Annotated in this window: 56 protein-coding genes and 3 pseudogenes (1 of these 59 running past the window's edge); 43 read left to right on the top strand and 16 right to left on the bottom strand. The window is 31.2% G+C overall.

Going from position 1 to position 57,671, the window contains the following annotated elements; genetic code table 11:
- Window positions 1–277 carry the beginning of an aminomethyl-transferring glycine dehydrogenase gene (gcvP, locus tag ES044_RS00275; protein ID WP_147117400.1) on the bottom strand. The gene continues 2,567 nt to the left of window position 1, outside the view, so 277 of the gene's 2,844 nt are visible here — the first part of the coding sequence; the start codon lies at window positions 275–277; the stop codon falls past the left edge of the window.
- 185 nt (window positions 278–462) lie between these two features.
- On the opposite strand from gcvP, the gene ES044_RS00270 reads away from it, so the two are divergent.
- Together ES044_RS00270 and serA are read left to right on the top strand one after the other, a co-directional pair.
- Window positions 463–1,284, top strand: coding sequence for a hypothetical protein (locus ES044_RS00270; RefSeq protein ID WP_147117401.1), 822 nt, complete (start codon window positions 463–465; stop codon window positions 1,282–1,284).
- A 140-nt stretch (window positions 1,285–1,424) separates the two neighbouring features.
- Entirely contained in the window at window positions 1,425–3,317 is a 1,893-nt protein-coding gene (serA, locus tag ES044_RS00265; protein ID WP_147117402.1) for a phosphoglycerate dehydrogenase, read from the top strand.
- Between the two features lie 198 nt (window positions 3,318–3,515).
- Here serA and ES044_RS00260 read toward each other — a convergent pair whose 3' ends face one another.
- Complete coding sequence (locus ES044_RS00260) at window positions 3,516–4,703, bottom strand: SH3 domain-containing C40 family peptidase (protein ID WP_147117403.1); 1,188 nt, start codon at window positions 4,701–4,703, stop codon at window positions 3,516–3,518.
- Window positions 4,704–4,871: 168 nt separating this feature from the next.
- Between ES044_RS00260 and kynU the strand changes: the two genes are divergently transcribed.
- The 18 genes from kynU (at window position 4,872) to ES044_RS00170 (ending at window position 20,841) form a co-directional block, all read left to right on the top strand.
- The gene (gene kynU, locus ES044_RS00255) at window positions 4,872–6,131 is read left to right on the top strand and encodes a kynureninase (protein ID WP_147117404.1); all 1,260 of its coding nucleotides are present in this window, start codon (window positions 4,872–4,874) and stop codon (window positions 6,129–6,131) included.
- Window positions 6,132–6,224: 93 nt separating this feature from the next.
- Window positions 6,225–7,634 carry an FAD-dependent oxidoreductase gene (locus ES044_RS00250; protein WP_147117405.1) on the top strand — a complete coding sequence of 470 codons (1,410 nt, stop codon included), beginning with the start codon at window positions 6,225–6,227 and terminating at the stop codon, window positions 7,632–7,634.
- A gap of 149 nt (window positions 7,635–7,783) precedes the next feature.
- Entirely contained in the window at window positions 7,784–8,179 is a 396-nt protein-coding gene (locus ES044_RS00245; RefSeq protein ID WP_147117406.1) for a RidA family protein, read from the top strand.
- Window positions 8,179–9,684 carry a M20/M25/M40 family metallo-hydrolase gene (locus ES044_RS00240; RefSeq protein ID WP_147117407.1) on the top strand — a complete coding sequence of 502 codons (1,506 nt, stop codon included), beginning with the start codon at window positions 8,179–8,181 and terminating at the stop codon, window positions 9,682–9,684. Before ES044_RS00245 ends, ES044_RS00240 begins: the two co-directional genes overlap by 1 nt.
- Window positions 9,685–9,887: 203 nt before the next feature.
- Window positions 9,888–10,205: a hypothetical protein gene (locus tag ES044_RS00235; RefSeq protein WP_147117408.1), complete on the top strand. Its 318-nt coding sequence runs from the start codon at window positions 9,888–9,890 to the stop codon at window positions 10,203–10,205.
- A 640-nt stretch (window positions 10,206–10,845) separates the two neighbouring features.
- Entirely contained in the window at window positions 10,846–11,037 is a 192-nt protein-coding gene (locus ES044_RS00230) for a hypothetical protein (protein ID WP_147117409.1), read from the top strand.
- Between the two features lie 3 nt (window positions 11,038–11,040).
- The gene (locus ES044_RS00225) at window positions 11,041–11,472 is read left to right on the top strand and encodes a DUF6090 family protein (protein ID WP_147117410.1); all 432 of its coding nucleotides are present in this window, start codon (window positions 11,041–11,043) and stop codon (window positions 11,470–11,472) included.
- A gap of 637 nt (window positions 11,473–12,109) precedes the next feature.
- Entirely contained in the window at window positions 12,110–12,541 is a 432-nt protein-coding gene (locus tag ES044_RS00220; RefSeq protein ID WP_147117411.1) for a hypothetical protein, read from the top strand.
- A gap of 104 nt (window positions 12,542–12,645) precedes the next feature.
- Entirely contained in the window at window positions 12,646–12,876 is a 231-nt protein-coding gene (locus ES044_RS00215; RefSeq protein WP_147186837.1) for a hypothetical protein, read from the top strand.
- A gap of 2 nt (window positions 12,877–12,878) precedes the next feature.
- Entirely contained in the window at window positions 12,879–13,895 is a 1,017-nt protein-coding gene (locus ES044_RS00210; RefSeq protein ID WP_147117413.1) for a DUF6090 family protein, read from the top strand.
- Window positions 13,896–14,071: 176 nt separating this feature from the next.
- On the top strand, window positions 14,072–14,869 hold the full coding sequence (locus ES044_RS00205; RefSeq protein ID WP_147117414.1) for a DUF6090 family protein: 798 nt from the start codon (window positions 14,072–14,074) through the stop codon (window positions 14,867–14,869).
- Window positions 14,862–15,614, top strand: a complete 753-nt coding sequence (locus ES044_RS00200; protein WP_147117415.1) for a DUF6090 family protein — start codon at window positions 14,862–14,864, stop codon at window positions 15,612–15,614. Before ES044_RS00205 ends, ES044_RS00200 begins: the two co-directional genes overlap by 8 nt.
- Complete coding sequence (locus ES044_RS00195; RefSeq protein ID WP_147117416.1) at window positions 15,611–16,216, top strand: DUF6090 family protein; 606 nt, start codon at window positions 15,611–15,613, stop codon at window positions 16,214–16,216. Before ES044_RS00200 ends, ES044_RS00195 begins: the two co-directional genes overlap by 4 nt.
- A 200-nt stretch (window positions 16,217–16,416) precedes the next feature.
- A complete protein-coding gene (locus tag ES044_RS00190; RefSeq protein WP_147117417.1) occupies window positions 16,417–17,856 on the top strand; it encodes an aldehyde dehydrogenase in 1,440 nt (479 codons plus the stop codon).
- Window positions 17,857–18,010: 154 nt separating this feature from the next.
- Complete coding sequence (locus tag ES044_RS00185) at window positions 18,011–18,211, top strand: DUF6500 family protein (RefSeq protein WP_223269076.1); 201 nt, start codon at window positions 18,011–18,013, stop codon at window positions 18,209–18,211.
- An 88-nt stretch (window positions 18,212–18,299) separates the two neighbouring features.
- Window positions 18,300–19,079 carry an SDR family oxidoreductase gene (locus ES044_RS00180; RefSeq protein ID WP_147117418.1) on the top strand — a complete coding sequence of 260 codons (780 nt, stop codon included), beginning with the start codon at window positions 18,300–18,302 and terminating at the stop codon, window positions 19,077–19,079.
- A gap of 93 nt (window positions 19,080–19,172) precedes the next feature.
- Window positions 19,173–19,706 carry a 3-hydroxyanthranilate 3,4-dioxygenase gene (locus tag ES044_RS00175; protein ID WP_147117419.1) on the top strand — a complete coding sequence of 178 codons (534 nt, stop codon included), beginning with the start codon at window positions 19,173–19,175 and terminating at the stop codon, window positions 19,704–19,706.
- A gap of 49 nt (window positions 19,707–19,755) precedes the next feature.
- On the top strand, window positions 19,756–20,841 hold the full coding sequence (locus ES044_RS00170; protein ID WP_147117420.1) for an amidohydrolase family protein: 1,086 nt from the start codon (window positions 19,756–19,758) through the stop codon (window positions 20,839–20,841).
- A 65-nt stretch (window positions 20,842–20,906) separates the two neighbouring features.
- On the opposite strand, the gene ES044_RS00165 is transcribed toward ES044_RS00170, so the two are convergent.
- The 9 genes and pseudogenes from ES044_RS00165 to dnaK all read right to left on the bottom strand — a co-directional run bounded on the left by ES044_RS00165 (window position 20,907) and on the right by dnaK (window position 31,841).
- The gene (locus ES044_RS00165) at window positions 20,907–21,530 is read right to left on the bottom strand and encodes a hypothetical protein (RefSeq protein ID WP_147117421.1); all 624 of its coding nucleotides are present in this window, start codon (window positions 21,528–21,530) and stop codon (window positions 20,907–20,909) included.
- 30 nt (window positions 21,531–21,560) lie between these two features.
- Window positions 21,561–21,980 carry a DUF2141 domain-containing protein gene (locus ES044_RS00160; RefSeq protein ID WP_147117422.1) on the bottom strand — a complete coding sequence of 140 codons (420 nt, stop codon included), beginning with the start codon at window positions 21,978–21,980 and terminating at the stop codon, window positions 21,561–21,563.
- A gap of 382 nt (window positions 21,981–22,362) precedes the next feature.
- A pseudogene (locus ES044_RS00155) lies at window positions 22,363–24,516 on the bottom strand (TonB-dependent receptor).
- 455 nt (window positions 24,517–24,971) lie between these two features.
- Window positions 24,972–25,277, bottom strand: coding sequence for a hypothetical protein (locus ES044_RS00150; protein WP_147117423.1), 306 nt, complete (start codon window positions 25,275–25,277; stop codon window positions 24,972–24,974).
- 80 nt (window positions 25,278–25,357) lie between these two features.
- Window positions 25,358–26,566 carry an NAD(P)/FAD-dependent oxidoreductase gene (locus ES044_RS00145; protein ID WP_317131205.1) on the bottom strand — a complete coding sequence of 403 codons (1,209 nt, stop codon included), beginning with the start codon at window positions 26,564–26,566 and terminating at the stop codon, window positions 25,358–25,360.
- A gap of 131 nt (window positions 26,567–26,697) precedes the next feature.
- Window positions 26,698–27,222 carry a hypothetical protein gene (locus ES044_RS00140; protein ID WP_147117424.1) on the bottom strand — a complete coding sequence of 175 codons (525 nt, stop codon included), beginning with the start codon at window positions 27,220–27,222 and terminating at the stop codon, window positions 26,698–26,700.
- Window positions 27,223–27,231: 9 nt separating this feature from the next.
- Window positions 27,232–28,119 carry a metallophosphoesterase gene (locus tag ES044_RS00135; RefSeq protein ID WP_147117425.1) on the bottom strand — a complete coding sequence of 296 codons (888 nt, stop codon included), beginning with the start codon at window positions 28,117–28,119 and terminating at the stop codon, window positions 27,232–27,234.
- Between the two features lie 122 nt (window positions 28,120–28,241).
- Window positions 28,242–28,688, bottom strand: coding sequence for a hypothetical protein (locus ES044_RS00130; RefSeq protein WP_147117426.1), 447 nt, complete (start codon window positions 28,686–28,688; stop codon window positions 28,242–28,244).
- Between the two features lie 1,260 nt (window positions 28,689–29,948).
- Window positions 29,949–31,841: a molecular chaperone DnaK gene (gene dnaK, locus ES044_RS00125; protein WP_147117427.1), complete on the bottom strand. Its 1,893-nt coding sequence runs from the start codon at window positions 31,839–31,841 to the stop codon at window positions 29,949–29,951.
- Between the two features lie 247 nt (window positions 31,842–32,088).
- Between dnaK and ES044_RS00120 the strand changes: the two genes are divergently transcribed.
- Together ES044_RS00120 and ES044_RS00115 are read left to right on the top strand one after the other, a co-directional pair.
- Window positions 32,089–32,430: a DUF2853 family protein gene (locus tag ES044_RS00120; RefSeq protein WP_147117428.1), complete on the top strand. Its 342-nt coding sequence runs from the start codon at window positions 32,089–32,091 to the stop codon at window positions 32,428–32,430.
- Between the two features lie 131 nt (window positions 32,431–32,561).
- Window positions 32,562–33,986, top strand: coding sequence for an L-serine ammonia-lyase (locus ES044_RS00115; protein ID WP_147117429.1), 1,425 nt, complete (start codon window positions 32,562–32,564; stop codon window positions 33,984–33,986).
- A 434-nt stretch (window positions 33,987–34,420) separates the two neighbouring features.
- On the opposite strand, the gene ES044_RS00110 is transcribed toward ES044_RS00115, so the two are convergent.
- Complete coding sequence (locus ES044_RS00110) at window positions 34,421–35,158, bottom strand: bacteriorhodopsin-like (protein ID WP_147117430.1); 738 nt, start codon at window positions 35,156–35,158, stop codon at window positions 34,421–34,423.
- Between the two features lie 88 nt (window positions 35,159–35,246).
- Here ES044_RS00110 and ES044_RS00105 point away from each other — a divergent pair, with 88 nt between their 5' ends.
- On the top strand, window positions 35,247–36,131 hold the full coding sequence (locus ES044_RS00105) for a Brp/Blh family beta-carotene 15,15'-dioxygenase (RefSeq protein ID WP_147117431.1): 885 nt from the start codon (window positions 35,247–35,249) through the stop codon (window positions 36,129–36,131).
- A 78-nt stretch (window positions 36,132–36,209) separates the two neighbouring features.
- Here the strand turns inward: ES044_RS00105 and yaaA are convergent, their stop codons facing one another.
- Complete coding sequence (gene yaaA / locus ES044_RS00100) at window positions 36,210–36,968, bottom strand: peroxide stress protein YaaA (protein ID WP_147117432.1); 759 nt, start codon at window positions 36,966–36,968, stop codon at window positions 36,210–36,212.
- A gap of 228 nt (window positions 36,969–37,196) precedes the next feature.
- On the opposite strand from yaaA, the gene ES044_RS18720 reads away from it, so the two are divergent.
- The 11 genes and pseudogenes from ES044_RS18720 (at window position 37,197) to ES044_RS00060 (ending at window position 41,663) form a co-directional block, all read left to right on the top strand.
- Window positions 37,197–37,349: a hypothetical protein gene (locus ES044_RS18720; protein WP_223269077.1), complete on the top strand. Its 153-nt coding sequence runs from the start codon at window positions 37,197–37,199 to the stop codon at window positions 37,347–37,349.
- A gap of 9 nt (window positions 37,350–37,358) precedes the next feature.
- Window positions 37,359–37,412, top strand: a pseudogene (locus ES044_RS19310) (RNA polymerase subunit sigma-70); the annotation flags it as partial.
- A 3-nt stretch (window positions 37,413–37,415) separates the two neighbouring features.
- Window positions 37,416–37,616 (top strand): hypothetical protein, encoded by a 201-nt coding sequence (locus tag ES044_RS18715; RefSeq protein WP_262712359.1) that lies wholly within the window; start codon window positions 37,416–37,418, stop codon window positions 37,614–37,616.
- Entirely contained in the window at window positions 37,613–37,735 is a 123-nt protein-coding gene (locus ES044_RS18710; RefSeq protein WP_262712360.1) for a sigma factor-like helix-turn-helix DNA-binding protein, read from the top strand. The genes ES044_RS18715 and ES044_RS18710 overlap by 4 nt, the downstream gene beginning before the upstream one ends.
- Before the next feature lie 41 nt (window positions 37,736–37,776).
- Window positions 37,777–38,316: a hypothetical protein gene (locus ES044_RS00090; protein ID WP_147117433.1), complete on the top strand. Its 540-nt coding sequence runs from the start codon at window positions 37,777–37,779 to the stop codon at window positions 38,314–38,316.
- A gap of 393 nt (window positions 38,317–38,709) precedes the next feature.
- Window positions 38,710–39,255 (top strand): hypothetical protein, encoded by a 546-nt coding sequence (locus tag ES044_RS00085; RefSeq protein WP_147117434.1) that lies wholly within the window; start codon window positions 38,710–38,712, stop codon window positions 39,253–39,255.
- 46 nt (window positions 39,256–39,301) lie between these two features.
- Window positions 39,302–39,625: a hypothetical protein gene (locus tag ES044_RS00080; RefSeq protein WP_147117435.1), complete on the top strand. Its 324-nt coding sequence runs from the start codon at window positions 39,302–39,304 to the stop codon at window positions 39,623–39,625.
- Window positions 39,626–39,789: 164 nt separating this feature from the next.
- Complete coding sequence (locus ES044_RS00075; RefSeq protein ID WP_147117436.1) at window positions 39,790–40,005, top strand: hypothetical protein; 216 nt, start codon at window positions 39,790–39,792, stop codon at window positions 40,003–40,005.
- Between the two features lie 291 nt (window positions 40,006–40,296).
- On the top strand, window positions 40,297–40,692 hold the full coding sequence (locus tag ES044_RS00070; RefSeq protein ID WP_223269078.1) for a hypothetical protein: 396 nt from the start codon (window positions 40,297–40,299) through the stop codon (window positions 40,690–40,692).
- A gap of 47 nt (window positions 40,693–40,739) precedes the next feature.
- Window positions 40,740–41,072 (top strand): annotated as a pseudogene (locus ES044_RS00065) (ArsR/SmtB family transcription factor).
- Window positions 41,073–41,195: 123 nt separating this feature from the next.
- On the top strand, window positions 41,196–41,663 hold the full coding sequence (locus ES044_RS00060) for a DUF6428 family protein (RefSeq protein ID WP_147117438.1): 468 nt from the start codon (window positions 41,196–41,198) through the stop codon (window positions 41,661–41,663).
- Between the two features lie 232 nt (window positions 41,664–41,895).
- On the opposite strand, the gene ES044_RS00055 is transcribed toward ES044_RS00060, so the two are convergent.
- Together ES044_RS00055 and ES044_RS00050 are read right to left on the bottom strand one after the other, a co-directional pair.
- The gene (locus tag ES044_RS00055; RefSeq protein WP_147117439.1) at window positions 41,896–42,933 is read right to left on the bottom strand and encodes an RluA family pseudouridine synthase; all 1,038 of its coding nucleotides are present in this window, start codon (window positions 42,931–42,933) and stop codon (window positions 41,896–41,898) included.
- Window positions 42,934–43,044: 111 nt separating this feature from the next.
- Window positions 43,045–43,602, bottom strand: coding sequence for a PASTA domain-containing protein (locus ES044_RS00050; RefSeq protein WP_147186836.1), 558 nt, complete (start codon window positions 43,600–43,602; stop codon window positions 43,045–43,047).
- Window positions 43,603–43,695: 93 nt separating this feature from the next.
- Between ES044_RS00050 and ES044_RS00045 the strand changes: the two genes are divergently transcribed.
- From ES044_RS00045 to ES044_RS00005, 9 genes are all read left to right on the top strand, one after another.
- Window positions 43,696–44,670: a D-alanine--D-alanine ligase gene (locus ES044_RS00045; protein WP_147186835.1), complete on the top strand. Its 975-nt coding sequence runs from the start codon at window positions 43,696–43,698 to the stop codon at window positions 44,668–44,670.
- Window positions 44,671–44,840: 170 nt separating this feature from the next.
- Window positions 44,841–45,296, top strand: coding sequence for a pantetheine-phosphate adenylyltransferase (coaD, locus tag ES044_RS00040; protein ID WP_147117442.1), 456 nt, complete (start codon window positions 44,841–44,843; stop codon window positions 45,294–45,296).
- A 2-nt stretch (window positions 45,297–45,298) separates the two neighbouring features.
- Window positions 45,299–47,068, top strand: a complete 1,770-nt coding sequence (locus ES044_RS00035) for a M14 family metallopeptidase (protein ID WP_147186834.1) — start codon at window positions 45,299–45,301, stop codon at window positions 47,066–47,068.
- Window positions 47,069–47,077: 9 nt separating this feature from the next.
- Window positions 47,078–47,587 carry a pyridoxamine 5'-phosphate oxidase family protein gene (locus tag ES044_RS00030; RefSeq protein WP_223269079.1) on the top strand — a complete coding sequence of 170 codons (510 nt, stop codon included), beginning with the start codon at window positions 47,078–47,080 and terminating at the stop codon, window positions 47,585–47,587.
- A 7-nt stretch (window positions 47,588–47,594) separates the two neighbouring features.
- On the top strand, window positions 47,595–48,698 hold the full coding sequence (locus ES044_RS00025; RefSeq protein ID WP_147117444.1) for a lactonase family protein: 1,104 nt from the start codon (window positions 47,595–47,597) through the stop codon (window positions 48,696–48,698).
- Window positions 48,699–50,078: 1,380 nt separating this feature from the next.
- Window positions 50,079–51,596: an ATP-binding protein gene (locus ES044_RS00020; RefSeq protein ID WP_147117445.1), complete on the top strand. Its 1,518-nt coding sequence runs from the start codon at window positions 50,079–50,081 to the stop codon at window positions 51,594–51,596.
- Between the two features lie 11 nt (window positions 51,597–51,607).
- On the top strand, window positions 51,608–54,424 hold the full coding sequence (locus ES044_RS00015) for a Z1 domain-containing protein (protein WP_147117446.1): 2,817 nt from the start codon (window positions 51,608–51,610) through the stop codon (window positions 54,422–54,424).
- Window positions 54,421–55,452: a PD-(D/E)XK motif protein gene (locus tag ES044_RS00010; protein ID WP_147117447.1), complete on the top strand. Its 1,032-nt coding sequence runs from the start codon at window positions 54,421–54,423 to the stop codon at window positions 55,450–55,452. Before ES044_RS00015 ends, ES044_RS00010 begins: the two co-directional genes overlap by 4 nt.
- Window positions 55,452–57,389 carry an AIPR family protein gene (locus ES044_RS00005; RefSeq protein WP_147186833.1) on the top strand — a complete coding sequence of 646 codons (1,938 nt, stop codon included), beginning with the start codon at window positions 55,452–55,454 and terminating at the stop codon, window positions 57,387–57,389. Before ES044_RS00010 ends, ES044_RS00005 begins: the two co-directional genes overlap by 1 nt.
- An 86-nt stretch (window positions 57,390–57,475) precedes the next feature.
- On the opposite strand, the gene ES044_RS18705 is transcribed toward ES044_RS00005, so the two are convergent.
- Window positions 57,476–57,671 (bottom strand): hypothetical protein (locus ES044_RS18705; RefSeq protein WP_223269265.1); only part of this gene is annotated, 196 nt, incomplete at its 5' end.

Raw genomic sequence — 57,671 nt, 5'->3', positions numbered from 1 at the left:
TACGCTGAATTACACTCGGCACAATCGCCTCATGGTAGCCTAAACCAATGTAACTTTTAAAAACTTTGTTTTTTTCTGATAATTCTTTAATGTGCCCCAAGTATTCGTATTCACTCATGGCTGGTTCTAAATCTAAATCGACTTTTAAACGAATATTATCAGGTACTGTCTCATTAATTAATTGATCTAAACTATCAATTTTAATGGTTTGTAACATTTTGTCTTGCTCCTTTTTGCTAGGGCCAATGTGTCTTAATTGAAACGAATTCGTATCCATTTGTGCGTCTAAAATTATTGATAACTCAATGAATTATCTGATTGCCTACTAAATTTTAAAATATATACTTTATATACATTACAAAAATAAGCATTCTATAAATTATAAAACGCCAAAAAGCGGGGGTGATATAATTAATTATCAACTATATAGAATAATTATAAACAAAAAGTTATTTTTGTGGTATGAAGGTAGTAAAACAGGTCTTAAATTTTTACATTAATGCAAGCATTCATGTTGCTTTTGCCGTGTATGCATTGTTAAAAGTTACTGAAATATATTTTGATCTTTCTTATGATAAAAACATCGATTATTTTATTTTTTTTGGCACCATTACAGGGTATAACTTTGTAAAGTATGCTGGAGTGGCAAAACTTCACCATAAAAGTTTAACAGACAATCTAAAAGTTATTCAGGTTTTTTCGTTTTTATGCTTTTTAGCCTTGTGTTATTTTGGGTTTGTTATACAGGTAAATACTTTATTATTTTCTATTCCCTTATGTTTGTTAACAGTTTTATACGCCGTTCCTTTTTTAAGCGGATTTCATAAAAATTTAAGACAAATAAGTTATTTAAAAATAATAGTAGTGGCTTTGGTTTGGGCTGGCTTTACAGTTTTACTGCCAATTATAGATGCAGACCGTGCCATCTCATTAAATGTGGTGTTTTTAACGCTACAACGTTTTTTAATTGTGGTGGTTTTAATACTTCCTTTTGATATTAGAGATGTGCAATACGATGCTATTTCTCTGCAAACAATCCCCAAGAAAATTGGCGTAGAAAAAACCAAGAGACTAGGATTAATGTTGCTGATTTTTGCATTAGTTTTAGAGTATCTTTTTGCGACAGAATTGATGGTGAAAACACCTTTTATGATGTTCTTTTTTCTGACAATTTTACTCTTAATGAGGGCAGAAACAACACAATCTAAATACTATAGCTCTTTCTGGGTAGAGTCTTTGCCCATTGTGTGGTGGTTAGTTCTTTTAGGATTCCATAATTTTTAAAGAGAATTGTTGTTTTTTTTATCAACTATTTTAATATCTCTCGCAAATAAAACAGATTTCATAAAACTGTAAAATAGCTACTGAATTACTTACGATATTTGTAGCTTTACCCACTTAAATTCAACCAAGGTTTTAGAGGAATGAGTACCATAAAAAGAAATTATATTTTCGATTTTGATAGCACATTAACAAGAGTAGAGGCGCTAGATGTTTTAGCCGAAATTACGCTCAAAAATGATCCTAGAAAAGATGAAATTATTCAAGAAATAATAGACATTACCAATTTAGGAATTGATGGCGAAATATCTTTTACAGCATCTTTAGAAAGAAGAATTAAATTATTAAAAGCTAATAAATCTAATTTAACCGAGTTAGTAGAAGATTTAAAAAAGCAAGTATCCATATCTATCGAAAGAAATAAAGAGTTTTTTAAGTTGTATGCAGATGATATTTATGTCATTTCCTGCGGATTTAAAGAATTTATAGATCCTATTGTAAAAGAATACAACATTCCGTCAGAAAAAGTATTTGCAAATACGTTTGAGTTTGCAGCAGACGGAGAAATTATTGGTTTTGATGCTCACAATCCACTATCACAACACAACGGAAAAATTCAGTGTTTAAGAGACATGAATTTAGATGGAGAAGTGCAAGTTATTGGCGATGGTTATAGCGATTATGTAACGCGTGAAGCAGGTGTGGCGCACAAGTTTTTTGCGTATACAGAAAATATTTCAAGAGATAAAACAACAGAGAACGCAGACCATATTGCCCCAAATTTAGATGAATTTTTATACGTAAACAATTTGACAAGAAATATCTCATATCCGAAAAATAGAATTAAAATTTTATTATTAGAAAACGTGCATCCAGATGCTTTTAAAAAGTTGTCTACCGATGGTTTTTCTGTAGAAACAGTTTCTAAAAGTTTGTCTGAAGATGAATTGATAGAAAAAATAAAAGATGTGCATGTTTTAGGAATTCGTTCTAAAACAAATGTTACTCAAAGAGTTGTAGATGCCGCAGACAAATTAATGGTGGTAAGTGCGTTTTGTATTGGTACCAAACAAATTGATTTAGAGGCTTGTAAAGAAAAAGGAATCGTTGTTTTTAATGCGCCTTACAGCAACACACGTTCTGTGGTTGAATTGGCAATTGGCGAGATTATTATGTTAATGCGTTCTGTTTTTCAAAGAAGCACAGAAATTCATAATGGCCAGTGGAACAAAACGGCAGCGGGCTCAAGAGAAGTTCGTGGTAAGAAATTAGGAATTATAGGGTATGGTAACATCGGTTCGCAGCTTTCTATTTTGGCAGAAGCTTTAGGGATGGATGTGTATTATTATGATGTAGAAGATAAATTGGCTTTAGGAAATGCAAAGAAAATAGTTAAGTTAGAAGATTTATTGTCAATTTCTGATGTGGTTACCTTACATATTGATGACAATGCTGCGAATAAAAATTTCTTCGGAGAAAAAGAAATTAGCCAAATGAAAGATGGTGCGCATTTAGTCAATCTTTCAAGAGGTTTTATTGTCGATATTCCGGCGTTGGTTGCTGCTTTAAAATCAGGTAAAATTGCAGGTACAGCAATTGATGTGTATCCAGAAGAGCCAAGAAAAAACGGTGAGTTTTTTACAGAATTACAAGGATTACCAAATGTAATTTTAACACCTCACGTTGGCGGAAGTACAGAAGAAGCCCAAAGAGATATTGCAGATTTTGTGCCGAGTAAAATAATGGCATACATGAATTCTGGAAATACGGTAGATGCTGTCAACTTTCCGAATATTCGTTTGCCGAGACAAACAAATGCGCACCGATTTTTACATATTCACAAAAATGTGCCCGGTGTTATGGCAAAGATCAATAAGATTTTAGCAAAATACGATTTGAATATAATAGGTCAGTATTTATCTACAGATTCTAAAGTAGGCTATGTAATTACAGATTTAGATAAAGAATATAACAAATCAGTAATTGAAAAATTAAGAAATATAGAAGGTACAATTAAGTTTAGAGTTTTGTATTAAGACTAGATTGTTAAATCTTTTAAAAAAAAAAGCCTTTCAATTATTTGAAAGGCTTTTTTTATGCCTGCTGTTATTGTTAGGAAAGAAGTAATCTCTTTATTTCAATGAATAGATTTCTTTTTTTAATCATTTTACAAGGGGTTGAAACCCCTTGCAATTGAAAAATGTCTTTGTGAATCTCTGTTAAATAGCTGCAAACTAAAGCTTTATCTTCTTTTTCAAATCAACAATATTCTTATCCTTAACCCCTAAATAACGTTTACTTCCCAAGTATCTGTTTTTATTCATTGCATCAAAATTAGTCTCATTTTTATCCATAGAACTTAAATGAACATTTCCAGAAGCATGAATAAATTCCATTTTATTATTACCCAGCCAAATACCAACATGCACTACTTTTTGTTTTTTATTTTCTTCTGCTTTTGTTCCGAAAAATAATAAATCGCCTTTTTGTAAATCAGAAAAATCTAAATTTGTGTCCACAGTTTTACCAGCATTTATTTGTTGAGAAGCATCTCTAGGAATTACAAAACCGTTCATTAAATACACCATTTTCGTAAAGCCGCTGCAATCCATTCCTTTGCTAGAGGTCCCGCCCCATAAATATGGAAAACCTTCCATTTTTTTGGCAACAGTTTCAATGTTTTCTTTGGATGTAACGAAATTCTGTAACCAAGAACTGTACATAATCCCTTCTTCTTTTTTGATAAAACCTGTTCTGTTATCAGGATATTTTACTTTATAAAATTGATTATCTTCAGAAATATAGTGCAACAAGCCGCCTAAAGTAATGTCAGAAACAATTTGAGAATCTTCTGATGCATCAACATATACATATCCAAAATTCTTCGTAAAAATGATTTTTTTTGATGCATTCCAGCGATCAAAGGTATCTTTTGTCATTTTTGTAATCCCTCCTTTATCAACCCAAGAAATATAATTATCAGGCGTCTGAATTCTGTAAAAATCACCTTTCTTATCTAGTATTTTTAAAGACATGCCTAACAAACCTTGCGTGCCTAATTCGGCAGAATGCTTGGGTTTAGAACGAATGTTAATAACAGAATTTCTAGCAACAGCATATTGTTGCTTTCCTACGGCAGAGTCGGGTAGCATTCGAACCTTATTAACAAACGTTAATTTTCTATCGTTTAAACTGTCTAAAAGTAACATATATGCCTCTTTAGAAGTAGTTTCTCCTGTTAAAATAAATTTCTCATTTGACGTGCTAAATTGAATGTCAAATAATTCAACACGTTTATCCGGTGCAAAATCTTTTTTTATCGAAGAATGAATTCGCTCTATTTCAGAAATCGTTTTTGAGTCATTTTTACAAGACATAAAAACAAGCAATAATAGCACAGAGAAGTATTTTAGGATTTTCATTAAGAATGATTTTTTGCAAAAATACAAAACTAAATACTGTTTTGTAAAAGGAAGGAAATCATTCTGAATTACCAGAGATTTGTTTATGGTATTTCACGAAATTTGTGTCTAAATCATTGAATTCTCAATAGGATTGTTTTATATTTGGTTTAAATCGTTTTATATTAAATGGAATATCAAAATTCGTTAGTATTTGCAAAACAATTAGATCAGAAAGATAAACTGGCTCATCTGCGAAGTCTGTTTCATATTCCGAAAGATAAAAACGGGAATGAATGGATGTATTTTACCGGGAATTCTTTGGGTTTACAGCCAAAAGCGACTAAAGAATACATCAATCAGGAATTAGAAGATTGGGCAAATTTAGGTGTAGAAGGTCATTTTGAAGCGAAGAATCCGTGGTTGAATTATCACGAATATTTAACCGATAAAATGGCGAAAATTGTAGGCGCAAAACCTATGGAAGTAGTAGTAATGAATACGCTTACGACCAACTTACATTTGTTAATGGTGTCTTTTTATAGACCTACCAAAACAAAATATAAAATCGTAATTGAAAGTGACGCGTTTCCTTCAGATCGATATGCGGTGCAATCGCAATTAAAATTCCACGGTTTTTCAGATGATGATGTTATCGAATGGAAACCAAGAAAAGGGGAACAATTATTGCAGCTAGAAGATTTAGAAACCATTGTTGCCAATCAAGGTGATGAAATTGCACTACTTTTAATTGGTGGTGTAAATTATTATACGGGTCAGTTTTTAGATTTGAAAAAAATTGCAGCAATCGGTCATTCAAAAAACTGTGTTGTAGGAATTGATTTGGCACACGGAGCAGGAAATGTACAACCCAATTTACACGATTCTAATGTCGATTTTGCAGCCTGGTGTACCTATAAATATTTAAATTCAGGACCAGGAAGTTTAGCAGGACTGTTTGTGCACGAAAAACATTCAAAAAATAAAGACTTACCGCGTTTTGCAGGTTGGTGGAATCATAACAAAGAAACGCGTTTTAATATGCGGCAACCATTTGATGTGATGGAAGGAGCAGAGGGTTGGCAATTATCGAATCCGCCAATATTATCAATGGCGGCCATCAAAGCTTCTTTAGATTTATTTGATACCGTTGGCATGGATGCTTTAAGAGAAAAATCAGAAAAATTAACTGGGTATTTCGAGTTTTTAATCAATGAAATTGGTTCTGATGATATTAAAATTATCACACCAAGCAACCCGAAAGAAAGAGGTTGTCAGTTATCAATTCAAGTTAAAAACGCAGATAAAAGTTTGCATAAAAAGCTAACAGAAAATAATATTATTACAGATTGGCGAGAACCCGACGTAATACGATGCGCGCCAGTGCCAATGTATACGAGTTATAAAGATGTTTATAGGATGGTGACTGTTTTACAAACACTTTTGTAAAACAGTTAAGCTGAATTTATTTCAGCTTCTTTAAAAAAAATAACGAATTTAATTTAGTTCTTGACTGCGCTCGAACGGATATAAAAATTTAGAATGAATAAAAAAGATACGATATTAATAATTGGAGCCGGACTTTGTGGCTCATTACTCGCATTAAGACTAGCACAAAGAGGTTATAAAGTCGAGGTGTACGAAAGTAGACCCGATTTAAGAACTACAGCTATTTCTGCTGGGCGTTCTATCAATTTAGCGTTGTCAGACCGTGGTTTAAAAGCATTGCGCTTATGCGGAATGGAAGAAAAAGCGAGAGAAATTTGCATACCTATGTATGGCAGATTAATGCATGATACAGCCGGTAATACCTTTTCTTCTAATTATTCAGGGCGAGAAAATGAGTATATCAACTCTATTTCTCGTGGAAATTTAAATGCAATTTTATTAGATGAAGCAGAAAAACATGAAAATGTAAACATTCATTTTAATAAAAAATGTAACCATGTTGATATAGAAAAAGGAATTGCTCATTTTGAAGATTATAAAACGAAAGAAACTTTTTCTATAGATGCAACCGTGATTTTTGGCGGTGATGGTGCAGGTTCTTCTTTAAGAAAAAGTTATATGGCAGAACGAAAATTCTTGTTTAGCTATTCTCAAGATTATTTAAATCATGGGTATAAAGAATTAGAGATTCCTGCGGATAAAAATGGAAAGCATCAAATAAGTAATGGACATTTGCATATTTGGCCTCGTGGCGACTTTATGTTAATTGCTTTACCAAATATGGATGGTAGTTTTACAGTAACCTTATTTTTAAGTTATGATGAAGGGGAGTTTAATTTTGAGAACCTAACATCCGAAGAGAAAATAACGGAGTTTTTTGAGAAAGAATTTCCAGATACCTTGGCGCTAATTCCGAATATAAAAGAAGAATTTATCAACAATCCTACAGCACCTTTAGGAACTGTAAAATGTTCGCCTTGGAGTTATAAAGGTAAAACGCTGCTAATTGGCGATTCTTCTCATGCAATTGTACCGTTTTATGGCCAAGGAATGAACGCTTCTTTTGAAGATGTATTTGTGTTAGATGAAGTTTTGAATCAAGATTTAGAGAGTTGGGATGCTATTTTTAAAGCGTATCAAAAAGCTAGAAAACACGATGTAGATGCCATTGCAGCTTTAGCGATTGATAATTATCATGAGATGAGAGCGCATGTTGCAAATCCGCTTTTTAAAGAAAAAAGAAAGATAGAAATGGATTTGGAGAAAACATTTCCAACGCAATATTCGTCAAAGTACTCTTTGGTAACTTTTAATGAGCATATTGGCTATGACGAAGCGATGAGAAGAGGTAGAGCACAAGATAAAGCGCTGTTGCAAATGATTGCCGGTGATGAAATTCACACGCATTTAGAGATGACAAAAGAAGAGTTGAAAGTGGTTCTAGAGAAAGTGATTGTTGAAACAAATCGTATTTTAGAAGAAGATAAAGTTGCAGCTCTCTAGCCTATCCCAGTCTTCCCGAAGGGAAGAAGTGAGCAGGTTTGTGGGAAAAAAATATGAAATATAATTTTACAGCGTAAAACAGAAATTAATAAGAACTCAAATCCCCAGTTTGAGTTTCTCCCCTTCGGGGAGATTAAGAGGGTATTAAGATGAAAGTAACACCAAGAGGCGCATACCCGCATGTAAAAGTGGTAGGAGATTTTATTTTTGTATCAGGAACAAGTTCTCGAAGAGCCGATAATACCATTGCAGGAGTCGATATTATTGACGAGATGGGAACAAAATATTTGAATGCAGAAACACAAACTAGAGAAGTTTTAAAAAATATTGATAAAAATTTACAAACTGTTGGCGCAAGCATTAAAGACGTTGTAGATGTTTCTTCTTTTTTAGTAAATATGAATGATTTTGCAGGGTATAATAAAGCGTACGCAGAATTTTTTGATAAGGAAACGGGGCCAACAAGAACCACAGTTGCCGTGCATCAATTGCCGCATCCAGATTTGGTGGTAGAGATTAAAGTGACTGCCTATAAAAAGAAGTGATGAAAAATATAGTAGCAATATTAGTTTTTATGCTGTCGCTCAACTTTGCAAATGCTCAAGAAAATTGGGACGCAAAAATAAACTCTAAACTTCCAGAAGTTTTGGTTAGTCATAGGGCTTTTGTGAGCATTCCTAATTTGCCTGCGGATATTCCAAAAATGTATGAAAATATTGATTGGGTAAAAAACAGGTTTCAAAAAGTTCATTTTCAACTCAAAGCGTTAGAATCGCCTACATTGCCGGTCTTGTTCGCCGAGAGAATAGTAGATCCCACATTCAAAACCGTGTTGTTTTATTTTCATTTAGACGGCCAAGCAGTAAATGCTGCAATGTGGAATCAAAAAAATCCATTTATTCCTGCTTTAAAAGAACAAAAATTAGATGGAACATGGGAAGCAATTCCTTGGTCTAATTTAGAAGAAGAAATTAATGACGATTGGCGAATTTTTGGAAGAGCAGCTGCAGATGATAAAGCACCCATTGTAATGTTTTTATCTGCTTTAGAGTTGTTGCAACAGCAAAACTTACATCCAAAATTTAACATCAAAATTATTTTTGATTTAGAAGAAGAGTATTCGTCAGAAGGATTCCTATCCACCTTAAAAAAATACAAAGAAATTTACGAGTCAGATTATATGATTATTATGGATGGTCCTGCGCATAATTCTAACCAACCAACATTAACCTTTGGTTGCAGAGGTATTGCAACCTGTAGTATTACAACCTATGGTTCTAAACTTCCGCAGCATAGTGGGCATTTCGGAAATTATGTAGCAAATCCTGTTTTTACGTTGTCTAGATTGCTTGCTTCGATGAAATCTGAAGGGGGAAAAGTACGTGTCAAAGACTATTACAAAGGAATTGTTCTTCCTAAAAATGTGTCTGCGATTCTAAATGCCGTACCGGATAACACAGAAGATATTAATAATGCTTTGTTGATTCATAAAGCTGAAAATGTGGGAAATAATTACCAAGAAGCACTGCAATATCCTACTTTAAATATCAGACAAATTGGCACTTCTTGGAAGGGAGAGGGTTTGAAAACAATTATTCCAGAATATGCCACTGCGGATATAGATGTTCGTTTAGTAGTAGAAACCGATGGACAAAAACAGTTAGATAAAATTAAAAATCATATTACAGAACAGGGATTTTTGGTTTTAAATCGCGCTCCAACGGATACTGAAAGACTAGAAAATTCTAAAATTGTAACTTTTAAGGGAAATGCTGGAGTACATGCTTTCAGAACACCATTAAACTCATTTTTCGGAGAAAAAATCAGGAGTTCTTTAACAGCGTCGTTTGGTGAAATACCTATTAGCATCAGAACGATGGGAGGCACTGTGCCAATTGTTCCTGCAATTACGGAATTAGATATTCCTGCGATTATTGTTCCTATGGTGAATATGGATAACAATCAGCACAACCCAAATGAAAACATTAGAATTGGAAATATTAGGCAGGGTATTAAAATCTGTTTAGCTATTTTAAATACGAGTTTATAGCATTAAGAGTGATTTAGTTCTGCTAGATTGTTTTTATCTGGTTTGAAGCAAACTTTTTAAAATTGAGATATATTCCTTAAAATTATCTAGAGAAAGTTGAAGTATTAAATTACTGTGTTTATTTTATAGAAAATTTAACGTTCGTTACTATTATATAAACTAGAATCTCAATTATTCATGAAATCATTTTTTACAAACTAAAAATGAAAAATCAATTGAATACATTACTGGCTTTAAAACTTTGGATATTCTTTTTATCTATAACTATATTATCGGTTTTTTCTGAAACAATTATCAGAATGATACTCATCATAATTTGGTTGTTATTATGTACGTATTGGACTTTAAAAGTTGGAGAAAAATTACACAATAAACTAACAAACAAATCTACCCTGAACTTAAAACGATTTAAAGCACAAATTTTATTTGTTGTTAATTACCTTGTTATTGTTTCAGTTTCTGGTGGGGATACGAAATTAACACCGAAAATATTGCTGACTATAGCTAGAAAGCTTGGGTAATTACTCCATTTCACTTCATTTCATTTTAATGTATTTCATAATTCATATCCTATACTTTTTTTCAAAATGCATAGCAACACTGTGAAATAGACATGAAGGTTATGGTTGGTATCTGTTAGGTTTTTGGATGTTTCTAACGGGTATATGGATACTACAACCCAGACTAATTGAATTGTTAAATGAAAAGCCAAAAACCATGGACTTGTGTAGCTAATTTATTGTTAATAAGATGACTGTAATTACTTTTGGCTGTTACCTGTGATTAATTAATTTTGTCTTCCGAGGGTAGGCAACTAATATTGATTGATTTATTGTGATTACAAATCCCTTGTAGACCACGATAAAGACAAAGATCATTTTAAAATTAAAAGCCATAATTGGCGCGCACATAGCAACTCTTAAAGCTATCTAAATCTTCAAATTAGGGTTCTTAAAATAAAGAATATCATAGCCTAGAATCTTCTCAAATTCAAATACATTTAGTTGCTTTTTGATAGCTTTATGTCTTAAATCGAAAAGGAGTTATTCAGATAGGTTTCATGAAATAGTATATTATAGAAGTTAACTTTGTGTAAATCAATAATAAAAGGTGATATTTATCTTTATTTTAAAAGGAAACAAATCAACCAAAACAAAAACAATGGGAATATTCTGGGATTTAATGCAGCAAGACGAATTAAATAAGCAAGAGGATAAAGCGAATAATTTAGAAGATAGGGTGGAGTTGCTAGAAAAAGAACTTGAAAAAACAAGAACACTTTTGCGCAAAACTTTAGTAGCATTAGAAAAGCATATCACAATAGACATAGACGGCGATGGTAAAATGGGTTAAAATATGTTTAAATTTTTTCGAAAAATTCGTTTTAACCTTCTTTTAAAGAATAAAACATCCAAGCATTTTAAATATGCTTTAGGAGAAATTATTCTCGTGGTAATTGGTGTTTTGATTGCATTTCAGATAAACAATTGGAAAGAATCTAAAAATGCATCAAAAAAAGAATTGGCTTTATTGGTGAATATAAAAAGTGATTTGGAATCTGATGTTTCTAATTTAAAGCGACAACATTCTTCATTTGTACAGCGTGAGGCTAATTCAGAACTGGCAATAGAATTATCTTATAAAGCCAAAACAGTCAAAGACATTAATTTGGTTTCCGATTTAACAGAACCGCTTTGGAATGCACTGTATATCAACCAAAACACGTATCATGAGATGATTAATTCGGGTAGTATGTATTCTATGAAAAATAAGGGCTTAAAAAAATAAATAGGTATTATCTTTCTGTAGAAGCGGACACACAATATATTAGAAGTATAAATACTACGCATAGCCAATTATGGCATTTAGAGCCGGCGATGTATCCTTTTAAACTATTGATTTCGCAAATAGAAAAATCTCGAATAGCTTTAAAATCAATCGATACTACTTGGATAGATAACCCAAAATCTGCAACCTATTTATGTGTAGATAATTTTTTAAATGCGAATCAAGAAATAAATAATATATAGAAGAGAAGTGTTTAAAAGAATTGTAGCAAGGGCTCGTCTTCTTTTAGTAGCTATTGATAAAGAGTTATTTGCTAGAAATTAATAATAACGGTTTTGTAAAGGATAATACACTTAAAAAATAGCTATTAAAAGTCGTTTAGTAAAGGTGAAATAAAGAAGTCATAAAGACCTGTGTAAAATAAGATGCTGCTTTTAGGTTTTTTGAAACACGAAATAAAAAAGAAAAATCGCTAAAATTTTAAAGTACTAATAGCGCAAAAGCAAGTAGTAAATAAGGACTGAAATGGATGGATTTAATGTAGTTATGGTCATCGCAATTATTCTATTCGCAAGATTAGGAGTACGATTGGTAACAGGATATTTAAAAATGAAAAACGAACAAAAAGACGAAGCTGATGATTAAGTTCTTCGGTAAAATCCGTAAAAATTTACTTCTGAATAATAAAGTTAGTAAATACTTGCCCTATGCGATCGGCGAAATAGCGCTTATAATGATTGGGATTTTATTAGCATTGCAAGTAAATAACCAAAATGAAGTAAGGAAGTCTAATGATCTCGTAACTACTTACGAGCAAAATATAGCTTTAGAATTAAAGACAGATATTTTACGATTAAAAGAAATGGATAGCATTCGAACTATTTGGAATAATAGTTTGCTTGCCTATGTAAAATACTATAATTCTGAAAATGTTGATATGCATATTTTAAAGCGTAAATCGGATAGTGCTTTTACTGACTTAAGAATATTACATACAAGCACGTATTCAATCCAAGATTTAATTAGCACAGGAAATTTAAAACTATTTCCAATGGATAAAAAAATGTAATTTTAAAATTTAAAAATTTTTCGGATTATAATCGATACAGGGAAGAAAAAAGGTCAGAAAACACCAATAACAACGGTCAAATATATGACAATGATATTGACTTAATGTACCCATATAACTATTCTGAAAAAGAGCATAAGGAAGTGATAAACTGGAGATACAACTTGGGTTCTCCTCAAATGAGGAAGTATAATAATAATAATAATAATAATAATAATAATAATAATGCTGTTTTTTTAAATCATTATAGGGTTCAAGAATCTCTGCATGAGCAAGTGCGTAAAGAAACTTTAGAATTTTTAGAAATCATAGAAAAGCCTCATTTTAATGATTAATCATGATAAAAATATTTAGAAAAATCCGTCAGAATTTGCTCTTGGAAAATAAAACATCAAAGTATTTTAAATATGCTATTGGCGAAATTGTATTGGTGGTGATTGGTATATTAATTGCGTTTCAAGTAAGTAAATGGAGCACCAATAAAACGAAAGAAAAAGAAGCCTATAACCAATTATTAGAGGTGCAAAATGAAATTTTAAATAATATACTTGAGTTTGAGTATAAAGGCAATTATTACTATAATAAACTTCGCGATGTAAGAAGTGTATTTTCAGACACCTTGACTTTTAAAGATTATAAAAATAAAATTAGTTTACAAAGAATTATGTCGAGTTATAGTGCCGTTGAAACCCAAAATGAAGCTTTTAATAAACTTATTCAAAATGCAGATGATGTACCTGAAATTTATAGACCACTAATTTTAGAAATGAAAAAACTTTATAATCTGTCGGCTTTTGAAACCTCTTATACTGGCTTACTAGATTTAAGCACAAGGAATTTTGAGCTTATTCAAGATTTTGCTGAATCGCTGTATCGTGATAAAACGGATGATTATATTTGTTTTTTATTAACGGATAAAGACCACAAAAACAGACTAGCAAGATATAGTTTTACTTTAGATGACATAGCGCCAGAGTTGGTGCAAAAGAAATATAAGGCACTTAAAATTTATAGGCAAATGGTAGCATTAGGCTTTCCTGATAAAAACATGAAGGAATTAGACCATATGTTCATAACGATGAATCCTGAAAATTTAAAATACTTTGTAGGTAATTACACCAACAAGAATTATACGTTGAGCCTACAGTATAATATTGAGAAAAATATGTTATTTGGGAACTGGAGTAGTAATAGGTCAGGTGAAAAACTAGAAGCTATGAACGTAACAGTAAGAGATTCTATTACTTTGCATATAGGTGGTGAGTATTTAGAATTTAATAATGATAAATCGATGTTTAATAGGTTGTTTTCAAAGACAAAGTCAAATTACAAAAGAATTTTTGAAGGTGAATAAACGCGGTAATTTTGTCGAGAATTTTGCTGATAAAGAACAACATTCTCTTAAAAATATCTAAATGAATTAAAATACACAAATGGGCGATTACTTTCTACTGCTTTTGCCTGCAGATTAAGTTGCTGTAAAGGAGTATTTTTTAAAATTTATTAAAAAAATCAAACTTAAAAAAACCAATGATCAAACTTTTCAGAAATGCCCGTAAATCAATGATAAAAGGAAATAGAACAACAAAGTATTTATTATACGCTATTGGCGAAATTATTCTTGTAGTAATTGGCATTTTAATAGCGCTTGCTATAAATAATAATAACGAGGTCAAAAAGTTACGTAAGCAAGAAGTAAGCTATCTTAAAAATTTGAAAGCAGATATTAAGTTAGAACTTAAAAACAACGATAGTATTATTAATTATAGATGGGAAACGGCTAAAGCTGCGGCTCGGCTACTTGAGTTTAAAACACTAGAAACAGCCAATGATGTCGTAGAATTAGAAATGGCAATCAATAAAGTCTTTAGTAGAATAATTTTCACTCCTACAAACAATACCTATAAAGAATTATTAAGTTCTGGCAATCTTCATTATATTACAAATGATGCGATTAAAAATGAATTATTAGAGCTAGATAAAATGTATGTGGCCATAAATAATGGGGAGCATCACATGTATCGAGAGTATGAAGAGTATCTTTATAATGTTGCTATAAAAAATGGTGAAGTTCTCAATTTATTAGACATTCAAAAAACTGCTATAACGGGAATACCAGTGTTTAGTAATCCATCTCAAATTTCAATAGCTACCGTAATTCCTGGATACAATAGATTACTAAAGATTAATGAATTCAGAAATGGGTTAAAGCTTGCCGTAATGAATAATATAGGTTTTAAAGGAGGGCATAACAAGATGACAATACTTCTTTTAAAGTTGAAAGAGTTGATACAAAATGATTTAAAAAACGACGGAAATAATGATTAGATTTTTTAGAAAAATTCGTCGGAATATACTAACAAAAAATTCGGCTACTGCGCCAGCGGGCAGAGCAACCAAGTATTTGAAATATGCCATTGGCGAAATTTTTTTGGTTGTTATAGGTATTTTAATTGCTTTGCAAATTAATAATTGGAATGAAGCGATAAAAAGTAGCAGCACAGAGGTGTATGTTTTAACAGAGGTATTGAGTAATTTGAACGAAGATGCTCTTATTTTAAAAGAGATTATTGAGCAAAGACAAAAAGCAAAAACATCTGTAGTCGCTATGTTAAAGTACCTACAAAAAGAGGAGATTAATAAAGATAGTTTAGAGAAAGATGTTGTTAATTTTTTAACTTTTGAAAGATATTTTCCGATAAACAACGCCTACGAAATTTTAAAAGCCAACGGGCTGCAATTATCTAATAATCTACTGACCACTAAAATATCACGTTACTACGATTATGAACAAAAAAAAATGAATAGAAGTATTATGGACGTAGAAAAAGCAATACTTGGTATATTAGAAAATAATGCTGGTATTATTCGTTTTTTTGAATCGGTGAACTTAAATAAAACGGTGTCGATTAGAAGTTATAATGATAAAAACTTAAAGAATGAGCTTTACCGAGAAATGGTAGGTTTTAAAGACAATAACGGAGGAACTTTGGCTAAATTAATTGTCTTTTTCGATTTAAACAAAGCTTTGCGTAACGAAATAGAAATTGAATTGAGAAAGATAAAAAAATGATAAAAATCTTTAGAAATATTCGTCGAAACTTACTTTTTGAGAATAAGACATCCAAGTATTTTAAATACGCCATTGGCGAAATTGTATTGGTTGTTGCTGGTATTTTAGTAGTACTACAGATTAGTAATTGGAATGAAACTTTAAAAAATGGAAGTTTAAAACAAGTGTATTCGGCAAATTTAATAAACGACTTAACCAAAGACGCCAAACAATTAAATGTACAGCTGATAGATAATAAGGAAACTCTTAAAATACTAGATTCAGTTATAGCGTTTATAAGAAAGCCAACGACCACAAAAATAAATAGTAAAGATTTTGTGAAAGCGCATACAATAGGTGGGGTGAGAACTCTAAAAACAGATAACACAAACACCTTTAAATTACTAGTTTCAACAGGTACAATTGATCTTTTTAAGGATACCGTGGCACAAAAATATATGGAATTAAATAGGTTGCAAGCTTATGAAACCTTTGTTTCTAGCGGCAATTCTAAAGCATATTTTGATTTATACGGTGAGTATGATAAGCAATATGCATCTATAACTTTGATTAGTGACAATGAAAATCTTGTAAATCAATTATGGCAAGAGGTTGATGCGTAATTTTTTTTGTAATGTAAATATACTGTTTGTTTATTCAAAGGCATTCTATGGATCGCTATATCGGCTTAACAGCCGATGTTTGAGAGGAAACAGAAAGGTTGATACAGGTTTTAAATGGAAGTTAAATTTTTATTTTTTTTAAATTAAAGTACCCATAGATCGTATTGTTAAAATATCTAATAAGAATTGAAAACCATAGCATGAAAATACAAAACTACATAAACGGCAAGTTTGTAAATCCAATTCAGAATAATTGGTTAGATAATTATAATCCTGCAACTGGCGCGGTCTATGGTCAAATACCAAACTCAACAAAAGAAGATGTAGAAAAAGCTTATAAAGCTGCTGCAAACGCTTTTCTAAAATGGAGCAATACAACTTTAGATGAACGCCATAAAATTCTCTCTAAAATAGCAGATTTAATTTTAGAAAAACTAGATTTTTTAGCAGCTGCAGAATCAAAAGACAACGGAAAACCAATTAGTTTAGCAAAGCAAGTTGATATTCCGAGGGCAGCAAGTAACTTTCAGTTTTTTGCAAATGCGATTACTCAGTTTTCATCAGAAGCACATGAAAGTATCGGTCTGAATGCGATAAATTTTACATTACGCCAACCGATTGGCGTTGTAGGCTGTATTTCTCCTTGGAATTTGCCGTTGTATTTATTTACCTGGAAAATTGCTCCTGCAATTGCTGCAGGAAACTGTGTTGTTGCAAAACCGAGTGAAATTACGCCAATGACCGCTTTTTTACTAGGTGAAATCTGTACAGAAGCGGGTTTGCCAAAAGGTGTTTTAAATATGGTACATGGTGTAGGAACAGCAACAGGGCAAGCAATTGTAGCGCATCCAAAGATAAAAGCGATTTCTTTTACGGGGGGTACAAAAACGGGTGCTCATATTGCAAGAGTTGCTGCACCCATGTTTAAGAAACTATCTCTAGAACTTGGTGGTAAAAATCCGAATATTATTTTTGCAGATTGCGATTATGATAAAATGCTCGCAACCACAGTTCGCTCTTCTTTTGCCAATCAAGGGCAAATTTGTTTATGCGGAAGTCGTATTTTAGTAGAAGAAAAAATTTATGAAAAATTTAAAATAGATTTTATAAAAAAAGTAGCTGAATTAAAAGTCGGACATCCATTAGAAACAACCACAAATTTAGGTGCTTTGGTTTCTAAAGAACATTTAGAAAAAGTAAAAAGTTATATTGATATGGCAGCACAAGAAGGCGGAAAAGTTTTATTTGGAGGCGACAGCGTTACTGTCAAAAACTTTGAAAACGGTTATTACTTACAACCAACAATTATAGAAATTACTGATAATACATGCAGATTAAATCAAGAAGAAATTTTTGGACCAGTTGTAACCATCATGTCATTTAAAACCGATAAAGAAGCCTTACATTTAGCAAACGAAGTTCAATACGGATTATCGGCAACATTATGGACAAATAACTTAAACAGAACTATGCAGTTTTCTAAACAATTACAAACAGGTATTGTTTGGGTAAATACTTGGATGTTACGAGATTTAAGAACGCCATTTGGCGGACAAAAAGAATCTGGAGTTGGGCGAGAAGGTGGTTTTGAAGCATTGCGATTTTTTACAGAAGCAAAAAACATTTGTATACAGTATTAAAGGTCATTTTAATCTTCTCAAAGGGAAGAAACTGTTGCGAATACAATAAATATTGTGTCGTTATTTAATAATTATATAGAACTTTAAACATGAACGAATACCTTTATTTTGTTTATGAATAAGGAGATAAAAGAAAAAATCATTCAAGTTTGTGATGAGAAGATTGCAAAAAAAAGGAGACAATGAAGGAGTCTCATTCGATGCTTTTTTTGAAAATAAAAATGAACATCCAGTTTTATTGATGGAAGTTGCCAAATGGTGGATTGAATCGCATCAATTAAATTATTTTGAAAAAGCGGTTAAGATTAAGGAAATGATAAAAGCTCATCCCCACTATCCAGAAGGGATAAAATGAGCATCATGATGAAAAATAAATATTAATAGAACTCTGTTTAACCCAGTTTGAGTTTCTCCCCTTTTGGGGAGGTTAGATGGGGCTGATTATGAATTTAAACTTAAAAAATAAAAACGCATTAGTTTGCGGAAGCACACAAGGAATCGGAAAAGCAACAGCAATTTTATTAGCAGAGGAAGGGGCAAACGTAACTTTAATTGCTAGAAATGAAGAGAAGCTAAAAGCTGTTTTATCAGAATTAAAGAACAATGGAGAACAATCTCATGATTATTTAGTTGCCGATTTTTCGAAACCAAAGGAACTGAAACACGTTTTAGAGCAGTTAGATTTACAATTTCATATTCTGATAAATAATACAGGAGGTCCGGCAGGAGGTCCTATCTTTAATGCGAAAATAGAAGAATTTGAAAGTGCTTTTACACAGCATTTAAAATGCAATCATATATTGGTGCAGGCGCTAGTGCCGTTTATGAAAGCCCAATGTTATGGTAGAATTGTAAATGTAATTTCTACTTCTGTCAAACAACCTTTAGATGGTTTGGGCGTTTCTAATACCATTAGAGGAGCTGTGGCAAGTTGGTCTAAAACGTTGGCAAATGAGTTGGGCGAATTCGGAATTACAGTAAACAACGTGCTGCCAGGAGCAACAGGAACAGAACGTTTAAATGAAATTATCAAAAACAAATCTGCAAAAACAGGTTTGTCAATTGAAGAAGTTTCAACTAATATGAAAAACTCGTCACCAGCAAAACGCTTTGCTAAACCAGAAGAAATTGCAAATGCTATTGTATTTTTAACAAGTGAAAAAGCAAGTTTCATCAACGGAATTAATGTGCCTGTAGATGGTGGTAGAACAAAATCATTATAAAAAGAATCAAAAATCAAGATTTTTTAGAAACAAGACAGTTTGGGTTCATGTTTTTTAGTCTTGGCTCTAATAATCAAAAAAAATCTAAAGAATATGAGTAATCTAGTACAACCTTTAAATTTTAAAAAGTGGATTGATGAACACCGTCATTTATTAAAACCACCCATCGGAAACAAACAAGTTTGGGACAATGGCGATTTTATTGTGATGGTAGTTGGCGGACCAAATAATAGAAAAGATTATCATTATAATGAAACTCCAGAGTTTTTTTATCAGTTAGAAGGTGATATGATTTTGAAGATTATTGACGATTCTGGTAAAATGATTGATGTAGCAATTAACGAAGGGGATATTTATTTACTGCCAGCAAAAGTGCCACATTCGCCACAAAGAAAAGAAAATACGGTTGGTTTGGTTATTGAGTATCCGCGTTCTGAAGGTGTATTAGATGCATTAGAATGGTATTGTGAAAAATGTGGGAATCAATTATACAGCGAAAATTTTTCGGTTAAAAATATTGAAACAGATATGCAGAAAATATTCAATACATATTATTCTGATACACAAAAATGTACCTGTAATAAGTGCGGAGCTGTAATGAAAGAGCCAAAAAAAGTTGGCAGTTAAATAGTTGCAGTAAGCAGTAAATTCTAATATTTAAGAGAACAAGATTAACATGAGCCATAGAAAACTACGTATTAACGGACACTCACATTTATTGCCTTATCCAGAAGAAATTCCTGACTTTATGAAGGAAAAAGAAATTTTTTGGGTAGATGATGAACGAAAACACATGTTGCAAAAGGGGTGGAAACGACCGGTAACAGATTCGAGTTTTTTCTTAAATGAGAAATTACTATGGATGGAAAAAAATAAGTTAGACCATGCCGTAGTTTTAAATTTGTCTCAATTATATGGTAATGGATTGCGTTTAGAAGAAATGAAAAAGGCATTACGTTTTCAGAATGATTTTAATGCTAAAGTGCAAAAAAGTCATCCCGATAAATTTACCTGTGGTTTTGTAGTGCATCCTGGTTTTATTTATGGTGCACTAGATGAAATGAAACGCTGTGTAGAAGAATTAGGGTTAAAAGTTTTGTGTTTACCAACCCATTTTATGGATTCTATTGGGCAGTGGCGCTGTGTTTTTGATGAAGAAAATGATCGAATTTTTGAATTGGCAGATAAGTATAAATTGGCCATTGAAATTCATCCGTATGACGGCGATAAAATGATCAAATTAGAAAATACCAATTGGCGTTTTCATTTAATTTGGATGCTGGCGCAATGTGGTGATGCGTATCACTTTTATACTTTAAACGGAATGCAAGAACGTTTTAAAAATATAAGAACGTGTTTTGCGCATGGAGGTCAGCTGGCACAAATGAATTTAGGAAGAAGAATTCAAGGTTTTGACGGAAGACCCGATTTATTTGAAGGAAAATATCACCCAAGAAAAGCTGTGGGGCATAAAAATATCTTTTTTGATACGTTGGTGCACGATACAGATTCTCTAAAATTAATGTTACAAAGACAAGGTACAAGTCAGGTTTTAATGGGTTTAGATGACCCGTATCCTCTAGGAGAAATGGAAAGCGACAAGCAATCTTCATATCCTGGTAAGATTTTAGATTTGGCAATTGACCAAAATATTATAAGCGAATTAGAAAAAGGGCAAATTTGGGAAGACAATGTTTTGCAATGGTTATTTGGTGACGATGAAAAAGCAAAACAAGAGTTGATTGATAAAATTTTAAAATAAGTTTACAGTACGTAGTTGCAGTTTTCAGTAAGTCGCTAACTGAAAACTGTAGTTGTATACTGATCTCATTTCCTACATCCTTTTAAGGCTTCTTCTGCTCTAGAAATTAAAAATTTCGGATAAAATGCTTCTTTAATTTTTTCTTCTTTGCCTAATTCAATAGCTCTTTTAATCTCGTTGCAATACGGTTTGGTAGGTTTTCCGAAGAATTTTGCAGCACCCATATTCCATTCTGCGTAACCTAAAATTACTCGCGGATTATTTGGGGAAATTGCCAATGCCCGTAAGTATAATTGGCTGTTTTTGCCTGATAAAGACATGCCATATTTCTGACCATCAAAAGCGATATAAGCCGTATGCAACAATGCCTGTGTAATTATAATTTCTGGATTATTTTCTGAATTTGTTTTAGCAACCTCTAAAAATTCTTGTGCTTTAGTTAATTTTGCGTTTAAAGTTGTTTCATTCTTTAAACCAAAACTACTTAAAATTTCTACGGTTGCCGCATAATAAGCAGGTTTCCATTTTGTGGGTTCGGCTTTAGATATTCTTTCAAAAAGTTGAGAGGCTTTTGTCATTTTGCCCTGTTCCCAGAGACCAAACGCTTTTTGCATTCCTGTTTCATATTTTGACTGGGCTGTTATAATTTCTACAAATAATAGTGTGATGATTAAAATTGCATTTTTCATTTTAAATGATTTTAGAGAAGTTAATGATGCTTATGGTTTCATATCAATTGTTTTGTTTTCTTCTAATAAAAACTTTGCATCCTTATATTTTGGTGGTCCCATAAAACCAGTAGCATTGTTAGAGCAGCCAAAATCTTCTTTTGGAATGCCTATAAAATTGGTATCCATTTTTTTATTATTATTTTCATCATGTACAAAAGAAACGGCATATTCTCCTTTTGGGAGGTCTTTAAAAATAACCATAGATTTTTTGTCTTTTATTTTAATAATAGCACCTTTAAATCGGATTTTTAAAAAACTATCTTCGGTGTTATAAACACCCACTATTAAAGATCCTTGGTTAGAGTTTAAACCAGAAATATTTACAGTTAACGTAAAAGTTTCTTCTTGAGCATTTGTTGAGAAAACTCCTGTTAAGATCATAACGACTGTTAAAATTATTTTTTTCATAACTTTTTCTATTATAATTATTATTAATTCAAATATCTGATGTTTTTAGCAAATTAAAACAAGAAACATACCGAATTGTGATTTTTTATGGCCGAATTGTAATTTATGTTTTTTAGCTAGATTAGAATAACTTCTGTATGTATTGAAGAGATTGGTTTTTGCTTTGTAAAAACAGTTTATGAGTTATTTATTTTTTGCAGTTTTTGTGGTAGCGATGCAAAATGAATAGTTTTCATTTTAAAGGTGTACACAATAATTTATGGGTCAAATTTTTTAATTTTATTGTTGAATTTTAAAAATTTTTAGCCCTGATTGAAACGGCATCCTTTTTATTTTTCATAAAAAGATATAGTGAAAAGCAGGAAATAGCTTCAAAAAAAAATTATAAATTATCTAGTTGATTCCTTTTTTGATCGTCGCTAATTGTCCAGAAAAAACCAACAAAAAAGAAACTGTTTACGTTTGGTAAAATGGCTTGTCTGTCAAAATTTCCATTCATATTCGGGGTGTCTTTATAATTATAGCCAAATACATTTTGAGTGCCTAAAACATTAGATGCAGAGATGTATAAGATCTTTTGCTGGTCTATTAAATACGCCCAATTTAGACTCAAAGAATTGAAATTTTTGGTTTTACTGTTTAAAAAACCACCTTCGTTGGGGTTTGTATAGGTTCTGCCTGAAGCAAAACTATAGCTAAAACCAACCTGACTTTTTAAATTTCTTATCCAATGTTTGGCAACAATTGATAGGTTGTGTTGAGATGCGAAACTAGGCATGGAAGTTACAGGGAAATTTCTATAATCTCTTTCGGTGTCTAAATAAGAGTACGAAACCCAATAATCTGTATTTTTTATTTTATTATTTTGTCTCCAAAAAATATCGATTCCTTTTGCATAACCGGTTCCGGTATTGTTAAAGTTTGAATTAAAATTGGGCATTTCAGTATCAAACTTTACCAGGCTTTGGTAATCTTTATAGTAGGCCTCAATTCTAAAAATTTGATCTTGTTTGGTATGTTGAAAATTAGCAATTAAATGCGAAGTGTTTTCTGCCTTAAAATTGTTGCTAAACTTTAAAAAATCGTTATTTGGATTTTGATAAAACTGACCATAGGCAAATGAAAATTGTGAGTTTTTACCCGATTTATACGCGATAGAAGTTCTTGGCGACAAAGTAAATTCATGTAGTAATTCAGAATTTTCTGCTCTAACGCCTATTTTTATTGCCAAATATTTTGAAAAGAAAATATCGGTTTCTACAAAAGAGGTAACTAAATTATTATCAAAGCCATAGCTAAAATCGTTGTTTGTAAAAGCATTATAATTTTCCTTAAAATTGGTCACAAAATACTCTGAACCAAGACTTATTTTAAAGCGACTCGAAATTTTTTTTTTTAGTTTTATTTTAAAATGTGCAGAATTTTCGTTGCTGTTCATTATATCATCTATAATTTTTATCTCATTTTGATCGTTGGTAAAACTCAACCCCGTTTCAAGCCGCCAATTATTGCCAAATTTATTTTTATAAGAACTGTTTATATAAAGATTTGCATTATTTAAAGCAAAACGAACACCTTCATTAAAATTAATATTATCTTGAACCAAATCGAAATTGGTTGCGCTAAAAGCACCGTAAATTTTTAATAAAGAATCGTCTTTAAAAGCATGTCTATACACCATTTCTCAGCTTAAAGTTTCTACGGGTTTGTACCATTTATTTCTGTCTGGCAACGCAAATTGATACGGTGCTAAATTGATATAAGAAGCATTTACACTTAAAGAATTTTCACCCCAAATTTGTGTATTTCCGAGACCTAAACCAACGCTCATAAAAGATAGATCGGTTTTTTCTTGATCTGGTGTATCGATAGTGTTTAATAATAAAACACTCGACAAGGCTTGACCGTATTCTGCAGAATATCCGCCAGTAGAAAAAGAAATCCCCGAAAATAGAAATGGCGAATAACGGCCACGAACCGGAAGGTTGTTTGCGGCAGGCGTGTAGGGAGTAAACACGCGAATTCCGTCAATAAAAATTTGTGTTTCTTCTGCCTCACCACCTCTTACAAATAAACGACCATCCTCTTCATTTGCAGAGGTGCCAGGTAATGTTTGCAAAGCGCCCAAAAAATCGCCCATTGCATTTGCTGTGGTAACAATATCTAAAGGTTTTAAAACGGTAACTTTTCCTTTTTCGCCAGCTTCAAAAGTTCCTGCATTGATAACAACTGCGTCTAATGAATTTACATCATCTCGTAATTTTATTTGTAAATTTTTGAGAACTGAAATATCGGCAGTTTTAAGATAAGGTTCAAAAGAGACAAAAGAAATGACTAAAGTTTGGTTTCCTTTTTCTGATGTTTCAAAAGAAAACTCGCCTTTTTCATTGGTTGACCCGCCATCATAAGTACTCTTTAAATACACATTTGCTCCGAAAATAGCCTTGTTTTTAGCATCGGTAACTTTTCCAGAAATTGTTTGTGCAACGTTAGAGAATTGACATAAAATACAAAGTAAAAAGACTAGTTGTTTCATCATGATTAAGTTTGATGCTACAAATATGTACTAGTTACCGAGGTTTTAAAAAGAAGAAATACCGAGTTGTAATTTTTAATTGATGAGTTGTAATTTAGGACTTTATTTTTCTGTTTTGTAAAAAATAAAACACAAATCCGCCAGAAAAATAGAGCAGCACGTCAATATTATCTGACGTGTATCTTGCTAAATATTTTGGTAAGAAGTATTCAAATAAAATACTGTATACAAAACAGACATATAAAATAATCGGAATTTTAAGAAAGAAATTCTTGTTGTTTCGGGTAAACCTTAAAACAACCAAACTGATATAAAGTACAATCGGTACGATAAAAAAATCATTCAAATAATTATTAACACTAGGAGGTAAGGGAATTTTAAAAAATTGAAAAATATAGATAATTGTACCTGTAAGTAAGCAGAAAAAAAAGAAATAAGTGAGTTTTTTGTTCATATTAACCAGCTGCAACCATTGTAATTGCCCATGCTAAACCTGCACCAATTAAACTTACCACGGTAATTATAGAATAGAGTACCCAACCTACAACTCTGTAAAAAGCATTGGGGTGTTTTTTTAAACGTTCTGCCAAACCAGGATTTTCTATGCTGTAAATTGCCTCATCAATTTGTTGCTGCTTTACAGCAGCTATCTTTAATTCTCTTTTTTTATCATTAGAAATTAGTGTGTTACAATTTTCACAATAATCTTTATTGGTATTAAAAAGTCCACATTTTGGGCATTTTATGATTCTTGTACTCATACTCTAAACTAATTTTTTCTTTTTTTATACGGACGAATGATCAATCTTGTTTCTCTATAAAAACGAATATAATTATACACTCAATTAAAAAAAACAATCGATTTATTTCTGAAGCCAATCAATGAAAAAAGATGCACAAACATCCAAACAAACCAAGCAAAGACTCCTTGAAACTCCCATTTTGGTAAGTCTACAACGGCTTTATTGCATCCAATAGTTGCCACAGAACCCCTGTCGTGATATTCAAAAAGTTTTAGTTCTTTTTGTAATAATTTTGCTAAAATATTTTTTGCAACTAATGTACCTTGCTGAATGGCAGGTTGCGCCATCATTGGGTGGTCTTTGGGGTGTTTTTCTGACGCCATAGAAACAACATCACCAACTCCATAGATGTTTTTATAATTTTCAACTTGGCTAAACTCGTTTACTTTAAAGCGTTTGGCTCTTTCAATAATACAATTTGCTTCTAAACCATCAAGAGTTGCTCCATGAACACCTGCCGCCCAAATAATGGTTTCTGTGCTAAAATGATCTACGCCATTTGTAGTAACTAGTTTTCCGTTATAATCTAAAACGCGTAAATTTTTCCGAATATTTACGCCCAAACTAATTAAAAAATCTTCTGCTTTTTCCGAAGCTTTAGCACTCATTCCTTTTAATAAACATTCAGCACTCTGAATTAAATTTATTTGCATTTTACGGATGTTTAAATCAGGATAATCTTTTGGTGAAATTCCTTTTTTCATTTCTGCCAAAGCACCAGCCAACTCAACGCCTGTTGAGCCACCACCCACAATTACAAAGTTCATTAACGCATTTCTTTCTTCTATGTTTGATGTAAGTAAGGCGTCTTCAAAGTTTTCTATAATAAGACTTCTAATGTTTAAAGATTGCGGAATGGATTTCATTGCCATTGCAAATTTGTTGATATTGGTATTGCCAAAAAAGTTGGCAGTAGAGCCTGTAGCTATAATTAATTCGTCATAGTCTAAATTGCCAGTAGTGGTTTCTATGCTATTTTTATCAGCATTAATTTTAACGACTTCGGTTAATCTAAAATAGAAATTTTTTACATCGTTAAAAGGTTTTCTTAATTGAAAAGCGATAGCGTCGGGCACTAGTCCGCCCGTTGCAACTTGATAGAGTAGCGGTTTAAATGTGTGATAATTGTGTTTATCGACTAAAACAACTTGCAATTCTTGTTTTTCTAAACCCTTTGCAGCCGCCAAACCTGCAAAACCACCACCATTAATTACAACTCTAGGAAAACTTGTTTGTGGAATGTTCATGTAGATTTAGTCTGATTTGATTGAGTAGCAAATTTACTGAAAATTGAGCTATTTTACACTTTAAGATTGTGCGTAATAAAAAACGATATTCTAACGATTTTTAAGATTGAAAAACACTTTTTTTGAATACATCATTTAAAATTTCGCTTTATTTCTTGCAAGCTTTTCTCTGAATTCACAAATTTAGAAATAATCTGATTCTGTAATTCGTTAATTTCTAAATTGAAATATTTAACCCATTTATCATCTTTAAATAAATGCTGTATTTGTTTTATTTTTTTTTGAGCATCAGAAAATGTAAATGCATAGTTAGTTGAATTGGCTGTATTCGATTGAATTTTTGCAGTTTTTTCTTCAAAATTCACATCAATATAAAAGATCTTTTCTGTGGAATTAATTGGATAGAATTCCGTCCATTTTGCAAATCCAGTAACTGTTTGTTGATTTTTGTAATTTTTTTTAGCCAGTAATTTCCATCTGCAATTGGCAACTCTTCCCCAATGATTCGATTTTCGGTAAACCCCTTCACCTGTATAAAAATAAATACTTTCAGATTTACTTTTATAGTTTTCGTTTTCGGGAAATGTAAAAGTATCTACTTGTAAAAACTCGCAAAAAGTATGTTTGAAGAAGTTGGTTTGGTTATAGATTTTCAATTGGAGGGTTTATTTAATGACTAATTTTCTTGAAATTTCTCTATCAAATCCTTTCACAAAAACAGTGTCTTTATCAAAATATACTTTTGCAAAAGCAGAGGTATTTTCGGTATCTACCATTCCTTTAAAAGTTAGATAATGAACATTATCAACCAATTCATAAGCGCCCGCGTGATTATGGCCATTAAAAAACAATTTTACATTTTTATATGGTTTTATAAGTGCTAAAAATTGCTCTCTGTTCCAGATATTATGCTGATCTATTGGGTATATTGGAAAGTGACAATAAAAACCAACTTTTTGATTTAGTTGAACTGCGATATCTAATTCTTTTTGAATAAAATTTAGTTGCTTTGTGCTTAAAGCCCCGTTCCATTTTTTTGCGTACGGTATGTTTTTATCTTTTAACAACTTAAAAATAGAATCGGTTTGTTGTTGTTTAGTTGGGGTTAACGCGCCATAGAAACTTAAATCATTACCATCTAAAACAATAAAACGCCAATCTTTTTCTACAAAACTGTAGTATCTGGTTTTTATATTTAATTTTTGCAGTACTTGTTCTTTTAAAGAATCTTTTACTTCAAAATCGTGATTTCCTAGTACGTGGTAAGATTTCGATTTTAATTGTTGCCAAGTAGGTAAAATGCTATCTAAACTTTCAAAATCTTTATCGATAAAATCGCCCAAATGTATGGTGTAATTTAAAGTATCTTTATTTAATATCGCAACTGCTTCTTTTAATCTTTCAGGAGATTTTTTATAATAGCGATTCCATTTTACATCGCAATTGCAGTATTGACAGTCAGAAATAACACCAATTTTAAAGGATGCATTATTTGTTTTTGTGCAAGAAAGTACGGATATTAAAATTAAGGTAAATAAGGTTATTTTTTTCATGTTAAGATTTACTTTAAAGTTGCAAATATATTGTAATAAATAAAAAACGCAATCATATTACTGATTGCGTTTTTTTGTTAATCACAGTGGTAAAATCTATCTGTATGAATTTTCATTAATGATTATTCAAAATCATATTCAAGGTGTATAGTTTTGCCTTCAGTATCAATACTAAAAGTAGTGTCTGCAACAATTTTACGATCAATTTTAATCTCTAAATTAACGCTATAAGGTTCAAAAACAGCACCCACATTAAGTACTGAATCATCTTGGTAACGAAGACCTAAAATGGCAAAAGAAGGAATGGATTGTTGTATAATTTTCTTGTTAAAGGGTATGTGATTGTTTGAGTAAGAAGATGATTTTTTGTCTAAATTAGTAGCTCCATATGCACTTGTAGGTGTTGTTATTGATGTTTCAATTCTAGAAGTAACCTTTTGTTTAGTGGCTGTAACCATAAACTCGACATCTATTAATTTGGGGTATTTTGAATTAGTATCATCATTGCAACCAGAAAAGGTTAAGAGTAAAACGCATAGGAGTAAGGTTGTGTAAAGTGACTTTTTCATAAGGTTAAAATTTAATTTTTTAGTTAGATTAATATTTGTCAAAAAAATATTTATTCACAAACCTTGCCAAAAAATGGTTGTTTTAGAAAATATACAAACTTATTTTATATCACTTTTGATGCGTGGTTTTGAGAATATTATTTTTACAAGGTGCAAATAACTATTGAAAAAAATAATTTGATCTTTTAAGAATTATATTCGTTGAAAAGGTCAATATAAAATCTCGCTGAAAAAGCGAGACAATCGATTCACACACTTTTGCCTTTTGTTGAAATCTATTTTTTTTTATTATTTTATAATTTTGTTGATGATTAAGGAAGGTTCAGAAAATGAAAAATCCCACTGAAAAAGTGGGATTTTATATTGATCTTTTAAATTGAATTTAGATTACTTCTTAAAGATTTCGCTGAAAAAGCGGGATAATCGATTCATACACTTTTGCCTTTTGTTGAAATCTATTTTTTTTATTATTTTATAATTTTGTTGATGATTAAGCAAGGTTCAGAAAATGAAAAATCCCACTGAAAAAGTGGGATTTTGTATTGATCTTCTAAATTGAATTTAGATTACTTCTTAAAGATTCCGCTGAAAAAGCGGGATAAGCGATTCACACACTTTTGCCTTTTGTTGAAATCTATTTTTTTTTATTATTTTATAATTTTGTTGATGATTAAGCAAGGTTCAGAAAATGAAAAATCCCACTGAAAAAGTGGGATTTTATATTGATCTTCTAAATTGAATTTAGATAATTTCTTAAAGATCCCGCTGAAAAAGCGTTATCGGTTTTTTTTATTATTTTATAATTTTGTTGATGATTAAGCAAGGTTCAGAAAATGAAAAATCCCACTGAAAAAGTGAGATTTTGTATTGATTTTTTAAATTGAATTTAGATTACTTCTTAAAGATCCCGCTGAAAAAGCGTTATCGGTTTATTTTATTATTTTATAATTTTGTTGATGATTAAGCAAGGTTCAGAAAATGAAAAATCCCACTGAAAAAGTGGGATTTTGTTTTGATTTTTTAAATTGAATTTAGATTACTTCTTAAAGATCCCGCTGAAAAAGCGTTATCGGTTTATTTTATTATTTTATAATTTTGTTGATGATTAAGCAAGGTTCAGAAAATGAAAAATCCCACTGAAAAAGTGGGATTTTGTATTGATTTTTTAAATTGAATTTAGATTACTTCTTAAAGATCCCGCTGAAAAAGCGGGATAAGCGATTCACACACTTTTGCCAAAAGGCAAAAGTGGTTCTCTGCTTACTTTACTTCTTCGAAATCTACGTCTTCAACGTTGTCTCCTTTAGCTTTGCTAGCATCTGGTTCCTCTTTTTCTGATCCTGCATCTCCTTTTTCAGCAGCATACATTTCTTCAGAGGCAACTTTCCAAGCTTCATTAATCTTCTCCATTGCAGCATCAATTAATGCTAAATCTTTAGATTCATGAGCAGCTTTTAATTCAACTAAAGCAGCTTCGATTGGCTCTTTTTTATCCGCAGATAATTTATCGCCAAATTCTTTTAATTGACTTTCTGTTTGAAAAATCATAGAATCTGCAGCATTAATTTTCTCTGCAGTTTCTTTTGCAACTTTATCAGAATCAGCATTTGCTTCAGCCTCATCTCTCATTTTCTTGATATCTTCTTCAGACAATCCTGATGAAGCTTCAATTCTAATTTCATGAGATTTGTTGGTGCCTTTATCTAAAGCAGAAACTTTAATAATACCATTGGCATCAATATCAAAAGTTACTTCTACTTGAGGTACACCTCTTTGTGCTGGAGGTAAACCATCTAAATGGAAACGACCAATTGTATTATTATCAGCAGCCATTGCTCTCTCACCTTGTAAAACGTGAATTTCTACAGACGGTTGGTTATCAACAGCAGTTGAAAATACTTGAGATTTTTTTGTAGGTATGGTTGTGTTTGCATCAATTAATTTTGTGAAAACATTCCCCATTGTTTCAATACCTAATGATAAAGGTGTAACGTCTAATAACAATACATCTTTTACATCACCCGATAAAACTCCACCTTGAATTGCAGCTCCTAAAGCAACAACTTCATCAGGGTTAACACCTTTACTTGGCGCTTTTCCGAAGAATTTTTCAACAGCTTCTTGTACAGCAGGTATTCTTGTAGAACCACCAACTAAAACAACTTCATCAATATCAGCAATTGTTAAATCTGCATTTTTTAAAGCTTTTCTACAAGGCTCTATTGTTCTTTTTACTAAATCATCAATTAATTGCTCAAATTTTGCTTTAGATAATGTTCTAACCAAGTGTTTTGGTCCAGAAGCAGTAGCAGTAATATATGGCAAGTTAATTTCTGTTGAAGCAGAAGAAGATAGTTCAATCTTCGCTTTTTCTGCAGCTTCTTTTAAACGTTGTAAAGCCATAGGATCTGTTGTCAAATCCATGTTTTCATCCGCTTTAAATTCAGCAGCTAACCAGTCGATAATTTTTGCATCAACATCATCACCACCTAAATGCGTATCACCATCTGTTGCTAATACTTCAAAAACACCATCACCTAATTCAAGGATAGAAACATCATGTGTTCCACCACCAAAATCAAAAACAGCAATCTTTTTATCGTCGTGAGATTTATCTAAACCATACGCTAACGCAGCAGCAGTAGGTTCGTTTATAATTCTTCTTACTTTTAAACCAGCAATTTCACCAGCTTCTTTTGTAGCTTGTCTTTGTGCATCGTTAAAATATGCAGGTACCGTAATTACAGCTTCAGTAACAGTTGCGCCTAAATAATCTTCAGCTGTTTTTTTCATTTTCTGTAATACCATTGCAGAAATTTCTTGTGGTGTGTATAAACGACCATCAATATCTACTCTTGGGGTATCATTATCTCCTTTTAATACTTTATAAGGTACTCTCTTAATCTCGTTAGAAGATTCAGAGAATTTGTTTCCCATAAAACGTTTGATAGAAGAAACTGTTTTTGTTGGGTTTGTTACTGCTTGTCTTTTTGCAGGATCACCAATTTTACGCTCTCCACCTTCTACAAAGGCAACGATAGATGGTGTTGTTCTTTTTCCTTCAGAATTTGGAATTACAACTGGCTCATTACCTTCCATTACGGAAACACAAGAGTTTGTTGTTCCTAAATCTATTCCTATAATTTTACTCATAATACTTATTTTTATTAAAAATTCGTTTTTTCAATTTACAACTACCAATAGTCAAACTGTATGCCAACAGGTTTTTGATAGAAAAATGTCAGTTTTAAAAAAGTTTTTCAAAATAAATGTGACATATTGACACAAAATGTATCTAAAGAGTAGTACAACCATATAAATAGGAAACCATTTTTATTTTCTTATATTTGGATTATTCTTTAGGAATTAAATAATTATTAAATAAATTAAACAAAAAATCATGAGCAAATTTGACGAGAAAGTAGCACAGTATTCTAAATTTATGGACGATAAAGGCCTAAAATACAATGCAGATTTATTAAAAGCAGTAACAAAAGGTTTAGGGCCATCAATCTATAAGAGAGATGCAGAAACAGTTTCTGGTTCAGATGCTAAAGAATTAGCAACTGTTAAAAACAACTTTTTAATAAAAAAATTAGGTTTGGCTGATGGACCAAAATTAGACGAAGCAATTAATACCGTTGTAGAAGCTATTGGTAAATCTGAAAGAAGCAAATACAGAGCTGTTGTTTATTATATGTTAGCAGAGCACTTTAAAAAAGAAGATGTTTACGGAATGTAGATAGCTATTTTTTAAATCACACAAAAATTCTATTTCTAATTTAGAATAGAGTTTTATATTTATCATAAAAAATCCAACTCATTGAGTTGGATTTTTTATTTTTACAAACTAAACTTTAATCATTTTTAAGGATGTCGCAATTTATTAGTGTTTTTGATATGTTGAAGATTGGCGTTGGTCCATCAAGTTCACATACATTAGGTCCTTGGCGAGCTGCCATTGCATGGGTTAAAAAGTTAAAAGAAACAGATCTTCTAGATCGTTTAGACAAGGTTGAGGTAGATTTATACGGGTCTTTATCTTTAACAGGAAAAGGTCATGCTACCGATATTGCTGTTTTATTAGGTTTAAGTGAAGCAGACCCTGAATATATTCCCATTGAAGATCTTTTTACCATTGTTGATAGAATTAACACGCAAGAAGAATTGTATTTTAAAGGCGGAAAAAGAATTGCCTTTTTAAAAAGTGCAATTATTTTTAACAAAGAATTTTTACCATTTCATTCAAACGGAATCACTTTTAGAGGATTTTCTAAAAATCAAGAAATCTCAACGGAAACTTATTTTTCTATTGGTGGCGGATTTATTGTGCAAGAAGATGACAATTTAGAAGAAGAAATTGAAATTAATAAAAAGAACTTTCCGTATCCTATCAATAGAGCCATTCAATTAGAAGAATATTGCGAAAAAGAGAACTTACAAATTTCAGATATTGTATTAAAAAACGAATTAGAATTAAGAACGGATTCTGAAATTGATGCGGAATTGCATAGAATTTGGGACACCATGCTAGAGTCTATGTATATTGGTTGTCATACAGAGGGCAGACTTCCTGGCGGATTAAATGTAAAAAGACGCGCTTTTGATACGCATCGAAAATTAATAAAAGATACGAGTTATACAAATCCTAAAGAATGGATTACAGCAATACGAAGCACAGAGGTGAAATTTAGAGAAATTTTAAAATGGGTAAGTTGTTTTGCGCTTTCTGTAAATGAAGTAAATGCTGCTTTGGGCAGAGTTGTAACCGCACCAACGAACGGGAGTGCAGGTGTTATTCCGGCAGTATTAATGTATTATTTGGTCATAGAAAATCATGAGGCAGACTTTAAGCAAATTAAAAAATTCTTATTAGTTGCTGGCGAAATTGGCAGTATTTTCAAGAAAAATGCTACAATTTCTGCAGCAATGGGTGGTTGTCAAGCAGAAATAGGCGTTTCTTCTGCAATGGCAGCGGGGGCTTTAACAGAATTATTAGGCGGATCGGCAGCACAAGTTTTATCGGCTGCAGAAATAGCAATGGAGCATCATTTGGGTTTAACCTGCGATCCTATTAGAGGTTTGGTGCAAGTGCCTTGTATAGAACGCAACTCTATGGGCGCCATAAAAGCAATTCATGCCGCAGAAATTGCTTTAGAAACCGACCCTAAAGAATGCTTGGTACATTTAGATAAAGTAATTGATACTATGTGGGAAACAGCCAAAGACATGCATAAGAATTATAAGGAAACCTCTGAAGGTGGTTTGGCTATTCATGTTGGTTTAGCCGATTGTTAAAGAGTGCGTGGTATATTTAGATAAGTAATTGATACCATCTGGGAAACAGCTAAAGACATGCATAAGTATTATAAAGAAACCTCTGAAGGTGGTTCGGCTATTCATGTTGGTTTAGCCGATTGTTAAAGAGTGCGTGGTACATTTAGATAAGTAATTGATACCATGCAGAAATTACCAAAGACACGCATAAGTATTATAAAGAAACCTCTGAAGGAAGATTGACTATTCATATTGGTTTATCCTATTGTTAAAAAGTGTTTGGTACATTTAGATAAGTAATTGATACCATCCAGAAACTACCAAAGACACGCATAAGAATTATAAAGAAACCTTTGAAAGTCGATTGACTATTCATGTTGGTTTAGCCGAGTGATAAAAAAAAAGTCCAAAAGCTTTTTAGGGCTTCTGGACTTTCAACAATAACTAACTAAATGTTATTTTTTTACTGTTTCTGAACTTGAACTTAATACGGCTAGATTATAAACTACTAATCCAAATCCGATTTTGTTGATAGCATCTCCAATGTTATAAATAACATCTAAGTTCCATCCTCCAAAAACACTTTCGTACCATCCTGGAGTTCCAGCCATATATCCAACAGGATAAATTGCCCATCCAACTAAAACAAACCAACATAACGTTTTGTGTGCTTTTAGTACAGATCCACCAGCAGCTACTGCTAATTTTTTAGCTTCTCCAAACCAGATTTCATACACAATTGCAAAATATGCAATTCCTGAAATTAATCCCCAGAACCAAGCATTGTCTCTGTAAAGAACCTCTCCTACATATCCTGTAACTAACATCACTACAGAATAGAAAATTAATTTCCACATTAGAGACTTCTTCGCTCCTGCAACTTTTAAGATTAAATAAAACTCAACACACATTAACGGAACCGTTAAGACCCAGTCAACATATCTAAAGAATGTTGGAGATTCACCGATTTCTGCCCAGTACTCTTTCATGTAAAAATAATGCACTGCAGCAATAAAGGTAATCAAACCTGATACTAAAATTGATGTTCTCCATTTTTTATCAAAACTACTCATTGATAAAAAGAAAAATGCCGAAGCGGCCATCATAGCCATCGAACCTACAAAAAATGTAAATCCTACGTAATCGTCCGGAGCCATCTTTGACACGGCGAAAAAATTTGTAATTAAACTCATATTAAAAAATTTAAGTTAGTAAATAAATGTTTAACACTTTAAATAAAGCGCTAAACAAATTTACATAAATAATTCTTAACTTTGAAAGATGGAAGGAATAAAAAGTAATAATTATCAAAATTTTATGATTTTTTTTACATTTTTCTTATTTTGGATCAGTATTCAATTTGGGGAAGTTGTAGAAGATTTTTTAGCATATGTTCTAGTAATATCTATAGGGATTATTCACGGGGCAAATGATTTACTGATTTTATCTGTAAAAGATAAAAAAAATAAATCGTTCATAAAAAACTTATTTATTTATGTAAGTATTATACTTGCTTGCATTTTAATTTACATTATCAGCCCTTTTATTGCCATTTTATTATTTGTTTTATTGAGTGCTTATCATTTTGGCGAAGAGCATTTTGGCGATAAAATAAAGATGAACACACTATTTAATTCAATCTTTTTTTTAGCGTACGGATTGTTTATTTTTTCGCTACTTTTTTATCAATCACTTTTGGATGTTGATAAAATTATGGCTGAATTAACAGGTACAAGTTTTTCAAAGGTTCAGGTAGAAGTTACCCTAATTGTAAGCGCTATTTTGTTGTTTCTTGGAAGTTCTTATTTGATTGTAATTAAAAAGAGCGATTTGAAAATGTTTTTAAAAGAGCTCTTTTATCTGGTGTTGCTTTTTTTAGTGTTTAATACCTCTTCTTTAATATTAGGTTTTGCCATTTACTTTATTTTTTGGCATTCGATACCTTCTATTATTCATCAAGTAGAATTTATTTCAGGAAATTTAAACAAAAAGAATATTTTATTTTACGTAAAAAAAGCAATGGTTTATTGGGTAATTAGTATTGCGGGGTTGTTAATTTTATATCAGTTAGTGCCTAAAATAGAACTATTTGCAAGCGTAGTTTTTGTAATTTTATTTGCAGTAACAGCGCCACACACTTGGGTAATGCATAAGATGAAAAATTAATTCAGGTTTTAGTTTCAGTTTACAATGAGTAACTGTGAACTGAAACTAAAAACTGAAAAGAAGACTGAAAAGAAGATTTTATCTCGTGAAAACTAACTCATTTCCATCAGACAATTCTTCAGAAAAACGATATCTATCAACATTAAAACCTTTTAAATCTTCAATCGTTTTTACATTCTTATCAATAATATAACGTACCATTAAACCTCTTGCTTTTTTGGCATAGGTCATTACTATTTTATACTGTCCGTTTTTAAAATCTTTAAAAACAGGCGTTATCATTGGTACTTTTAAAACTTTTGTAGGAATTACTTTAAAATACTCTGTACTTGCCAAATTGACGAACAGTTCATCGTCGGCTAATTCTTCGTTTAACGAATCTGCTATGCTATGATTCCAAAATTTATAGAGATTTTCTGTTTTACCAACCGGTAATCTCGTTCCCATTTCTAAACGATAAGGTTGTATCAAGTCTAAAGGTTTTAACAAACCGTATAAACCCGATAGTATTCTTAAATTTTCTTGTAAAAATGGAATTTTTTCTTCGGATAAAGAGTTGACATCAATTCCCTGAAAAACGGCACCTGTAAAAGCATATATAGCTTGTTTTGAATTTTCTGGATGAAAAGGAGTTTCCCAAGTTTGATTACGCTCGTAATTTAAGGCGGCTAAATCATCAGAAATTTTCATTAAATCTGATAATTTATTTTTTGAAAGCGTTTTTAACTTTTTACTTAATTTTTCTGATTGTGCTAAAAAACGAGGTTGTGTGTACAAACTTGTTGGCACTGTACTTTCAAAATCTAAAGATTTTGCTGGAGATATAATAATTTTCATTTGTTAAAGTTGAAAAGTTAGATACGAAACCAAGTTGAGCATTAATGATTGCGTACTTTAAAATATAAATATACAAATCATTCTAAAATTTCTCAAATAAACCCATCAATTTAAATTGATAAACCTATTTGAAAAATTTATTTAAGGATAAAGTCAGTTTTATTTTATAAATGCAACAAACTATTTCATTTATAATGGGTCAAAGAATGGCAACTAACAAAATCGTATTTGAGTAAAGACGCTGAACTTGTAAAAAAGTTAAAAAATCCTGTACTAAAAGACCTCGCTTTTAGTGCGCTCCTTGACGGCTATCAAGAACGCTTGTATTGGCATATTAGAAAGATTGTTACAACCCATGAAAATGCAGATGATGTGCTGTAAAACGTATTTATTAGAATCTATAAAAGTATTGCTAACTTTCAAGAAAAAAGCAGTTTACATACCTGGATGTATCGAATTGCTTACAACGAATCTATTCGGTTTTTAGAAAAGAATAACAAGAAAAATTATCATAATATTGATGAAGTTTCGGAAGCTTGTTTAGAAGTTTTATTCGAAGATGAATATTTTGATGGTGATGAAATTCAAAGAAAATTAAACAAAATTATTGATGGGTTTACAGAAAAAAACAGCAAGTTTTTCAAATGAAATATTTTGATGATTTGAGTTTCAGGCAAATTGCAGAAATTTTAAAAGTATCAGAAAGTACCTTAAAATCGACGTATTACACAACAGTAAAAATTATCGAAGAAAAAATTTTATTATAAATCCAAACTATTGATAACAATTGGGGTTTAACTAAGATATTATGGAAAAATCAACAGAAAATAACAACAAACAACGCTTTCTAAAAGAAGGCTTAAGAGGTGATATTTCTAAACATCATAAAAAATATTTAGGTACAGAACTTCCTAAAGGATATTTTGCGAAATCGAAGCTGTCTATTTTAGAGAGGATACAAGATGAAGCTAAAATAGCACCCATAGAAAAACCTAAAAAGCACTTGGTTTTTTGGACGCAGCCCCAATTTAAATATAGGGCAGTAGCTTCTTTAGTTTTTATGTTGAGTTTAACCGTTTGGTTGCAAAACTCTAATAAAGAAGATGCTATAAGTGCACCCAGTTTTGAACTTCTTGCTTTTTCAGATGATGTATTAGTCAACTCTTTATTAATCGAAGATTCGGAAGTAGACGCCTTTACCGAAGCAATTTTATTTAAGGAAGTTTTAGTGAAAGCAGAACTTTCTGAACAAAAATTAGATAATTTAATTTTGAATTCATTAATTTTAGAAGACTCGTTGTTAGGGAGTTATATGGATGATAAATTTATCGAATCAATTATTTTATAAAAAAAATATAAACTGTTCAAACTATCGTAAAAAATTTGGTTCTAAATAAGTAGAAACAATGAATAATTAAAATTTATCAATTATGAGAACTACAATTTCAAAAAGCAGTGTTTTATTTTTACCATTTCGGCATTTATTTTCTTCGCTTTATTATGTACCTCTTGTTCAGGTTCTGAAGGTATAGGGACAATAGATGATTCAGCATTAATTGCAAAAATTGAAAGTGCATCAAAAGTTTCTGTAGAAGCTTCTATTTTACCAGCAGCAACTGCAGTAGTATTAAAAGTAGATTTAGCAGATAGTTACATTGAAAACGTACAGTTAGCTTCAGGTTTAGGCTATAAAGTAGCGCTTGTAAGAGATAACGAGGCTAGAGAAGAAGCTAAAAGTGATGTGTTCTTTTCGGCGAAAGGGAGACAATTAAAGGATACTAGTGAAAAAGGGAAAAGAAGAAGAAATAAATGTTTTGAGTTTGTTTTTCCGGTTGACTTTATCATGGCAGATCAAACATTAATTACTTTAAATAGTAAAGAAGAGTGGGCTTTAATTAAAGAATGGCATGAAGCAAATCCGGATGCGACTGAACGTCCGGAATTAGTTTTTCCTGTAGATGTAACTTTAGAAGACGGAACAACTCAAATTTTAATGGATAGGGATGAATTAAAAGGGCTAAAAAAATCTTGTAAAAAAGGAAAAGATAAAAGAAAGTGTTTTAAACTAATTTTGCCAGTAAGCTTTACTATGCAAGATGCTTCTGTGATTGAAGTTAATGAAAAAGCAGATTTTAAATTAGTAAGAGAATGGAAAAAAGCAAATCAAGCAGCAACAGTAAGACTAGCTTTAAATTTTCTTGCAGACATTATCTATAAAGACGATACAACGGCTACAATTAGCAATGCAACAGAAATGCAAACGGCAGAAGATAGTTGTACAGATTAATTTATTAATTTGTGTTTTAGATTTTGCAGCTTAAAAAACAATAAAAATGACATTAAAAAATATCATGTTAATTATAAGCTTTATAAGTTTGATGCTCTTTAATACCACACTTTTTGCTCAAGATTCTAATTACAATTTAATTAAAAAAGAGGTAACGCAAAAGCAAATCAATCTGTTGCAGAACGAGAGAACGGTAATGAAAGCCAATCGAGAAGCTTTTAAAGCTTCATTAACCAAAGATCAGTTAGCAATTTTAAGAAATAAAACAATTTCTAAAAACCAAATAAGAAAACAATTAGTCGCTACTTTTTCTAGAAATCAAAAAGATGGTCCAGAATCAGCAAATTCGTTTAAGAAAAACCAGAGATAATTTCAGAAAAACATTAACTGGTAAGCAAAGAAAAATGCTCAAAGAACAAATTGATAAAATCAGAAACTCTAAAGATAGAGGAGAATTAAAAGATGACCCAAGAGTAAACAATCCTAATAACGGAAAGAAAAAAAGAAACGGCAGAAATTAGTTTTTAGATATTTATGATACATCTCTATCAAGAATTTAAAACAATTTTAAAAGTTTTGGGGTTGCTATTGTTTTCAATAGCAACTTCTTTTTGTTCTTATGCACAAGAAAAAAGTTTAGATGATTTAGATGAATTAATAGACGAACTTTTTTTTGATGATTCACAATTTTTAGATGAATTAATAGAAAGTAATTTTTCATATAACTTTTTATATACTTCGGTTTCTTAGAATAGCAATACTTTTTTTTCAAGCAGAGATATTGGGATTGATCAGTTTAATATAATTCCACAAGTTTCTTACTATAATTCTTCAGGATTCAATGCAAGGATTTCAGGTATTTATTATGACGATTTTCCTCAAGTTGGGATTTTACCAGTGTTTCTTTAGGGTACTTTAACACGTTTGGTAAGCAAAAAAACTTCCTTTATAATCTCGGATATACTAAATATTTTTATGCTGATGATTTTACAAATTCTTTGGATGTTAGTATCGGAATCAGAAATAAAAAACGAACTTTAGGTGGTACAATTTTCAGCATCTTATATATTTGGTACAGATGAGTCTTATCAAATTGTGTCTACTAGTTTTGCTAACTTTACCTTAAAAAGAGCTTCAAATTTAGCAATCAGGTTTAGGCAAAATGTCAACTTTATAATTGCACAACAAAGTTTCTTTTTTAGTAAAACGATAAGAACACCAAATGGACCTGAATTTATAGAATTTACACAAAATGTGTTCGATTTACTAAACACACAAATTAGTTTTCCTATTTCTATAACTACCAATTCGTGGGATTTTGAAGTAGGCTATAACTTAAATTTACCAAATGCAGTTGGTAAAGAAACTAATTTAAATACTACTGGCTTTGTCAATCTTTCCGCTGGTTATATGTTTGATTTGAGTACTAATAAATAAATAGGCTTTTTTATGTACCCAATTAATCGTAATATTGCAATAAACAAATTAAAGTAGGTTTAACCAAGTCAGAAATTTTCACGAGAGAACAGAATCAAATAGCAAGAATTGCAAAAGTGTGAGGACATTTTGCAAGAATGGCAATTTTAAAGTTTCTCATTAAACTAGAATCTTATGTTTGCGGAAATTTGGTAAAAGAAATTGGTTTTGCACAACCGACTATTTCTCAACATTTAAAAGAATTAAAAAATGTTGGAATTATTAAAGGAAAAATAGAAGGAACAAGTGTTTGTTATTGCATTTACCAAGAAAATTGGGCGCAGATAAAAAATACGGTAGGTAAATTTTTAAATCAAAGTATGACGAATAATTGCTGTTGATTAAAAGTTAATTTTATAGTATTAAGACTAAAGAGAACCAAGAAACAAGATTTTAAAAAATGAATCAAGATTAAAAAAAGTCAAGAGAAACGACGAAAACGAAGATTTAAAAACAAGAAAATTATGAAATTATCAGAAATAAAAAAGCATTTACAGCAATTAGAACAAATTGGTTTTCAATTGCCAAACGGAGAATTAGTAGCTCCCCATTTTCATGTTACAGAGGTTGGTAAAATAACGAAAGATTTTGTGGATTGTGGCGGTAAAGTAAGAAGGGAAGTGATTATTAATTTTCAATTATGGGAAGAAAGAGATTACAATCACAGATTGCATCCAGAGAAATTATTACAAATTATAGAGATTTCTGAAAAGAGGTTTCAATTTGAGGATTTAGAAATTGAAGTAGAATATCAAGGAAAAGAAACGATTGGTAAGTATAATCTAGATTTTGACGGAACCAATTTTTTATTAAAGTCTAAACTTACCGCTTGCTTGGCATTAGATGCTTGCGGAATTCCAGTAGAGAAAACAAAAGTTAAAGTTGCACAAATTGCGAGTTCTTCTTGTGATCCTAAATCTGGATGTTGTTAAGATTTCTTTGTTTTTTAAACGAACTATTTTAGATAGTTTAATTATGTATTATACTGAAATAGGTGAACCTTTTTCAGTATAATATATAGATTTAAAAAGTAAAATAAGTTTTAAAACGATACCATACATTCCAATCGAAAATAAAGAAAATGACGATATAGATCCGCAGAGCGAGTCGATTATTGATAAATAAAATTTAGTTAATTCGATGGTCGATTAAATCAAACACAACTTACTCTATCACCTCTTTAGAGTTTTCGCTATAGGTTCTCCATTTTTCTAAACAATCTACAATATCTTGCGGAATATTAGAATTAAACTGCATTAACTCGCCTGTTTTTGGATGTGTAAAGCCTAGTGTTTTTGCATGTAAAGCTTGCCTTGGTAACACTTTAAAGCAGTTGTGCACAAATTGTTTGTATTTTGTAAAAGTGGTTCCTTTTAAAATAGCATCACCGCCATAACGCTCATCATTAAAAAGTGTGTGCCCAATATGTTTAAAATGTGCTCTAATTTGATGCGTTCTGCCTGTTTCTAATTTACACTCAACCAACGTAACATAGGTTAAACGCTCTAGAACTTTATAATGCGTTACTGCATGTTTGCCAAAATCGGCATCAGGAAAAACAGCCATTTGCAAACGATTTTTTAAACTTCTACCGATATTGCCTTCTATCCGGCCTTCATTCTCTTCAACATTTCCCCAAACCAAGGCATAATATAACCGCTCTGTAGTTCTGTCAAAAAATTGTTTCGATAAATGTGCCATCGCAAATTCGGTTTTTGCAACCACAAGCAATCCACTAGTATCTTTATCAATTCTATGCACCAAACCTGGGCGTTCATTACTATTTGTTGGTAAATTTTCTATGTGATAAATTAAACCGTTCACTAAAGTTCCAGAATAATTACCGTGTCCGGGATGCACTACCATTCCGGCGGGTTTGTTTACAACCATTACAGTTTCGTCTTCATAAACAATATCCAGAGGAATATCTTCTGCAACCAATAAGTTTTCTGCTGGCGGATAAGATAAAATCACTCTTACAACATCATTTGGTTTTACCTTATGATTCGATTTTGCAGCAAGATCATTTACAAAAATATTACCCGCTTTTGCTGCCTGTTGTATTTTGTTTCTTGTTGCATTTTCAATGAAATTCATCAAGAATTTATCAACCCTTAAAGCCTCTTGACCAACACTAGCGGTAAATCTGTAATGTTCATACAAATCATCATTTTCTAAATCTTGTGAATTATTTTCTTGCAAATCGTTTACGTTATTTTATTTATTTATAGTTGATAAGTTTGAAAGATTTTAAAAGGATATTGATAAAAACAGCTTCATTTTTCCTAACTCCTAACTCCTAACTCCTAACTTTTAATTACCTTCTCCATCACCTAAAACTAAGTCTATAATGGAATTTTTAGGCAATTTATCATTCGGATTTAAAATTTTTCCTTTGTGTCTTAATCCTCTAACCACATCTTTTCCAATATCATTTACATACGTATATTCTGTACCTACAATAAAACCAATGGCTTGTAATTCAGAAACTGCCTGTCTTTTTGTGCGTCCGTTTACATCAGGAATGGTAATGTCTCTGTATTTAGACGGATTTAAAGTTAGGTAAATTTTACGTTTTTCTTTTACAAAATCGCCTGCTTCTGGGCTTTGTTCTATCACCGATCTTTTAGGATAATCTGGGTTGTAACTTGCGCTATCAATTACCTTAAAACCTAAACTCACTTCTTTTAATTTTCTTTCTGCTTCAATAATTGTAATTTTATGTAAATCAGGAACTTGTATTTTTTGATCGTGATTTGTGGTAATGTTCAACCAAAATTTTAAAATGAAAAACAAAATCACAAAACCAATAACCGCAATGGTAACTTGTTTAAAAAATGACTTGCTTTTAAGAAACTGAAAAATACTCATAATTTGTTTTTTGATTGATGCACAAATATATAAAAACTAAACGTTGTGGTTTCTATTTATATTTTGATAAATTTGTTTATATATTCTATGTTGATGAAAAAAAATATTGCGATCATAATGGGCGGATATTCATCCGAAGTAAACATTTCTTTAAAGAGCGGAAATGTTGTTTTTAACCATTTAGATAGGGAGAAATACACCCCTTTTAGAGTTCATATATTAAAAGAAAAATGGGTTGCTTTAGATGATAAAAACAGAGAATACACCATTAGTAAAGATGATTTTTCTTTTGTTTTAGCCGATAAAAAAATAACTTTTAGTTGCGTTTTTAATGCAATTCATGGAAATCCTGGCGAAAACGGAATGATTTTGTCTTATTTAGAGTTGTTAGGAATTAAACATACATCGGCTCCTTTTTATCAAATGGCGCTAACTTTTAACAAAAGAGATACCTTAAGTGTTGTAAAAGAATACGGTATTAAAACCGCTATTTCTGTTTATTTAAATAAAGGAGATTTTATAGATACCGATAAAATAATAGCCAAAGTTGGGTTGCCATGTTTTATAAAACCAAACAATGCCGGTTCTAGCTACGGAATTTCTAAAGCATATAATAAGGAAGAGGTTTTAAACGGAATTGAAACAGCGTACAAAGAAGATGCTGCAATTTTAATAGAATCCTTTTTAAACGGAACAGAGGTTTCTGTTGGCGTTATTCAATATAAAGGTGCAATTAAAGTTTTGCCGATTACAGAAATTGTATCAGAAAATGATTTCTTTGATTATGAGGCAAAATACGAGGGAAAGTCGCAAGAAATTACGCCTGCTAGAATTACATCCGAAGAAAAAAGCAAGGTAGAAGCAATTGCTATAAAAGTGTACACCCTATTAAATATGTCGGGGTTTTCTAGAGCAGAATATATTTTTGTAAACGGAGAGCCACATTTTTTAGAAATAAACACAGTACCTGGTTTAACATTAGAGAGTATTTTACCACAACAGGCGGAACAAGCGGGGATAACTTTACATGAATTATTTGAGAATGCTATTGAATCGGCCCTTTCCTAATGAGTACAGATTTTAGAAAAGAGAAAATAGAGAAAAGGGGAAAAGCATTTGATCATGATCATTAATTCATGGTTTATGAATCAAAAAAAGTCAAAGTATCAAGTAAAATATTAAATATTCTAGTTATGGTTTATGAATGAAACAAGGCCAACCATCAAATTTTAAAAAAAATGAAAAAAGCAATATTTCCAGGATCTTTTGATCCGATAACTTCAGGTCATTTTGATATTATAGAAAGAGGTGTAAAGTTATTTGACGAATTAATTATCGCAATTGGTATTAATGCCGATAAAAAATACATGTTTTCTTTAGAGCAGCGTAAACAGTTTATTGAAGACTGTTTTGAGCACGAACCAAAAGTAAAAGTAGTTGCTTACAAAGGTTTAACCGTTCATTTTTGTCAAGAAAATCAGGTAGACTTTATTTTAAGAGGATTAAGAAATCCGGCAGATTTTGAGTTCGAGAAAGCAATTGCACACACCAATAGAGATTTAGCGCCAATTGAAACTGTTTTTCTACTAACCTCTGCAAATACTTCTTATATTTCGTCATCGATTGTAAGAGATGTTATCAGAAATAATGGCGATTATACCAAATTAGTTCCTAAAACAGTGAGAGTTCAATAAACATGAAAATACAACCCAACCAACTGCTAAAAATAACGTTCCTTTTTTTTCTCTTTTTAGGCATCATTTCTTGTGATGAATTAGCTGAAGAAAAGAAAGATTTTACAACACTTTTTGAAACCTCTAAAGGTACAGAAACACCAGAATACAAAGACGTAATTTCTTTCTACACAAAATTAGCAGAAGAATATAGCCAGATTTCATTATTTTCATTCGGGCAAACAGATTCTGGCGAACCTTTGCATTTGGTGGTGTATAATAGAGAGGGAATTTACAATGTAGATGAAATTAAAGATTCGCAAAAAAATAGAATTTTAATCAATAATGGCATTCATCCTGGAGAATCAGATGGCATCGACGCCTCGATGCTGATGTTGCGAGATATTGTGCAGAATGATTCGTTAAAAGCAGCTTATAAAAACTCGATTATTTGTGTAATTCCGGTGTATAATGTGGGGGGTTCTTTAAATAGAAATTCAACGACTAGAGTCAACCAAAACGGACCTTTAGCATATGGTTTTAGAGGAAACGCTAGGAACTACGATTTAAATAGAGATTTTATCAAACAAGACACCAAAAATGCTGCCACCTTTGCAGCGGTTTTTCACACAGTAAATCCAGATGTTTTTATCGACAATCATGTAAGCAATGGTGCAGATTATCAATACGCAATTACCCATTTATTTACACAGCATAATAAATTAGGGGGCAGTTTAGGAACGTTTTTGCAAGATGAAATGCGTCCAAAATTAGAAGCGTCTTTAACAGAAAAAGGAATTAATATTACGCCGTATGTAAACGTTTGGGGCAATACACCAGAAGTAGGGTTTTCGCAGTTTTTTGATTCGCCAAGATATTCTACCGGCTATACAACGCTTTTTCATACGCTTGGTTTAATGGTAGAAACGCACATGTTAAAACCCTATAAAATTAGAGTAGAACAAACCTATGAACTCATGCTTTCTGCGTTCGATTTTACCGAAGAAAATTCAGAACTCATTAAACAGTTGCGTGCAAAGGCAAGTGAAGAAATACTAGCAAAAAAAACCTATCCTATTCAGTATAAAGTTGATAAAGAGAAATTCAGAATTCTAAATTTTAAAGGCTATGAAGCTGAAATGATTGACAGTAAAGTAACCACCGGAAAAAGATTGTTTTATGATAAAAGCAAACCTTTTACAAAGGAAACTAACTATTATGATGAGTTTTCGGTAACGAAAGAAATAGAAATCCCGAAGGCTTATATTTTACCACAAGGTTGGTATGATATTATAGACAGATTAGATACTAATAATATTGAGTACACTAGTTTTAAGAAAGATACTACAATTGCGGTCACGGTAAATCACATCAAAGATTTTGAGAGTAGAAAATCGCCTTACGAAGGTCATTATTTGCATTATAACACAACCGTTTTAGCATCCATAGAAAACATTAACTTTAAAGAAGGAGATATTTACATAACTACAAAGCAAAACGGAGTGCGTTATTTGTTAGAAACTTTAGAGGCAGAAGCTACAGATTCTTTTTTTAATTGGAATTTTTTCGACACCATTCTTCAGCAAAAAGAAGGCTATTCTGCCTATGTTTTTGAAGAGGTTGCCGAGAAGCTGTTGTTAGAAAATACAGTACTCAAAAAACAGTTTGATGAAAAATTAGCTTCGGATGCAGATTTTGCTAAAAACCCAAGAATGCAATTAGATTTTATATACAAAAATTCTCCGCATTATGAAAAAGCACATGTACGATTACCTGTTTTTAAAGTTTTTTAATTTTTTTTGATGATGAAAATTTATATGATTCCGATACTAATGATTTTTATTTCGAGTTGCAATTCTACACCAAATCTTGCTAAAAAAGATTTGAAAGAAATTGCGAAAGAGATTATGACAACCGCAAAAAACTGCGCATTAATTACAATTGATGCAGAAGGCGTTGCACATGCAAGAGCCATGGATCCTTTTTTACCAGAAGAAGATTTTACGGTTTGGATGGGCACCAACTCAAAGAGTTTAAAAGTACAACAGATTCAAAAAAATAAAAATGTAACCTTGTATTATTTTGATGCAAAAAGTGAGAGTTATGTTACGTTACAAGGAGTGGCAAGTATGGTAAACAGCCCGGTTAAAAAAGAAAAATATTGGAAAACAGCATGGAAAAACTTTTATAAAAATAAAGCGACCGATTATATACTGATAAAATTTACGCCGAATAAAGCTACTATTATTAGTGAAAAATATACCGTTTTAGGAGATACAATTACTTGGAAAGCTCCTCAATTAAATTTTTAAAAAAAGAATGAAAAATATTTTAGTACTCATCGCTGTAGCACTATTTTTTAGTTGTAAAAAATCAAAAATGAAAGAAGAAACCACAACAAGTTTTTATGTTGGAACGTATACAAACGGCGATAGCAAAGGCATTTATAAATATCAAATAAATGCTCAAGGAAAATTAAAACAGCTAGGTTTAATGGCAGCCACCGTAAACCCTACGTTTTTAACGAAATCTAAAGATGATAAAACACTTTTTGCGGTTGGCGAAACGAATGAAAACGGAACAGGGTTTATCAAATCATTTCAGATTAAAGAAGATACTTTACTGCTTATAAGTAAAGAAAAATCTGGTGGCGCTGGTCCTTGTTTTGTGGCCATAAATGATGATAATTATATTATTACTGCTAACTATGGCAGCGGAAATGTAGGCTTGTTAGAAGCCGATGCAGCTGGCAAACTAACACCTTTGCTGCATGTGCAACAACATACAGGCAAAGGAACTACAGATAGGCAAAAAGCGCCTCACGCGCATTCTACTTGGTTTCATCCAAATAAAAAAGAAGTTATTTCTGTAGATTTAGGTAGCAACGAATTGTGGTTTTCTACGATTGATACAACTAAAAAAGAGTTTGTGTTTACCAATCAAAAAACCTTAAAAATGGCAGTAGGAGCGGGGCCAAGGCATCTCACTTTTCATCAAAATAATAAATGGATGTATGTTTTAAACGAACTCAACAACACCATTTCTTTGGTAAAAGAAAAAGAAGCGCGTTATTATATAGAAACTTCTATTTCTATGTTGCCAGAAGATTTTAAGGAATATAGCAAAGCGGCAGATATTCATATTTCTAAAGACGGTCAGTTTTTATATGCCTCTAATCGTGGGCATAATTCTATTGCAATCTTTCAAGTAAATCAAGAAAACGGAGGTTTAAAGTTAGTGGGTTTTGAACCTGTAAAAGGAAGTAATCCGCGTAATTTTGCAATTTCTCCAGACAATAAATTTCTTTTAGTTGCCAATCAAGACACCAATACGATTGTTTGTTTTAAGAGAGATTTAGAAACCGGTACATTAACTTTTTTGGATGAGGTTTTGGCGCCAACACCTGTTTGTATTTTGTTTTAAAAAATGTATGTTTTGATTTCGTTTAACGGAAGTTTGTTAGTTAAGTTGGCGATTTTCACTATTCATAACTGTTGCTTTTTTCTGTGATTCAGCACCGAATCGCCATCGCTATGTTGTTTTTATGGTATACCTTTAATTTTTAAGCTTACTACCTCCTGTGCAAGTTATTAGATGCATGCTTTGTAAAAACACTGCATTTTATTTCAATTTATACTAGTATATTTTTTAAAATATACTAGAGCTTTTATGTAATTACCCTAGTATCTTTATAAAATTTGTACTGACGCGTGTTGCAGTTCTATAGATTGGGTGTTTAAAAGGATAGGTATGTATGTATGTATGTATGTATGTATGTATGTATGTATGTATGTATGTATGTTTAAAAGATGCCTGTTGTATTATTTATTTTGATACATAAAACTTGTACATTAAAAGTATTAGAGTTAGATGGAAAATAGTGGCAAGTGGCGAACCTGATCTTCCTGATGCGACTTCAGTATTTTTACAGTGATTGATAAATGAGATGGAGGTTTGACTTTTGTTCTATGACGGTTTGGTTTAATTAACAGCAAATGAGTTATTACAGAAGTCGTACTTATAAAATTTAGGATGATATTGCATAAAATTCAATTGAATATGATTATTTGATTGAATAATTATAAACCTCAATCATTTTAATTAATCTGACTTTTTATTAAATTATTAAAAAATTTGTTAAAACAGTATCTTTTTTGGGCGACAAATAAAATAAAAAGCTACAATTTTATCGGTTAAGTGTTGAATTTTTTTAAACATATTTTCATACTGTATATAATTAATACCAAAAATTTTAAGCTTACAAGGCTCACGGAGTGGCAAAAAAAAACAAAGCGTTAATGTTTTGGATTAAACTAGGCTTTGTGCTGTATTAAGTTTGTCTTTTTTAATTTTTAGTAATTTGTTTCGTTATTATTTCTAAAGCTTCATCTTAACTAGGACATTGTCGAACTACCTTAACGAATCTTTATCTCTTTAAACAGCATTACTATATTGCCAATATAGCTATTCCAGTAAATCTTTATAAGACTACGAAATTAATAAGAAGAATAATTAAAAAAAAAATCTGTTTAAAATCAAACTTAATACGGTATCCCGTAAATATAATTAAAAATAAAGACTCATTTTTACCCACTTGAAGATAAACTGTTTTAACAAACCGTTATGTAAATTTGATTATTTTTAATACTTTTAATAAAGTGAAATATGAAGAACATTCTCTAATCCTTAATGTGGAATAAAATATATATACTAGCAAGGCTAGGTTGTTTAAATAGTTATGATTGATTTATTAAATAATTTGATTTATCAAAGTGCAAAAGATTAAAAGACTAATGTTTTAAAATGAATAAATTTAAAGTTGAACCGCAGCCTGGAAGTATTTTAGGGTCACTAAGAAGTATTGGGTATAATTTAAAAACTGCCCTTTCTGATATAATTGATAATTCGATTGCTGCAGAAGCAAAAAGAATAGAAATTGTAAATAATGATTTCAAGCAAAGTGCTGACCGTTTAGAATGGATGGCCATTATTGATGATGGTTTTGGAATGACTATGAAAGATATGATTAAAGCTTTAACATTAGGAGGTGAGGGTATAGAGCTTGAAAGAGGTGATGCAGATTTAGGGAGATTTGGGTTAGGTTTGAAAACAGCTAGTCTCTCGCAGTGTATAAAATTGACTTTGATTTCAAAAAAGGAAAAAGAAACGATTAATTCTTTAGTGTTTGATCTAGAATATATTGACAAAAATGGATGGGAAGTATATTCATTAGAACAGCCTGAATTATTGATAAAAAAAATAAAGTCTAGAGTCGAAAATAATGGAATCTTTGATGGTAAGAGTTGGACAGTTGTTTATTGGGAAAAATTAGATAAAATTAAAATTGCTTCTGCAGCTAGTTTTTATTCAGAACTCTCGAAAGTTAGAAATCACTTTGAATTGATATATCATAAATTCAAAAATACTCTAGATATTCGTTTAAATGGAACAGTTGTGAGTTATTGGGATCCATATTTAACGGCAGTTTCTAGTCAAACGAAACTTTTTAAATATAATTCAGGAGACGATACTTATTCCTTAAAGGGACATGTATTAAAACATTCAAGTGAGTTTCAAAATAAAAGTGAATATGAGAATCAATCTAAAATTGGAACTTTTAATCAAAACCAAGGCTTTTTTGTTTATAGAAATAGGAGGTTAATTTACTATGGAAGTTGGTTAGGTTTATTTAACAAAGAACATCACTATATACTAGGTAGAGTTGAAATTAATTTATCCAACCGTTTAGAGTCTGATTTAGCATGGGGTGTAAATATTAGCAAATCTTTAGTTTCTATTCCGAGGTTCGCTGAAGCAGACATAAGGGCTGAATGCAATAAAATTAGAGCAGAGGCTAATAATACATTTAGATTTCATGGAGGAGTAAAGAGGCATAAAATAAGAAAAAAGAATACTGAAACAGAGATTCAACCAATATGGAATTTTGAATCTAAAGGAGTAAAGAGTGGAGATAAAAATCAATATAAAATCAATATAAAACATCCATTATTTGATGGTTTTTTAAAGAAATACTCTGCCGATAAAACGATGCAAAAGGAGTTTAAGCAAGTTTTGAGATATATAGAAAATTACCTACCAATAGATAATATTTTTGCAAGAAAAGCTAATAATGAAGTAGAGCAACCCGTTGAGGAAGATATTGAGATCTTCGAAAAATTTAAAGGTTTTATGGCAATATATAAGGAGGATATGGATGTAAAAGAAGCATTTACAATTTTGGTTAATATTGAACCCTTTAATAGTTTGTCGTTTGATGAAGAGCGATTAAAGGAAATAGGGGTTGATAGTAGTAAGTTATAAACACAAGTTATATGGAAAATAAAGAAATTAAAGACGCTGTTCAAAGTAATTTACTCAATTTGTTGAATCGAGGTATTGAAATCACAAGTGCTGTTATAAGAGAAAGAGTAACAAGGTATCATCCTATGTATCCAACTAAAGATTATCCTAACATCAATTGGGAAAGGATTATAAATGAATTAGAGACCCATCACACTATAACTATCGGAGTTAGTGAAACATTGTATAATCATAGGATTCCATGGGTACGAAACTACAAACAAAATAACCCCAATCTAGCTGATTTTCCATTTTGGAATAATTACAAAAGATATTTAGCAGAAATACAACAATTACCACAAAATGTTGTTGATGAAATTGATCAAAGTACGGATGCTATATTAGACGGAATGTCTAATCCACGTGAGACTGATAATTTTGAAAAGAAAGGATTAGTTATAGGGTATGTTCAATCAGGTAAAACAGGTAATTATGTTGGTTTAATTAATAAAGCTGTAGACGTTGGGTATCGATTTATAGTAGTGTTAGCTGGTATGCATAATAATTTACGGCAGCAAACTCAATTTAGAATTGATCAGGGAGTTAATGGGGTTCAAAGAATTAATGGGGAAACAAAACAAGTGGGTGTTGGAACTTTATTAAATAGATTTAATACACAAACTCAAACATTAACAACAGCAGATGCAAATGGTGATTTTAATTCTGCAGCTGCTAATATGAATGGTATTAATTTTAATGTAGACACTCCTTTAATTGCAGTAATCAAGAAGAATATTCATCCATTGGGAAATATGAACAGATGGTTAGAAAATGTCATAGGTATTAATATGGAATCTCAATCAGACAAAGCTGTGTTAATTATAGATGATGAAGCTGATCAAGCTAGTATTAATAATAATTTTAGAATAGAGGATCTAGATGCGCCATTAATTGATGAAGATGGAAATCAAGATGATGCTAATAGGCCAAGTGCAATAAATGCTGGTATAGTTGATTTGATTAATAAATTTAGTAGAAGGGTTTATACAGGGTATACAGCAACTCCTTATGCGAATGTTTTAATACCTTTAGATAATGTCAATCATCAAAGTATTTTTCCTGAAGATTTTATTGTAAGGTTGAAACAACCGTCGAATTATTTAGGACCTGAAAAATATTTTGATCAAGGATTGCCAGGGATTTTGGAAATAGATAACACAGAAGGATTCCCGGAACAACTTAAAGCTTATAAAAATGAAGAAATTGAAAGTTTAGAAATCCCTGACTCATTAAAAATTGCTGCAAAACAATTTATTATTTCAGGGGCACTTCGATTTTATAGAGGGCAATCTGGATCTGATATGTCTATGCTTATTCATGTTTCTCATTTAACTCGAATCCAAAATCATTTAGGAACAGTTTTTAGAAGTTATTGGAATGAACTTAAAGGAGCTATTGAGAACAATAGCGAAAATTTATGGAACGAATTAAGCTCTTTGTATTCAGGAGAGATAGCTATTGGATTAATTAGTGAAATTGAAAGTCAAGAAAACTATACCGAGGCATATGCTGAAAACGAAGCGTTCCAAAATAATAATTTTGATTTACCGACTAATTTCAGTGAATTAAGAGACCATATTAGAAGTTTTATTGCTGCAGTTGAAATATTAGTAGTAAACGGAACTAGGGTTAATAAAGGAGTAAGTTTAGATTATCATTTGCATCCAAATGGTCGAAAAGTAATAGTTATTGGAGGAAATACAATGTCTAGGGGTTTGACGTTAGAAGGGTTACAGACTAGTTATTTCATTAGGCATGCTAGAACATTTGATACCCTAATGCAAATGGGACGTTGGTTTGGTTACAGATCTAACTATGCTGATTTATGTCGAGTAATCACATCCACTGATATAGCTGTGGATTTTAGTGAAATTTGTTTAGCAGATACTACCATGAACGACACTATATCAGCAATGATTAGAAGTAACGCTTCACCAAGAGATTTTTTAATTAAAATTAGACAATCTACTACGAGTCTTTCAGTTACTTCAAAAATGGGTGTAGGTGGTAAAATGCAAATAAGTTGGGCAGGTGGTGAAGTAATTACAAATTTGTTAGCACGTAACACGGAAACAATTTTAAATAATCATAGTCTATTAATTGGCCTAATTGATAAAATTAGAAATAAACGTGTTACAACTAGATTTGAGAATAGATTAGTCTTTGAAAATGTTTTAATTGAAGGAGAGTTGGATAACTTCAAAAACAATTTTATTATAGAGAACAATAATGGCAGTTTAGAATTATCAAAGATATTCGAGTTTTATAAAAAGTCAGGTTTTGAAACTGTAGATTTAGCTATTGTCGGAAGAAAGCCCGGCACAGATGGTAATTATTCATTTATTGATAAAGAAATTGGTCTTGCCGAAAGAAACAGCAAGGAGCCAGAATACCTTCCGCACTTTAAAGTGCCAAATGGAAAACTTACTGATGCTAACTATTTATCAAATTATATAAATATTGAAGCATCGGGATTAGAGGGGAGAGAGTTGCGGTCACCATCAATTGTGTGCACATATCTAGAAAGACCAATTATTACTTTTGTAGTTCTTGATCCAGAGTTTTTCTACAGTAATGTAAAAGTTGCGCGAGGCGGAGACCCTTCTTATGATAATATGCACAATGGCATATCAGATTTAAAAGATAACATTACAGGTGATTATTTTGCATTACCTTATGGTGTTTCTATTGCAACACCTTCGACTTTGCCAAATAGTTCGCGAATTAACAATAATTCTGTCACAGTATTAGTTAATCAAATGGTTTATGATAATATCAATAAATTATGAATATAAGAGAAATATTTTCGGAGTTGATAGATGCTCCTTCTACGAGTGGTAAATATAATACACGACTTGTAGACTTTGATGATGCTAATAGATACAAAACTATACTAGCTATTGATAAGTTATCGGATAATCAGCAGTGTGTTCTGTTGCAATTAAAAAATGGCGGAAAGCGCTCTGAGATTATTATAAACAACATTAATACTTTAGATAGTATTCAAATTGATACTTTTCCAGTACCAGATCCTGGAACGACTGAATTGGATACATATTATAGTATAAAATTAGATAGAAATACTGAAGAAGATATTTTTTACACTTTTATTTCTGATATCGTGGAAACCGCAAAAAAATCAACCACTGATCTGATTATTCTAGATATTTTGAAAAGAGTAAAATCTTGGATGAATTTTTTTAAATCAAGAAAAACAGGAGTCTTATCAGAAAATGGACAGATTGGTTTATTTGCGGAGTTAACAATGCTTAAAGTATTGTTGGAAAATAATAAAGAAAATATTTTAAGCGTAGTTAATAGTTGGGTAGGCCCTAAAAAACAAAATCAAGACTTTATATTTCCAAACACTCAGGCTATTGAGGTAAAATGTACTATATCAAATAATCAATACGAAGTGAAAATCAATAACGAGTACCAATTGGACTGCACTGGCCTTGCTCGTCTTTTTCTAGCTGTTTATCAGGTTAAAAGACACAAAATAATCGAGAGTTCCTTGTTTCAGTCTTTGCCGAATCTTATTGAAGATGTTGAAGGACTATTAAAGCATGATTTAGATGCTAAATTTGAATTTGAAGGTTTATTGTTAGAAGTAGGCTATTTGGCAGAAGCCGAAATTGAATATATAGATTTTGGATTTCAAATAATTAATGGACCAGATATATATGATGTTGACTCTATTTTTCCAAAGTTAGCAAGAGCATCTATTTCTAATTCTATTAAGAAGGTAGAGTACAGCCTTAACTTGCAGGAACAATTGGTTTTAAGTAATGACATTAATCATTTAATAACTATATAATGAGCTTTTTTATAACTCTAAAATCGTTAATTCAAGAAAAAATTTCACAAGATTCCCAATTAAATGCCGAATCTGCGTTTTGTGAAATAGCTTCTGATTACTTGGCGGATTCGTCATTAATTTCAGGTTTCCAACATTCTTACTATTTTAAGGAAGAAAATAATAACAGCAACCTTAAGATTGATGGTTTTTGTATAAATGAAAATGAAACTGTTCTGTCTTTATTTATTACTAAATTTAACAGTTCTTCGGATATTGGTAAATTAAATTTAAAAGATGTAGAAATACAATTTAAACAACTTTATAGGGTGTTGAACTATGTAATTAGGGCAAGCAATCATAGCCTTCCAAAAGCAAATATATTATCATTTTTAAACACCGAATATAGAAGTATCTTTAAAAATACCATTGTAAAAATTGATTTTTATTTATTTACGAATGATACAGCAGTAAATAAAAAAGAGCTAGATGCAGCAAAAGTTATCTCAAAGGCTGATGAAAAAACAAGTATTGATTACAATTTTAGAATTTACGATGTAAAAGAACTTGAGAGGCTTCATAAGAATAATCAGAAGTTAGATGTTGATGTTGAAGATTATTTTGATAAACCGATAAATGTACTTAAACCTCAAATAGGTAACTCAAGTTATGGCACCGCTATTGCTATTTTCCCTGGGCGGTTTTTATATAACATATATAGGGATTTTGGAGGCCGTTTATTAGAGAGTAATGTTAGGTCATTTTTATCGACAAGAGTTAAGATAAATAAGGGTATAAAAGAGACATTGATAAATGCCCCCGAAATGTTTTTGGCATATAATAACGGCCTTTGTGTAACTGTTTCTGAAATAATATTAAATGAGGATGGATCTGTCAAAACTTTTAAGAACTTTCAAATTGTAAATGGCGGTCAAACAACGTCTTCGATTTTTTTTGCTACTCAAGATGCTAAAAAAACAAAATTAGATGTTGATTTGGATAGCGTGCATGTCATAGCAAAAATTACTGAAATCAAAAGGAATATTGATTCAGTTAAGATTCAATCTACTATTGCTAAAAACAGTAATCTTCAAAATGCCGTTAAGCAGTCCGATTTGTCAAGTAGTGAAGATTACTTAATTAATCTGCATACTTGTTCTAAAAAATTCAGGAATCCTACTTCTAATAATTATTTTTATTTTGAACGTACTCGAGGTCAATATCATCTCGAAAAAAGTTTAAGTAAGAATGAAAAGTATCATTTAAATCTGTTTCCAAATAATCAGAAAATTGAAAAAACTGATTTATCAATTTTATATTATTGTGCTTTAGGAGGTAAAATTCAGCCTTATATTTCAGTACAAAGTGCTGAAAAAAGATACACTTTAATGAAAGATTATTTTGATTCTGAAAATAAAAAAATAGGAGAAGAGTACTACGTAAATCTCATTGGATCTTTTATTTTTTACAAGATATTAAAAACAAAATATGGCATGGGGAAAAATGCCGTAGGAAAAATCAGAAAAAATGTGATTGCTTACTCAATCTCTTTGATACAAGAATATCTTTTAAAGTATAAAAAAACTATAGACTTTCAGTCTATATGGAAAGATGCAGGTCTAAATATACCTGATACAATTATTAAAGAATTCTTAATTTATATTAATGAATTGTTGTTAAAGAATTTAGATGATGGTCGTCTAGACGAAGCTTGCAAAAAGAAAGAGTCTTGGGATAAAATATTAAAAAATATAGATTGGGAAAAATTAAAAATAATAATTGAATTACTTCCAATTTGTGAAATAAAGAAGTTCAGGAAAAATTCAACACTTGAATTTAATTTAGATAGTAAATATGAATTAATGGTTGATGAAATAAATACAGTAATTAATACCCCAGCCAAGTATACTTTACTCAAGTTTCGCACCTCCAAAGAACGTAAGAACATTGAGATTTAGATTTTTTTTTGAGTGACTTTAAGTAAGTTAAACACTTGATCATTACAAGTTTATTGCTTTTGTTCCAAAACTGACTTTTCAAGCTACTATTCGGTTAGTTTTAAGTTAGGATCTGGCTCAAAAATTCTTTTTATCCTGTGAAAATAATCAGAATTAGCTATCATCCTAGTCATCATTTTTCGAGAATCTACCTCGGGAAATAGTTCTTCCACAATGGTAAGAATAGCAATAAGTAATGCGATGAGCCTTTGATGTAATCTTACTTCAAGACATTCTGCCTTA

Origin of the sequence: Polaribacter sp. IC066 (assembly GCF_007997085.1) — a bacterium.
Taxonomy (GTDB): Bacteria; Bacteroidota; Bacteroidia; order Flavobacteriales; family Flavobacteriaceae; genus Polaribacter.
The sequence above is the reverse complement of the archived record's forward strand: the minus strand, read 5'-3'. Positions and strand labels throughout refer to the sequence as shown.

Excerpts from the sequence above, each read along its gene's own strand:
- ES044_RS00270 (WP_147117401.1), top strand. The coding sequence starts at position 463 with ATGAAGGTAGTAAAACAGGTCTTAAATTTTTACATTAATGCAAGCATT.
- serA (WP_147117402.1), top strand. The coding sequence starts at position 1,425 with ATGAGTACCATAAAAAGAAATTATATTTTCGATTTTGATAGCACATTA.
- ES044_RS00260 (WP_147117403.1), bottom strand. The coding sequence starts at position 4,703 with ATGAAAATCCTAAAATACTTCTCTGTGCTATTATTGCTTGTTTTTATG.
- kynU (WP_147117404.1), top strand. The coding sequence starts at position 4,872 with ATGGAATATCAAAATTCGTTAGTATTTGCAAAACAATTAGATCAGAAA.
- ES044_RS00250 (WP_147117405.1), top strand. The coding sequence starts at position 6,225 with ATGAATAAAAAAGATACGATATTAATAATTGGAGCCGGACTTTGTGGC.
- ES044_RS00245 (WP_147117406.1), top strand. The coding sequence starts at position 7,784 with ATGAAAGTAACACCAAGAGGCGCATACCCGCATGTAAAAGTGGTAGGA.
- ES044_RS00240 (WP_147117407.1), top strand. The coding sequence starts at position 8,179 with ATGAAAAATATAGTAGCAATATTAGTTTTTATGCTGTCGCTCAACTTT.
- ES044_RS00235 (WP_147117408.1), top strand. The coding sequence starts at position 9,888 with ATGAAAAATCAATTGAATACATTACTGGCTTTAAAACTTTGGATATTC.
- ES044_RS00230 (WP_147117409.1), top strand. The coding sequence starts at position 10,846 with ATGGGAATATTCTGGGATTTAATGCAGCAAGACGAATTAAATAAGCAA.
- ES044_RS00225 (WP_147117410.1), top strand. The coding sequence starts at position 11,041 with ATGTTTAAATTTTTTCGAAAAATTCGTTTTAACCTTCTTTTAAAGAAT.
- ES044_RS00220 (WP_147117411.1), top strand. The coding sequence starts at position 12,110 with ATGATTAAGTTCTTCGGTAAAATCCGTAAAAATTTACTTCTGAATAAT.
- ES044_RS00215 (WP_147186837.1), top strand. The coding sequence starts at position 12,646 with ATGTACCCATATAACTATTCTGAAAAAGAGCATAAGGAAGTGATAAAC.
- ES044_RS00210 (WP_147117413.1), top strand. The coding sequence starts at position 12,879 with ATGATAAAAATATTTAGAAAAATCCGTCAGAATTTGCTCTTGGAAAAT.
- ES044_RS00205 (WP_147117414.1), top strand. The coding sequence starts at position 14,072 with ATGATCAAACTTTTCAGAAATGCCCGTAAATCAATGATAAAAGGAAAT.
- ES044_RS00200 (WP_147117415.1), top strand. The coding sequence starts at position 14,862 with ATGATTAGATTTTTTAGAAAAATTCGTCGGAATATACTAACAAAAAAT.
- ES044_RS00195 (WP_147117416.1), top strand. The coding sequence starts at position 15,611 with ATGATAAAAATCTTTAGAAATATTCGTCGAAACTTACTTTTTGAGAAT.
- ES044_RS00190 (WP_147117417.1), top strand. The coding sequence starts at position 16,417 with ATGAAAATACAAAACTACATAAACGGCAAGTTTGTAAATCCAATTCAG.
- ES044_RS00185 (WP_223269076.1), top strand. The coding sequence starts at position 18,011 with ATGAGAAGATTGCAAAAAAAAGGAGACAATGAAGGAGTCTCATTCGAT.
- ES044_RS00180 (WP_147117418.1), top strand. The coding sequence starts at position 18,300 with ATGAATTTAAACTTAAAAAATAAAAACGCATTAGTTTGCGGAAGCACA.
- ES044_RS00175 (WP_147117419.1), top strand. The coding sequence starts at position 19,173 with ATGAGTAATCTAGTACAACCTTTAAATTTTAAAAAGTGGATTGATGAA.
- ES044_RS00170 (WP_147117420.1), top strand. The coding sequence starts at position 19,756 with ATGAGCCATAGAAAACTACGTATTAACGGACACTCACATTTATTGCCT.
- ES044_RS00165 (WP_147117421.1), bottom strand. The coding sequence starts at position 21,530 with ATGAAAAATGCAATTTTAATCATCACACTATTATTTGTAGAAATTATA.
- ES044_RS00160 (WP_147117422.1), bottom strand. The coding sequence starts at position 21,980 with ATGAAAAAAATAATTTTAACAGTCGTTATGATCTTAACAGGAGTTTTC.
- ES044_RS00150 (WP_147117423.1), bottom strand. The coding sequence starts at position 25,277 with ATGAGTACAAGAATCATAAAATGCCCAAAATGTGGACTTTTTAATACC.
- ES044_RS00145 (WP_317131205.1), bottom strand. The coding sequence starts at position 26,566 with ATGAACATTCCACAAACAAGTTTTCCTAGAGTTGTAATTAATGGTGGT.
- ES044_RS00135 (WP_147117425.1), bottom strand. The coding sequence starts at position 28,119 with ATGAAAAAAATAACCTTATTTACCTTAATTTTAATATCCGTACTTTCT.
- ES044_RS00130 (WP_147117426.1), bottom strand. The coding sequence starts at position 28,688 with ATGAAAAAGTCACTTTACACAACCTTACTCCTATGCGTTTTACTCTTA.
- dnaK (WP_147117427.1), bottom strand. The coding sequence starts at position 31,841 with ATGAGTAAAATTATAGGAATAGATTTAGGAACAACAAACTCTTGTGTT.
- ES044_RS00120 (WP_147117428.1), top strand. The coding sequence starts at position 32,089 with ATGAGCAAATTTGACGAGAAAGTAGCACAGTATTCTAAATTTATGGAC.
- ES044_RS00115 (WP_147117429.1), top strand. The coding sequence starts at position 32,562 with ATGTCGCAATTTATTAGTGTTTTTGATATGTTGAAGATTGGCGTTGGT.
- ES044_RS00110 (WP_147117430.1), bottom strand. The coding sequence starts at position 35,158 with ATGAGTTTAATTACAAATTTTTTCGCCGTGTCAAAGATGGCTCCGGAC.
- ES044_RS00105 (WP_147117431.1), top strand. The coding sequence starts at position 35,247 with ATGGAAGGAATAAAAAGTAATAATTATCAAAATTTTATGATTTTTTTT.
- yaaA (WP_147117432.1), bottom strand. The coding sequence starts at position 36,968 with ATGAAAATTATTATATCTCCAGCAAAATCTTTAGATTTTGAAAGTACA.
- ES044_RS18715 (WP_262712359.1), top strand. The coding sequence starts at position 37,416 with ATGTATCGAATTGCTTACAACGAATCTATTCGGTTTTTAGAAAAGAAT.
- ES044_RS18710 (WP_262712360.1), top strand. The coding sequence starts at position 37,613 with ATGAAATATTTTGATGATTTGAGTTTCAGGCAAATTGCAGAAATTTTA.
- ES044_RS00090 (WP_147117433.1), top strand. The coding sequence starts at position 37,777 with ATGGAAAAATCAACAGAAAATAACAACAAACAACGCTTTCTAAAAGAA.
- ES044_RS00080 (WP_147117435.1), top strand. The coding sequence starts at position 39,302 with ATGACATTAAAAAATATCATGTTAATTATAAGCTTTATAAGTTTGATG.
- ES044_RS00075 (WP_147117436.1), top strand. The coding sequence starts at position 39,790 with ATGATACATCTCTATCAAGAATTTAAAACAATTTTAAAAGTTTTGGGG.
- ES044_RS00060 (WP_147117438.1), top strand. The coding sequence starts at position 41,196 with ATGAAATTATCAGAAATAAAAAAGCATTTACAGCAATTAGAACAAATT.
- ES044_RS00050 (WP_147186836.1), bottom strand. The coding sequence starts at position 43,602 with ATGAGTATTTTTCAGTTTCTTAAAAGCAAGTCATTTTTTAAACAAGTT.
- ES044_RS00045 (WP_147186835.1), top strand. The coding sequence starts at position 43,696 with ATGAAAAAAAATATTGCGATCATAATGGGCGGATATTCATCCGAAGTA.
- coaD (WP_147117442.1), top strand. The coding sequence starts at position 44,841 with ATGAAAAAAGCAATATTTCCAGGATCTTTTGATCCGATAACTTCAGGT.
- ES044_RS00035 (WP_147186834.1), top strand. The coding sequence starts at position 45,299 with ATGAAAATACAACCCAACCAACTGCTAAAAATAACGTTCCTTTTTTTT.
- ES044_RS00030 (WP_223269079.1), top strand. The coding sequence starts at position 47,078 with ATGATGAAAATTTATATGATTCCGATACTAATGATTTTTATTTCGAGT.
- ES044_RS00025 (WP_147117444.1), top strand. The coding sequence starts at position 47,595 with ATGAAAAATATTTTAGTACTCATCGCTGTAGCACTATTTTTTAGTTGT.
- ES044_RS00020 (WP_147117445.1), top strand. The coding sequence starts at position 50,079 with ATGAATAAATTTAAAGTTGAACCGCAGCCTGGAAGTATTTTAGGGTCA.
- ES044_RS00015 (WP_147117446.1), top strand. The coding sequence starts at position 51,608 with ATGGAAAATAAAGAAATTAAAGACGCTGTTCAAAGTAATTTACTCAAT.
- ES044_RS00010 (WP_147117447.1), top strand. The coding sequence starts at position 54,421 with ATGAATATAAGAGAAATATTTTCGGAGTTGATAGATGCTCCTTCTACG.
- ES044_RS00005 (WP_147186833.1), top strand. The coding sequence starts at position 55,452 with ATGAGCTTTTTTATAACTCTAAAATCGTTAATTCAAGAAAAAATTTCA.